At 70.5% G+C, this 55037-nt stretch carries 56 protein-coding genes, 2 tRNA genes, 1 pseudogene and 1 riboswitch (1 of these 60 cut by a window edge); of the genes and pseudogenes, 35 read left to right on the top strand and 24 right to left on the bottom strand.

The annotated features are described in order from the left end of the window. From ACQP1S_RS00570 to ACQP1S_RS00550, 5 genes are all read left to right on the top strand, one after another. Positions 1 to 702, top strand: the final stretch of a protein-coding gene (locus tag ACQP1S_RS00570) for a replication initiator (protein ID WP_432901998.1). It extends 1128 nt beyond the left edge of the window; the window shows 702 of its 1830 coding nt (coding positions 1129-1830); its start codon lies beyond the left edge, outside the window; it ends in the stop codon at positions 700 to 702. Continuing rightward, complete coding sequence (locus ACQP1S_RS00565) at positions 695 to 865, top strand: helix-turn-helix domain-containing protein (protein WP_241773897.1); 171 nt, start codon at positions 695 to 697, stop codon at positions 863 to 865. Before ACQP1S_RS00570 ends, ACQP1S_RS00565 begins: the two co-directional genes overlap by 8 nt. After that, positions 865 to 2034, top strand: a complete 1170-nt coding sequence (locus ACQP1S_RS00560; RefSeq protein WP_432901996.1) for a tyrosine-type recombinase/integrase — start codon at positions 865 to 867, stop codon at positions 2032 to 2034. Before ACQP1S_RS00565 ends, ACQP1S_RS00560 begins: the two co-directional genes overlap by 1 nt. Positions 2035 to 2340: 306 nt before the next feature. Then, positions 2341 to 2688, top strand: a complete 348-nt coding sequence (locus tag ACQP1S_RS00555) for a hypothetical protein (RefSeq protein ID WP_432901994.1) — start codon at positions 2341 to 2343, stop codon at positions 2686 to 2688. Positions 2689 to 3101: 413 nt separating this feature from the next. Next, on the top strand, positions 3102 to 4796 hold the full coding sequence (locus ACQP1S_RS00550; RefSeq protein WP_432901992.1) for a GmrSD restriction endonuclease domain-containing protein: 1695 nt from the start codon (positions 3102 to 3104) through the stop codon (positions 4794 to 4796). Positions 4797 to 5120: 324 nt separating this feature from the next. Here the strand turns inward: ACQP1S_RS00550 and ACQP1S_RS00545 are convergent, their stop codons facing one another. Together ACQP1S_RS00545 and ACQP1S_RS00540 are read right to left on the bottom strand one after the other, a co-directional pair. Further along, the gene (locus ACQP1S_RS00545) at positions 5121 to 6359 is read right to left on the bottom strand and encodes a helix-turn-helix domain-containing protein (RefSeq protein WP_432901990.1); all 1239 of its coding nucleotides are present in this window, start codon (positions 6357 to 6359) and stop codon (positions 5121 to 5123) included. Then, on the bottom strand, positions 6356 to 6676 hold the full coding sequence (locus ACQP1S_RS00540; protein WP_432901988.1) for a putative quinol monooxygenase: 321 nt from the start codon (positions 6674 to 6676) through the stop codon (positions 6356 to 6358). Before ACQP1S_RS00540 ends, ACQP1S_RS00545 begins: the two co-directional genes overlap by 4 nt. Positions 6677 to 7047: 371 nt before the next feature. On the opposite strand from ACQP1S_RS00540, the gene ACQP1S_RS00535 reads away from it, so the two are divergent. The 15 genes from ACQP1S_RS00535 (at position 7048) to ACQP1S_RS00465 (ending at position 17926) form a co-directional block, all read left to right on the top strand. Continuing rightward, positions 7048 to 7293 carry a DUF6284 family protein gene (locus ACQP1S_RS00535; RefSeq protein ID WP_432901986.1) on the top strand — a complete coding sequence of 82 codons (246 nt, stop codon included), beginning with the start codon at positions 7048 to 7050 and terminating at the stop codon, positions 7291 to 7293. Further along, a complete protein-coding gene (locus ACQP1S_RS00530) occupies positions 7293 to 7670 on the top strand; it encodes an RRQRL motif-containing zinc-binding protein (protein WP_432901984.1) in 378 nt (125 codons plus the stop codon). Before ACQP1S_RS00535 ends, ACQP1S_RS00530 begins: the two co-directional genes overlap by 1 nt. Beyond that, positions 7667 to 8467, top strand: a complete 801-nt coding sequence (locus tag ACQP1S_RS00525; RefSeq protein ID WP_432901982.1) for an ABC transporter permease — start codon at positions 7667 to 7669, stop codon at positions 8465 to 8467. Before ACQP1S_RS00530 ends, ACQP1S_RS00525 begins: the two co-directional genes overlap by 4 nt. After that, on the top strand, positions 8467 to 8628 hold the full coding sequence (locus ACQP1S_RS00520; RefSeq protein ID WP_357767513.1) for a hypothetical protein: 162 nt from the start codon (positions 8467 to 8469) through the stop codon (positions 8626 to 8628). The genes ACQP1S_RS00525 and ACQP1S_RS00520 overlap by 1 nt, the downstream gene beginning before the upstream one ends. 89 nt (positions 8629 to 8717) lie before the next feature. After that, positions 8718 to 9149, top strand: a complete 432-nt coding sequence (locus ACQP1S_RS00515; RefSeq protein WP_432901980.1) for a DUF3307 domain-containing protein — start codon at positions 8718 to 8720, stop codon at positions 9147 to 9149. 94 nt (positions 9150 to 9243) lie between these two features. Next, a complete protein-coding gene (locus tag ACQP1S_RS00510; RefSeq protein ID WP_432901978.1) occupies positions 9244 to 9477 on the top strand; it encodes a hypothetical protein in 234 nt (77 codons plus the stop codon). 111 nt (positions 9478 to 9588) lie between these two features. Continuing rightward, on the top strand, positions 9589 to 11811 hold the full coding sequence (locus ACQP1S_RS00505; protein ID WP_432901976.1) for a cell division protein FtsK: 2223 nt from the start codon (positions 9589 to 9591) through the stop codon (positions 11809 to 11811). A gap of 141 nt (positions 11812 to 11952) precedes the next feature. After that, complete coding sequence (locus ACQP1S_RS00500) at positions 11953 to 12201, top strand: hypothetical protein (protein WP_432901974.1); 249 nt, start codon at positions 11953 to 11955, stop codon at positions 12199 to 12201. Next, entirely contained in the window at positions 12198 to 12494 is a 297-nt protein-coding gene (locus tag ACQP1S_RS00495) for a hypothetical protein (protein ID WP_432901972.1), read from the top strand. Before ACQP1S_RS00500 ends, ACQP1S_RS00495 begins: the two co-directional genes overlap by 4 nt. Then, positions 12491 to 13609 (top strand): bifunctional DNA primase/polymerase, encoded by a 1119-nt coding sequence (locus ACQP1S_RS00490; protein WP_432901970.1) that lies wholly within the window; start codon positions 12491 to 12493, stop codon positions 13607 to 13609. Before ACQP1S_RS00495 ends, ACQP1S_RS00490 begins: the two co-directional genes overlap by 4 nt. Then, positions 13606 to 14379, top strand: coding sequence for a DUF6884 domain-containing protein (locus tag ACQP1S_RS00485; RefSeq protein ID WP_432901968.1), 774 nt, complete (start codon positions 13606 to 13608; stop codon positions 14377 to 14379). Before ACQP1S_RS00490 ends, ACQP1S_RS00485 begins: the two co-directional genes overlap by 4 nt. Next, complete coding sequence (locus tag ACQP1S_RS00480; protein ID WP_432901966.1) at positions 14376 to 15971, top strand: YfjI family protein; 1596 nt, start codon at positions 14376 to 14378, stop codon at positions 15969 to 15971. Before ACQP1S_RS00485 ends, ACQP1S_RS00480 begins: the two co-directional genes overlap by 4 nt. A 346-nt stretch (positions 15972 to 16317) precedes the next feature. Further along, positions 16318 to 16479, top strand: coding sequence for a hypothetical protein (locus tag ACQP1S_RS00475; RefSeq protein ID WP_432901964.1), 162 nt, complete (start codon positions 16318 to 16320; stop codon positions 16477 to 16479). Next, entirely contained in the window at positions 16476 to 16736 is a 261-nt protein-coding gene (locus ACQP1S_RS00470) for a helix-turn-helix domain-containing protein (protein WP_432901962.1), read from the top strand. Before ACQP1S_RS00475 ends, ACQP1S_RS00470 begins: the two co-directional genes overlap by 4 nt. Before the next feature lie 2 nt (positions 16737 to 16738). Beyond that, a complete protein-coding gene (locus ACQP1S_RS00465; protein ID WP_432901960.1) occupies positions 16739 to 17926 on the top strand; it encodes a tyrosine-type recombinase/integrase in 1188 nt (395 codons plus the stop codon). Between the two features lie 92 nt (positions 17927 to 18018). Here ACQP1S_RS00465 and ACQP1S_RS00460 read toward each other — a convergent pair. Next, positions 18019 to 18092: transfer RNA gene (locus ACQP1S_RS00460), tRNA-Gly, on the bottom strand. A 234-nt stretch (positions 18093 to 18326) separates the two neighbouring features. On the opposite strand from ACQP1S_RS00460, the gene ACQP1S_RS00455 reads away from it, so the two are divergent. Continuing rightward, positions 18327 to 19361: a zinc metalloprotease gene (locus tag ACQP1S_RS00455; protein ID WP_432901958.1), complete on the top strand. Its 1035-nt coding sequence runs from the start codon at positions 18327 to 18329 to the stop codon at positions 19359 to 19361. 97 nt (positions 19362 to 19458) lie between these two features. Here the strand turns inward: ACQP1S_RS00455 and ACQP1S_RS00450 are convergent, their stop codons facing one another. Further along, positions 19459 to 20013 (bottom strand): pyridoxamine 5'-phosphate oxidase family protein, encoded by a 555-nt coding sequence (locus tag ACQP1S_RS00450; RefSeq protein WP_432901956.1) that lies wholly within the window; start codon positions 20011 to 20013, stop codon positions 19459 to 19461. A gap of 203 nt (positions 20014 to 20216) precedes the next feature. Here ACQP1S_RS00450 and dcd point away from each other — a divergent pair, with 203 nt between their 5' ends. Next, entirely contained in the window at positions 20217 to 20795 is a 579-nt protein-coding gene (gene dcd, locus ACQP1S_RS00445; RefSeq protein ID WP_432901954.1) for a dCTP deaminase, read from the top strand. Positions 20796 to 20990: 195 nt separating this feature from the next. Here the strand turns inward: dcd and ACQP1S_RS00440 are convergent, their stop codons facing one another. The 4 genes from ACQP1S_RS00440 to ACQP1S_RS00425 all read right to left on the bottom strand — a co-directional run bounded on the left by ACQP1S_RS00440 (position 20991) and on the right by ACQP1S_RS00425 (position 25821). Further along, positions 20991 to 22034: an NlpC/P60 family protein gene (locus ACQP1S_RS00440; protein ID WP_432901952.1), complete on the bottom strand. Its 1044-nt coding sequence runs from the start codon at positions 22032 to 22034 to the stop codon at positions 20991 to 20993. 12 nt (positions 22035 to 22046) lie between these two features. Next, positions 22047 to 22183, bottom strand: a riboswitch (cyclic di-AMP (ydaO/yuaA leader). 154 nt (positions 22184 to 22337) lie between these two features. Then, complete coding sequence (locus ACQP1S_RS00435; protein ID WP_432901950.1) at positions 22338 to 23339, bottom strand: C40 family peptidase; 1002 nt, start codon at positions 23337 to 23339, stop codon at positions 22338 to 22340. A gap of 177 nt (positions 23340 to 23516) precedes the next feature. After that, complete coding sequence (locus ACQP1S_RS00430) at positions 23517 to 24521, bottom strand: hemolysin family protein (RefSeq protein WP_091253373.1); 1005 nt, start codon at positions 24519 to 24521, stop codon at positions 23517 to 23519. Further along, positions 24514 to 25821 (bottom strand): hemolysin family protein, encoded by a 1308-nt coding sequence (locus ACQP1S_RS00425; protein WP_091253438.1) that lies wholly within the window; start codon positions 25819 to 25821, stop codon positions 24514 to 24516. The genes ACQP1S_RS00430 and ACQP1S_RS00425 overlap by 8 nt, the downstream gene beginning before the upstream one ends. 145 nt (positions 25822 to 25966) lie before the next feature. Between ACQP1S_RS00425 and ACQP1S_RS00420 the strand changes: the two genes are divergently transcribed. After that, positions 25967 to 26647, top strand: a complete 681-nt coding sequence (locus ACQP1S_RS00420) for a GOLPH3/VPS74 family protein (RefSeq protein ID WP_432901947.1) — start codon at positions 25967 to 25969, stop codon at positions 26645 to 26647. A gap of 71 nt (positions 26648 to 26718) precedes the next feature. Here ACQP1S_RS00420 and ACQP1S_RS00415 read toward each other — a convergent pair whose 3' ends face one another. Together ACQP1S_RS00415 and ACQP1S_RS00410 are read right to left on the bottom strand one after the other, a co-directional pair. Next, positions 26719 to 28935: a (Fe-S)-binding protein gene (locus ACQP1S_RS00415; RefSeq protein ID WP_091253368.1), complete on the bottom strand. Its 2217-nt coding sequence runs from the start codon at positions 28933 to 28935 to the stop codon at positions 26719 to 26721. A 286-nt stretch (positions 28936 to 29221) separates the two neighbouring features. Further along, the gene (locus ACQP1S_RS00410; RefSeq protein ID WP_091253366.1) at positions 29222 to 29485 is read right to left on the bottom strand and encodes a cell division protein CrgA; all 264 of its coding nucleotides are present in this window, start codon (positions 29483 to 29485) and stop codon (positions 29222 to 29224) included. Positions 29486 to 29714: 229 nt separating this feature from the next. On the opposite strand from ACQP1S_RS00410, the gene ACQP1S_RS00405 reads away from it, so the two are divergent. The 4 genes and pseudogenes from ACQP1S_RS00405 (at position 29715) to ACQP1S_RS00390 (ending at position 32955) form a co-directional block, all read left to right on the top strand. Further along, the gene (locus tag ACQP1S_RS00405) at positions 29715 to 30521 is read left to right on the top strand and encodes a DUF881 domain-containing protein (protein WP_432901945.1); all 807 of its coding nucleotides are present in this window, start codon (positions 29715 to 29717) and stop codon (positions 30519 to 30521) included. Between the two features lie 105 nt (positions 30522 to 30626). Continuing rightward, positions 30627 to 32016: pseudogene (locus ACQP1S_RS00400) on the top strand (class E sortase); the annotation flags it as partial. Positions 32017 to 32021: 5 nt separating this feature from the next. Next, positions 32022 to 32300, top strand: a complete 279-nt coding sequence (locus ACQP1S_RS00395) for a hypothetical protein (RefSeq protein ID WP_432901943.1) — start codon at positions 32022 to 32024, stop codon at positions 32298 to 32300. A 4-nt stretch (positions 32301 to 32304) separates the two neighbouring features. Next, on the top strand, positions 32305 to 32955 hold the full coding sequence (locus tag ACQP1S_RS00390; RefSeq protein WP_357772607.1) for an aminodeoxychorismate/anthranilate synthase component II: 651 nt from the start codon (positions 32305 to 32307) through the stop codon (positions 32953 to 32955). A 171-nt stretch (positions 32956 to 33126) separates the two neighbouring features. Here ACQP1S_RS00390 and pknB read toward each other — a convergent pair whose 3' ends face one another. The 7 genes from pknB to ACQP1S_RS00355 are packed head-to-tail and all read right to left on the bottom strand — an operon-like array spanning position 33127 to position 42141. Next, the gene (pknB, locus tag ACQP1S_RS00385) at positions 33127 to 34932 is read right to left on the bottom strand and encodes a Stk1 family PASTA domain-containing Ser/Thr kinase (RefSeq protein WP_432901941.1); all 1806 of its coding nucleotides are present in this window, start codon (positions 34930 to 34932) and stop codon (positions 33127 to 33129) included. After that, positions 34929 to 36407 (bottom strand): protein kinase domain-containing protein, encoded by a 1479-nt coding sequence (locus ACQP1S_RS00380; protein ID WP_432908500.1) that lies wholly within the window; start codon positions 36405 to 36407, stop codon positions 34929 to 34931. The genes pknB and ACQP1S_RS00380 overlap by 4 nt, the downstream gene beginning before the upstream one ends. 1 nt (position 36408) lies before the next feature. Then, complete coding sequence (locus ACQP1S_RS00375) at positions 36409 to 37914, bottom strand: peptidoglycan D,D-transpeptidase FtsI family protein (protein WP_432901939.1); 1506 nt, start codon at positions 37912 to 37914, stop codon at positions 36409 to 36411. Next, complete coding sequence (locus ACQP1S_RS00370; protein WP_432901937.1) at positions 37911 to 39401, bottom strand: FtsW/RodA/SpoVE family cell cycle protein; 1491 nt, start codon at positions 39399 to 39401, stop codon at positions 37911 to 37913. The genes ACQP1S_RS00375 and ACQP1S_RS00370 overlap by 4 nt, the downstream gene beginning before the upstream one ends. 29 nt (positions 39402 to 39430) lie before the next feature. Beyond that, the gene (locus ACQP1S_RS00365) at positions 39431 to 40855 is read right to left on the bottom strand and encodes a PP2C family protein-serine/threonine phosphatase (RefSeq protein WP_432901935.1); all 1425 of its coding nucleotides are present in this window, start codon (positions 40853 to 40855) and stop codon (positions 39431 to 39433) included. Continuing rightward, the gene (locus tag ACQP1S_RS00360; RefSeq protein WP_091253347.1) at positions 40852 to 41340 is read right to left on the bottom strand and encodes an FHA domain-containing protein FhaB/FipA; all 489 of its coding nucleotides are present in this window, start codon (positions 41338 to 41340) and stop codon (positions 40852 to 40854) included. Before ACQP1S_RS00360 ends, ACQP1S_RS00365 begins: the two co-directional genes overlap by 4 nt. 6 nt (positions 41341 to 41346) lie before the next feature. Further along, positions 41347 to 42141, bottom strand: a complete 795-nt coding sequence (locus ACQP1S_RS00355; protein WP_091253346.1) for an FhaA domain-containing protein — start codon at positions 42139 to 42141, stop codon at positions 41347 to 41349. Between the two features lie 225 nt (positions 42142 to 42366). Between ACQP1S_RS00355 and ACQP1S_RS00350 the strand changes: the two genes are divergently transcribed. The 4 genes from ACQP1S_RS00350 (at position 42367) to ACQP1S_RS00335 (ending at position 45192) form a co-directional block, all read left to right on the top strand. Further along, positions 42367 to 42452, top strand: a tRNA-Leu gene (locus ACQP1S_RS00350). 112 nt (positions 42453 to 42564) lie between these two features. Next, positions 42565 to 43638 (top strand): NAD-dependent epimerase/dehydratase family protein, encoded by a 1074-nt coding sequence (locus ACQP1S_RS00345; RefSeq protein ID WP_432901932.1) that lies wholly within the window; start codon positions 42565 to 42567, stop codon positions 43636 to 43638. Beyond that, positions 43635 to 44441, top strand: a complete 807-nt coding sequence (locus ACQP1S_RS00340; protein ID WP_357892910.1) for a WecB/TagA/CpsF family glycosyltransferase — start codon at positions 43635 to 43637, stop codon at positions 44439 to 44441. Before ACQP1S_RS00345 ends, ACQP1S_RS00340 begins: the two co-directional genes overlap by 4 nt. 130 nt (positions 44442 to 44571) lie before the next feature. After that, on the top strand, positions 44572 to 45192 hold the full coding sequence (locus tag ACQP1S_RS00335) for a hypothetical protein (protein WP_432901930.1): 621 nt from the start codon (positions 44572 to 44574) through the stop codon (positions 45190 to 45192). Here ACQP1S_RS00335 and ACQP1S_RS00330 read toward each other — a convergent pair. The 3 genes from ACQP1S_RS00330 to ACQP1S_RS00320 all read right to left on the bottom strand — a co-directional run bounded on the left by ACQP1S_RS00330 (position 45160) and on the right by ACQP1S_RS00320 (position 46788). Continuing rightward, a complete protein-coding gene (locus ACQP1S_RS00330) occupies positions 45160 to 45561 on the bottom strand; it encodes a hypothetical protein (protein ID WP_432901928.1) in 402 nt (133 codons plus the stop codon). The genes ACQP1S_RS00335 and ACQP1S_RS00330 overlap by 33 nt on opposite strands. Positions 45562 to 45715: 154 nt before the next feature. Then, the gene (locus tag ACQP1S_RS00325; RefSeq protein ID WP_091253343.1) at positions 45716 to 45937 is read right to left on the bottom strand and encodes a DUF397 domain-containing protein; all 222 of its coding nucleotides are present in this window, start codon (positions 45935 to 45937) and stop codon (positions 45716 to 45718) included. Then, positions 45907 to 46788 carry a helix-turn-helix domain-containing protein gene (locus ACQP1S_RS00320; protein WP_432901925.1) on the bottom strand — a complete coding sequence of 294 codons (882 nt, stop codon included), beginning with the start codon at positions 46786 to 46788 and terminating at the stop codon, positions 45907 to 45909. Before ACQP1S_RS00320 ends, ACQP1S_RS00325 begins: the two co-directional genes overlap by 31 nt. Before the next feature lie 636 nt (positions 46789 to 47424). Here ACQP1S_RS00320 and ACQP1S_RS00315 point away from each other — a divergent pair. Next, positions 47425 to 47709, top strand: coding sequence for a hypothetical protein (locus tag ACQP1S_RS00315; protein WP_091253341.1), 285 nt, complete (start codon positions 47425 to 47427; stop codon positions 47707 to 47709). 101 nt (positions 47710 to 47810) lie between these two features. Continuing rightward, on the top strand, positions 47811 to 48245 hold the full coding sequence (locus tag ACQP1S_RS00310; RefSeq protein WP_432901923.1) for a hypothetical protein: 435 nt from the start codon (positions 47811 to 47813) through the stop codon (positions 48243 to 48245). Positions 48246 to 48391: 146 nt separating this feature from the next. On the opposite strand, the gene ACQP1S_RS00305 is transcribed toward ACQP1S_RS00310, so the two are convergent. Both ACQP1S_RS00305 and ACQP1S_RS00300 read right to left on the bottom strand, forming a co-directional pair. Then, a complete protein-coding gene (locus ACQP1S_RS00305) occupies positions 48392 to 49186 on the bottom strand; it encodes a PASTA domain-containing protein (protein WP_432901921.1) in 795 nt (264 codons plus the stop codon). 141 nt (positions 49187 to 49327) lie between these two features. Next, the gene (locus tag ACQP1S_RS00300; RefSeq protein WP_091253337.1) at positions 49328 to 50005 is read right to left on the bottom strand and encodes a PASTA domain-containing protein; all 678 of its coding nucleotides are present in this window, start codon (positions 50003 to 50005) and stop codon (positions 49328 to 49330) included. Between the two features lie 112 nt (positions 50006 to 50117). Here ACQP1S_RS00300 and ACQP1S_RS00295 point away from each other — a divergent pair, with 112 nt between their 5' ends. Further along, complete coding sequence (locus ACQP1S_RS00295; RefSeq protein WP_432901919.1) at positions 50118 to 51530, top strand: hypothetical protein; 1413 nt, start codon at positions 50118 to 50120, stop codon at positions 51528 to 51530. Positions 51531 to 51965: 435 nt separating this feature from the next. Here the strand turns inward: ACQP1S_RS00295 and ACQP1S_RS00290 are convergent, their stop codons facing one another. Together ACQP1S_RS00290 and ACQP1S_RS00285 are read right to left on the bottom strand one after the other, a co-directional pair. Then, positions 51966 to 53444, bottom strand: a complete 1479-nt coding sequence (locus ACQP1S_RS00290) for a glutamate--cysteine ligase (protein WP_432901917.1) — start codon at positions 53442 to 53444, stop codon at positions 51966 to 51968. Positions 53445 to 53681: 237 nt separating this feature from the next. Continuing rightward, the gene (locus tag ACQP1S_RS00285) at positions 53682 to 54260 is read right to left on the bottom strand and encodes a YceI family protein (RefSeq protein WP_091253327.1); all 579 of its coding nucleotides are present in this window, start codon (positions 54258 to 54260) and stop codon (positions 53682 to 53684) included. A 101-nt stretch (positions 54261 to 54361) separates the two neighbouring features. On the opposite strand from ACQP1S_RS00285, the gene ACQP1S_RS00280 reads away from it, so the two are divergent. Next, positions 54362 to 54868 (top strand): MarR family winged helix-turn-helix transcriptional regulator, encoded by a 507-nt coding sequence (locus tag ACQP1S_RS00280; protein ID WP_432901915.1) that lies wholly within the window; start codon positions 54362 to 54364, stop codon positions 54866 to 54868. Positions 54869 to 55037 lie beyond the last annotated feature (169 nt).

Raw genomic sequence — 55037 nt, 5'->3', positions numbered from 1 at the left:
GCCCAGGTCGACGCGCGGGGCGTCATGCCCGGCACCACCGACGCCGAACGGACCATCCGGTACGTCACGAAGTACATCACCAAGCACACCGGCGACGTACACAAGGCAACCACCGACCGGCAACGCAAACACCTCGACCGGCTCTGGCGGGAACTACGCGTCACCCCCTGCACCGACCGGTGCGCCAACTGGCTGCTCTACGGCATCCAACCCAAGAAGGCGAACCCGAAGCTCAAGCCGGGCCGGTGCAAGGGCAAGGTCCATCAACGGGACACCCTCGGCATCGGCGGCCGACGCATCCTCATCTCGCGCGACTGGTCCGGCAAGACCCTCAGCGACCACAAGCACGACGTCCGGGCCTGGGTGCGGTCACTGCTCGGCGTCACCACCGACAGCAGCGCGACCGTCGACTCCAGGCAACTCGTCGACGACCAGGGCGCCACCTCCGAACGGGTCCGGCACGCCTGGGAACTCGCCCGACCCGACGACCCGGACGTGGGGCCGCTGTCCCATCGGCTCATGCGGTCGATCAGTGAACGCGCCCGCTGGCGGTCGGAACTACTCGCCGCCAAGGACCGGGCCGCGCAGGGGTCGGCAGACCTTTCGGCAACTCAGCACATGGCACGGCAGGACGGGGAGGAAGACGACAGTGGACGAGGTTCTAACCATCGAGCAGGCGGCGGCCCGGATCAACATGAGTGAGCGCTACGTCCGCCGGCTGGTCGCCGAACGGCGCATCCCGTTCCACAAGCTCGGCCGCAGCGTCCGTATCAAGGCCGTCGACCTGGCCGCGCACGTCGAGTCCGGGCGGGTGGAGCCGCTGACCGCCTCGGGTGTGTGGCGAGACCTTCAGCGGGTGGCGTGATGGCGAACAAGGAAGGTCACCGCCGGTTCGGCAGCGTCCGCAAGCTGCCGTCAGGGCGCTATCAGGCCCGGTACCTCGGCCCGGAAGGGCAGATGCGCAACGCGCCGGAGACGTTCGCCCGGAAGTCCGACGCGGACCGGTACCTGACGCTGGTCGAGGCGCAGATCGCCCGGCACGAGTGGACCGACCCGGAGCGGGCAAAGATCAAGCTTGCCGACTACGCGCGACGCTGGATCGACCAACGGCCGAACCTGCGACCCCGGACCGTGCACCTGTACGGGTGGCTGCTCGACAAGCACATCGTGCCGTACCTCGGTGGGGTGGAGCTGGGCCGGCTGGACACCCCGATGGTCCGCGACTGGCGTGCGGATCTGCTCGGCAACGGCGTCTCGGTGAGCATGGCGGCCAAGGCGTACCGGCTGCTGCGGGCGGTGCTGATGACGGCGGTGAAGGAAGACCTGATCCTGCCCCGGAACCCGTGCCGCATCCCGGGTGCCGATCAGGAGAAGCCGGCGGAACGGCCAGTGCTCACCCTCGCCCAGGTCTTCAAGCTGGCCGACATCGTGCCGCCCCGGTACCGCGCCCTGGTCCTCGTCACCACCTTCGGCTGCCTGCGCTGGGGTGAGGCCGCCGCGCTGCAACGACAGGACGTCGACACAATGACCGGCACCATCCGGGTACGGCAGGCGTACACCGAACAGCGCGGGGTCGGCCTGGTCCTCGGGCCACCGAAGTCCCGGGCCGGCCGACGCACAATCACCCTGCCCCCGACGGTCGTCGAGGTCGTCCGTGAACACCTGGCCGCCGAGGTCGACGACAACCCGGAAGCGCTCGTGTTCACCACCGAGAGTGGGCGCCCGATCTGGCGCGGCAACCTGAACAAGCTCATCGACTGGAAGGCGAACGTCTCCCGGATCGGTCAGCCCAACCTGCACTTCCACGACCTGCGGCACACCGGGAACACCCTCGCTGCCCAGACCGGGGCCAGCACCCGGGACCTGATGGCCCGAATGGGGCACGACTCGCCGCAGGCGGCGCTGATCTACCAGCACGCCACGGCGGAAGCCGACCGGGCCATCGCCCAGGCACTGCACGAGGCGGTGCGGGCGGACCGGAAGAAGACCAAGAAGAGGACGAAGCGCGAGAGCAAGAAGAAGGCAAAGGACTGAAAACCTGATCCAGGCGGAGCGACACCGCTCCGTCTGGATCACCGGGGCCTGGTGGAGGTTGATCGGGCATGTCATCATGCAGTGAGCGAAACGTGACTCGATATGGGGTTCCCTCGCCAGCGCCCGACCACCGGGCTCCGAAGCGAGGGCGCTCGATATCGGCGCCACGTAGCGCTGACGAAAAACGGGCCAGACGACCGAAGGGAGACGTAGCCGCGGCCTCAGGGTCGCACGCGGTACGCCGGGCACTTGCCCCTGCGTCCCGCATGCCCGCTCGTCAGTACAGCTACGTAAAGGATCAACGCCTTGAACTCGGAGACGATCCACGCCTTTGGCGTGCTTTTGCTCCTACTCGCCGGGATCATCTTCCTCTCGTTCGTCGCCTGGCTCATGTTCTGCTACGCGATCGCCCGCTTGCCCAACGGAGAGGTCCTCGTTCGGCAAGCCCCGAAGGTCATCGAGGCGTTCGACATCAGGAGTTGGGGAGATGTGCTGCTGCCCTGGCGGATCGTCGCGCGCGGCTTTCATGGGATCGCCCTGCTGGCAACCAGAGACCCCGGTGGTGTGAGTGGCGAACAGCAAGGCCAGCAGGCGAAGATGGCTACCGGCCCCGCCGACCAAGGACAGTCGCCACCACCGCTGGCCGGCCCGTAATGGCACGCCAATGGCACGGTGCGCCCTAGTTGATCACTGAACATCGAAGGCCCTGACTCGGATTCGCATCCTGGTCAGGGCCTTCGCGGTGGAGCGGGTGACGGGAATCGAACCCGCACTGTCAGCTTGGGAACCGTACAAGATCGGCTGCAAGAGTGCAGGTGGTGCTGGTCGTTGGTGCGCGGCGTGGCCTGGAGTGACCTCGGTTCGCCTGCCCTAATGGCCCGCTAATGGCCCGAACTCCTGTACGGATCATGCGCCGTTCCCCTCAGTGGTTCGGCCGGCCGATGGTAGGAACCGACGGTCTTCGGCGACCCCCACGAATCCTTAAATGAGGTCAAGGTCCACACCTGCCTCGCCAGCCAACCTTGCCGGACTTCCGTTCACCCGGCGATCCACATAGGCTACTGAGCGTGAGCGACCATCTGAGCATCCAGAATGTCATCGACCGCCTCATTGATGGCACCATTCGAGTCCCAGGCTTCCAGCGGAAGTTCGTCTGGCCCCCTCAGCGTTCTGCCTTGCTGATGGATTCGATCTATAAAGGGTTTCCTGTGGGTTCAATCCTGTTATGGCGGACGTCTGAGCGACTGACGCGCGAGAATCGTCTCGGGACCTTCATTCTTCCCCCTCCAGACAAAGACTATCCCGTCGATTATGTTCTGGATGGTCAGCAGCGCATAACCGCGATATTTACAGCCTTCCAGAGGACGCTCATCCCAGCCGAGGCAGATCCGGATACCTGGCTTCCGATCTATTACGACTTCGCCGCCGCCGATGATGTACAAGACTCGCGCTTCATTGCGTTAGCCGACGATCAGGTTGCAACTGACCGCCACTTTCCGCTTTCAGCATTTCTTGAGCCCGTGGAATTTTCTCTATTGACTAGAGAACTTGATGAGGCAAAGCATCGCGAGATTGCGCGCGTCCAACAGCGATTTTTGTCGCTGCTGATACCAGTTCAGACGTTTGAAACTGAGGACCGCACGAGCGTCGCAATTGTGTTCGAGCGAGTGAATAGGATGGGAATTCCGCTCGACACTTTCCAGTTGCTCACGGCATGGACCTGGAGCGAAGAGTTCAACTTGCAGCAGCGGTTTCTAGATCTCGCTGAGGAGTTTGCAGACTTTGGCTTCGAGGATGTTGGCGACGACAGCGACCTAATGATGAGGTGCACGGCTGCCGCACTAATGAAGGAACCGACACCTGCATCTTTGGTCAATGTGAACGGCGCAAGCGTCCGAGATGCATTCCCTCACGTTGAGAATGCAATAAGAAGGTCGATCGACTTCGTGCGGGCGAACTTCCATGTCCGGCATCTCAAATTTCTTCCATACTCCAGCATGTTGATTCCGTTGACCGCATTCTTTTCTATCGCAGGAGCAGGTCCCGTCACGGACGATCAGCGGAAGGTTTTGGTTCGCTGGTTCTGGCGCTGTGCATTCTCGCATCGCTACAGCGGGAATCCTCAACGCAATATCAAGCGGGATATCGACGAAGCGGTAAATCTGAGGAACGGAGATCCGAGCAGTCTCGGTGACATCTATCTCAAGCTTGGAGCCGGGTTCTTCCTATCCAATGCCTTCTCAGGAAAAAGCGTGGCGAGCAAATCATTGATCTTGCTTTTGGCTTCTTTGGGACCTCGAAGCTTCCTCTCCGGTGAGGCGGTTCCCATCGAAGATGTACTAGCTGAACCCAACCGTAAAGAATACCACCACTGCTTTCCGCGAGCGCACCTCGTCAGAGGAGGATCGCATGCCAAGACGATCAATGCGCTTGCCAATTTTGCCATTATTTCCAGAGCAGACAACCGCACCATTAGCGATAAGGCCCCGTCCGAATATCGCCTACTAATGCCGACAGATATCACGGAAATAAGCCGGTCGGCGGTGCTTCCTGATTCGCTATTCCAGGACGACTACGAGAAGTTCCTTGCCGACCGGTCGCGTGCCCTTGCAACTCACGCCTGTACGCTTAGCGAGATTGATGTCTCGCCTCAGAGTTTCATCGTTGAGATCACAAGCGACATGCTTGAGGGGGCGGGAATAGAAATCACCAGGATCGAATCAGCCCCCGTAGAATCACCTGCTCCAGGAAATCCTGCTTAGGACTATTCTGCGTATGGCCGGGAGTGGCTGTGCCGTATTGGGCCTCCGATCTGTCAAGGGGACGGATAGGCTGGCCGAACCGCTCTACACAATGACCCGGTCACCTCTCCAGCACGCCTAGACACGCGGTAGCCCTGGCTGGGTTCATGCATCCTGGCCAGGGCTACCTTCGTGGAGGGGGCGACCGGAATCGAACCCGCATGTTCAACTGGGGAACCGTACAAGATCCCCAGGTGATCGCTCCGTCTGGCAGCTCAGCGACAAAGCGTGTGGCCTGGTGTGACCTCACTTAGCCACCGCAATGGCCCGCTAATGGCCCGCTGCTCAGGGCTGCGCATCCGCCCGATCCGCCAGCGCCTTTAGCTCGGGTGATGCCGCACGGCCGGCGATCAGAATCAGTTCGCGGATTGCGTTTCGGGCGGCAACGTGAGTTTGAATGAGCTCCGGTGCCATCTTCTCGGCTTCGAGCAGGTACGCCAACGCCTCGCCGCTCTGCCTGCGCTGCGCACAGGCACGACCAAGATCCATCGCTAGCCGCGCACGCCGCTCTATCGACAACTGCTCAGCGTTGATTCGTTCCCCGATGTCGATAGCCTCTCCCGCGTCGCCCAAGTCGACCGCGATCGACACAGCCTGAATGTCAACGTTGGTTGGACCGAATTCCAGGTTCAGGTCATTTCGGTCCGCGCCAAGCTTTCTGGCTATCTCTCGTGCGTTCTCGATTTCCCGGCGAGCATCTGCGCGGTTTCCTGACCGCGCGTGAACCAGCGCCAATGCTAGATGAAGCGAACCCAGGACAGACAACGCCTCCGGGTTTGCGGTAGCTCCGCTTACGTACTGGCGTAGAGCATTTACCGCCGTTGTCGCTGCGTGCTCCCCCTGGTCCAAGTGCTTAAGTCGGACGAATGCCTGTGCGAGGCGGTAAACGCCCGCAAAGACGTGCAGTACCTCGCCCGACCGTTCGGCTGCGCTAATCGATCGGTCTGCCGCCAGCCATGCGGCGTCTGGTTCGTCCTGTCGAACGAAAGCGGCAGACAGCGCTTGATACGTGCGGCTTAACAGGAGCCATAGCGTCGGCCGATCTGCACCCTGAGCGGTGCGGGCGGCTCGCTCTAATCGCGGAATGAGTGGGCCGATCGCGGAACTCAGCTCCGCGAATCGACTTTCATGAGCCAGCTTCCAAACCGCGTCTACTGCGGTCTGCAATTCGCCGACATCAACAACCGATTCGGCGACATTTGCCGCAAGGAGAACGTCCGGCACCGGGTAGCCCGATATGGTCAAGCGCGCTTGGTCCAGGTCGTTCGACACGCCCACATGTTCGGCCGGCACCGATGCGGGAGCCGGTGTATCCGGTCGCAACGTCTGAATTGGCACGCCAAGTCCGTCGGCGAGCATCCGGAGAACGTCTAGCCGGTTGACCGGTTGAACGCCACGTTCCACCTGTGAAAGCCAACTCGCGGTGCGGCCGAGGATCGCCGCCAATTCCTCCTGTTTCATGCCACGCTGCTTGCGCAGTTCGGCAATTCGCAAGCCGAATGCCCGGCTTTCTTCTGCACTCATGCGCGCATCAGCCCCTTTCCGGACTCGGCCTGCATGAACGTCACATCGACCCCGCTCAGATACTGCTCTCGTTCGGCAAGGAAACGCTTCACATGGGGTTGTTCCTCGTGAAAGTCAAAGGCCGCACGATCGGCGTAGAGCTCGTAGAACACGCGAACGAGCGGCTCAGTCGGAACGGTGTGGATCACGTACGCCAGCGTGTCCGGCTCCAATCGGTCGATCTCTGGCCCCGTCTGGGCCACGAGCCTGTCGAACTCTGCTGCGGCGGCCTCGTCCCGCAGCTCGAAGCGGACAACCAAGCCAAATCCCCTGCTCACAGTGCCTCCCATGTAGGTGCACTCCAGCTTGACAGACCCGCAGAGACACTGCCAATCGCAGGTTTTCTTGACTCGCAGATTCTCTGCGGGTTATGGTCGCACTGCTACTGCGGGTCGCGGCAACGCCGCAGCTCAGTAGTGCTGCTAGCTAGCCGGTTGGTTGCTGCGTCGGCGTTGCGGCTTTGGCTGCGGCGTGCGCGAACGGACCGCCGTGCACTTGCTTCTTCTCAACTGCATCGGGTCGCACCTCCCACTGAAAAGGTGCCGCGTACGGCCTGGTCACCGTGCATGTCGTCCCTATCCAGCGCGGCGGCGCGAGGGCACCGCCCAGCGCCGCCGCGCTTCCCACCAACTCCAACCGGAGGTTTCCCGTGCGGAAGTACCCCGCCCCTGTCACCGCCGAGCCGACCGCCGCCGACCTGGCCGCGATCGAGGCGGAATGGCCGCTGCTCGCGGCTGAGCTGGACGTTCTCGACGCCGAGATCACGCTGATCTACGCCGAGGACCACGGCGGACCGACCGCCCTGGACTGGCGGCGGCTGCGCCGCGCCGAGTCGCGCGTCACCCGCGCCACCGCCGACCTGACCACCCGCACCGACCCGCACCGCGCCGCCTGATGTCCCGCATCCGGGCCGCCTTCCACGACCCGGACGGCAAGCGGTACGGCATCCCCACCTACTGGTGGCGGGGTGCCCCGGCCGGCTACGCCACCCGCCGCCAACTGCGCGCCGCCGGGCTGCGCCCCGGTGGTCAGGACATCGCCGCTCAGATCCTCTGGCGCGGTGTCGGCGGCACCCGAACCGCCTACCTGTACCGGGTCGACCTGGCCCGGCCGAAGCGCACCGCCACCCCCGCCCAACTCCGCGCCGTCCGCGCCGCGCTCACCGCCCGCCGCACCTGCCGCGTCTGCGGCCAGGTGCGCCCCTACTACATCCCGCGCTCGCTGGGCGAATGCCTCGCGTGCGCCTACCCGCAGCAGGAGGAAGCCGCATGACCGCCCCCACGATCAACGGCACCAAGTACCCGCAGCCCATCGAGTCCCTGTTGCCCGCCGCCCGCGCCCTGGACCTGCCCGACGGGGCGGTGCTCCCGTCGCGGAACCGGCTCATGCGGGAGTTCCACATCGGCTCCCCGAAGGCCGCCGAACTCCTCGCCCTACTCAAGAACGAGCCCACCGCACCCCCGGCCAACATTCCCGACCCGACCACCCCGGACCCGGACCCGGCACCCGTCGTGCCCGAGCCCGCGCCGCCGGCCCTGCCGGACCCGGTCTCCGCGCCGGAGATCACCCCGGCCGACCCGGTTGCCGAGGTCACGCCGCCCGGTCGCCCGGACACGCCCACCCCGCCCGCCAAGCCCGCGCCGGTGCGGTCGGCGGTGGTGTGGCCGGTGGTGCTGCTGGCCCTGCCCGCGTTCGTCGCGATCTGGTCCGGGTGGGTCGGCTTGGGCGGACTCACCGGGTTCGGGGTGGTACACCCGCTGCCCGGCATCGCCGACAGCTTCTCCATCAACTCGGCGATCACCCTACCGATCGGGGTGGAAACCTACGGCGCTTACGCCCTCTACGTGTGGCTGTCCGGCCGGGTGCCCGCTTCGGCTCGCCGGTTCGCCAAGTGGTCTGCGCTCGGGTCGCTGCTGGTCGGTGCGCTGGGCCAGGTCGCCTATCACCTTCTAGAGGCGGCCGGAGTGACGTCGGCCCCGTGGTGGATCACCACCGCCGTTGCCTGTCTGCCGGTCGCGGTCCTCGGCATGGGTGCCGCCCTAGCCCACCTCGTGCGGGAGGGGCGCTGATGTTCGGCAACAAGCTGACCGTCCCGACCACGATCACCGACAAGCAGGTCGATGACCTGAACCGCCGGGCGCAGAAAGCCAACCCGCGCATGTTCACCCCTGAGGCCATCGCGGCGCGTGAGGCGACGACCGCGCAGCAGCGCAAGGCCGACCAGTCCTAACCCTGCCCGGCGGCGCGGCCCATCGGCCTAGGAACCGCGCCGCGCCGCCGGCCCTCATCCCTCAGCCAACGACATCAGGAGAGACCCCCATGTTCGCAGACCCCACCGGTACCCGCGCGGCCGTGTTCGCGGCCGTGTTCGTCGCCCTCTACGTCGCCCATCAGGTCGCTGACCACTGGGTGCAGACCCAACGGCAGGCCGACTGCAAGGGCCAGCCCGGTTGGCCGGGTCGTATCGCGTGCGCCGCGCACGTCACCACCTACACCCTCACCGCTCTACTCGCCTTGGTGTTCCTGATCGCCGGTACCGGGCTGCGGCTGGACCCGTGGGGCGTCGCGGTCGGGCTGACCATCTCCGCCGTGTCGCACTACGTCGCCGACCGGCGGGTGCCGCTGCGCCGTTGCGCCGACGCTCTCGGGAAGAACCCGGCGTGGCTGGAACACGGCGGTGGTCTCTACGCCCTGGATCAGTCCTGGCACATCGGGTTCCTGTTCATCGCCGCCCTGTTCTGCGCGGTCTGACCACCCCCGTCCCCACCGACCCCGGCCGGCTGGTGGCCGGTGGGGAGCGGAGGTTGCCGGACCCGCTGGCAACCCGACCAGGGAGGCACCACCTGTGGCGATCTCGTCCTGCGCCCAGTGCGGTAAGGGCTTCAAGAGTGTGTCGGTCGACGACACCGGCACCCTCGCCATCTGCACCCAGGGCCACTACAACTTCGACCCCACGACCAGCGACACCGGCGGCACGGTCACGACCGGCCGCATCAAGGTCACCGGGCAGTCCGCGATCGGCAACGGCGCGACCGCCATCGGCAGCACCGGCGGCAAGGACCACCGGAAGCGCCGCTGACCCACTGACCACCGTTCCCGATGACCCGGCGGCGCGGCCCATGGCCTAGGAACCGTGCCGCGCCGCCGGCCCCTCACCGATCCCGTGAGACCCGTTGGAGGAACCCCCATCATGACGTCCCCCCACGAAGACCCCCGTTTCGACTGGCAGGCCGCCGAGGCTGAGTTGACCGACCCGGACGGCGGGGCGGCCGAGGTGGTCGACCTGGACGCCGCCCGATCCCGCCGGCAGGGTTCCGTCACCGGCCTCGGTGACGGAAGCGACCTGGCCGACAGTCCCGACGACGATGTCGATGCCGAGAGTGTCGACGACGGCCCCGGCCGGGCCGGTGGCCCGGTCGACATGGCCGAGCCGATCCCTGCCGATGTGCTGGCCCGGCAGCGGGAGCGGCGGCCGATTCTCGCCGAGTGGGCGCGGTCCGGCCGTGCCCTGCGGGCTGCTGTGCGGCATCAGAGCAAGGACGCCGGTTACGTGACCGCGTACCACGGGGTGCGGTTGCCGAAGTACCTGGTGAAGGCTCTCGCGTGGGCGCCGATCGGTGCGGTGCGGGGGATCGGTCAGGCGTTGCAGTGGGCCAGCGCGGAGGAAGGGAACTGGCACCTGCGGCAGGCCGCCGCGACCCGGGGCGACGCCGACACCTGGTTGAAGCTCGACGCCCGCCGGCAGCGACAGAGTGTGTGGCGGTGGTGGGTTCTCGCCGCCGGGACGGCCGGCACCGGTGCCGGGCTGATCGTGTTGTCGGTGGGTCCGTCGTGGTGGCGGTGGGCGGCGGCGGCCGTGGTGGTGCCGTGGTTGGCGACCCGGGGCCGTCCGGCGGACCGGCCGTTGACCGACCGGGTGTCGGAAGGCACCCGCTACCGCAAGCTGACCGCCGACCTGGTCCGCCGGGCACTGACCTCCCTGCAACTGACCGCGATCAACAGCGCGGTTGCCAAAGACCCGAAGGCGATCAGTTTCCCGGTGGACATCCACCGGGACGGCCCCGGCCACCTGGCCGTGGTCGACCTCCCCTACGGGGTGGAAGCCGCCGAGGTCGTCGCCCGCCGGGGCAAGCTCGCTTCGGCGATGCGCCTGCCCTTGGATCAGGTGTGGCCGGAGCCCGCGCCGGGGCACACGGGACGGCTGGCGTTGTGGGTCGGGTACGAACCGGCGTCGCAGATGAAGCAACCCCCGTGGCCGCTGCTGTCGACCTCGGCCAGGGTGGACGTGTTCAAGCCGTTCGCGTTCGCCACCACGCCCCGCCTGGACACGGTGGCGGTGGATCTGATGTTCCGCAACTTCCTGTTCGGCGGTCAGCCCGGATCGGGGAAGACGTTCGCGTTGCGGGATCTAATCCTCGCCGCCGCCCTCGACCCGCGCGCCGAGATCCGGGGCTACGAGTTGAAGGGGGTCGGGGACTTCGCCGTGTTGGAGCCGGTCATGGCCGAGTACGGCAACGGCTTCGATGACGACACCCTCGCCCGCTGCTTCGCCTTCATCGAGTGGCTGTACGAGGAATGCCGCCGCCGGTCCAAGCGCATCGAGCACTACGCGAGGTTGGGCAAGGCACCCGAGAACAAGGTCACCCCGGAACTGGCGTCGCTCAAGGGGTCGGGGCTGCATCCCCTGGTGGCGTGGTTCGATGAGCTGCAAGAGCTGATGACCAGCAAGTACGGCAAAGACGCCGGGGAACTCCTGGAGAAGGTCATCAAACTCGGCCGCGCGTTGGGCGTGATCATCATGATCGGCACCCAGATCCCCGACAAGGACAGCCTCCCGACCGGGATCACCCGCAACGTCAACTCCCGGTTCTGCCTGTCCGTGGCCGACCAGACCGCCAACGACATGATCCTCGGGACTTCGGCGTACAAGAACGGCTATCGGGCCACCGTGTTTCAGCCGGTCATTGAGGCCGGGTGGGGCATCCTGCGGGGGTTCGGGCCGAAGGCGGCGGCGGTGCGGTCGTTCTACGTCGACACCACCGCCGCCGCCCGCATCGTCACCCGCGCCATCGCCCTGCGGCAGGCGGCCGGAACGCTGCCCACGCCCGACGAGCAGACCCGCGCCGTGGCCCCGGTCGCCGACGTTCTCGGCGACCTGGCACGGGTGTGGCCAGGCGACGAGAAGAAGGCGTGGAACGAGACGCTGTGCGCTCTGCTGGTCGAGCTGCGGCCCACCGTGTACGGGGGGTGGGAGTCGGCGCAACTCACCGCCGCGCTCAAGCCGCACGCGGCGATCACGGTCACCGCCGTGGGCAAGCGCATCGACGGTGAGCAGACCACCAAGCGCGGCATCGTCCACGCCGAACTACTCGCCGCCATCGCGGAGCGTGACCGCAAGCGGTCCGCCGGCTGACCGATGCAGGGCTGCAATCGATAGCACCTCACCCTGCTATCGATTGCAGCCCTGCTAGCACCCCATCCGAATCATGAGCTGCCCGGTTGCAGATAGCAGCTCACAGCCCTTCACGCCCGAAAACCGGCCCTGGAGGCACTTGTGAACCCCCTGATCACCCTCGCTATCGCCGTCGCTGCCATCCTCGCCGCGATCACGCTCGGTTACGCCGGACTGTGCTGGATCAGCCCCTTCACCCGCTGCCAGCGATGCGCCGGAACCGGCCACACCACCACCCGATTCCTCCACCGACCGCGCGCCTGCCGACGCTGCGACCGGGGCATGAGGCTGCGCACCGGACGACGCGTCTACAACGTCTTCCACCGCCTCCGCTCCGAGGCGGTCCGATGAACCACCGCGCCGCCGGTCACACCGGATGGTGCGGCCGGGACCACCGCTGCAACCTCGGAGAGCACCGCTCCGAAGAGATCGTGGTCGACATCGCCGGCCGCGCCCGAGCCGTCCTCGTACGGGTCCGCACCGCCACCGGCCGCGAACACGCCGAGGTACGCGTCAGAGTCGCCCTCGCCCCGGGGGAGGTGGCCGCCCGACGTCAGTTGGTCGGGCTGCTCGGCGACCTGCGGCGCACCGTGACCCGCGCCGCGATCGCCGCCCGACCCCGACCCGGACGGGCCGCGCGGTGACCGGCGGGCGGTGCGGCCACTGGATCGGCACCGCCGGCCGCTACTGCCACCACCCCGACCACGTCCGCCTCTACCTGCAAGGGCCGCGCTGCCCCGCCCACACACCCGCCGCGCTGGCCGGGCGGCGCGAGCCCTCATCGACGCCACTGCACGAACGGACCCCACCGAAGGGGGAACACCTCATGCCTACCGCCGACCTGCTCGCCGCCGCGCTCGCCCACGCGGCCCGGGGCTGGCACGTCTTCCCGCTACGCCCCGACGACAAGCGACCCGCGTTCCCCGACCACACCGCCGACCAGTGCACCGGACGCGACCCGCGCTGCCGCAACGCCGGACAACACCTCGGATGGGAACCCCGCGCCACCACCGACCCGGACCGTATCCGCCGTGCCTGGACTGCCCGCCCCTACGGCATCGGGCTGGCGTGCGGGCCGTCCGGGCTGGTAGTGGTCGATCTCGACGTGGCCAAGCCGGGACAGACCCCGCCGCCCGGATGGGACCGGTACGGGGCCACCACCGGGGCCGAGATCCTGGCCCACCTCACCACCGGCCACGGACAGCACCTCACCCCGACCTACACCGTGACCACCGGCAGGAGCGGCACCCACCTCTACTACCGCCACCCCACCGGCGGGCCGGCACTGCGCAACACGGCCGGCACCCTCGGATGGCTGATCGACACCCGCGCGCACGGCGGATACGTCGTCGCCCCCGGCTCCACCGTCGCCGGACGGCCCTACACCGTCGACCTCGACACCGACCCGGCACCGCTACCCGACTGGATCGCCGCACTCCTGGAACCCGCCCCGCTGCCGCCGCAGCGGCCGGTGGTGGTCGACCTGCCCGGTGGTCGGGAACGCGCCTACGTCCGCACCGCCCTGGAACGGGAATGCGCGCGGGTCACCGACGCCCCCGACCACCACAACGACGCCCTGTATCGGGCCGCTGTTGCCGTCGGGCAACTCGTCGCCGGTGGCGCGCTGTCCGCCGATGAGGCGACAACCGCACTGGAACACGCGGGGGGATCGGCCGGGCTGCGGCACCGGGCGGTGCTCGCCACCATCGCGTCAGGGTTCAAAGCCGGCGCACGTCGACCCCGGCAGGTGGCCGCATGAGCCGGCCCGGTGACAACCGCAGTTGTCACCGCGCGCCGCAGCTCCACCCGGCGACCGGTCACGTCGCCGAGCATGCCGCCGCTGTGGCCGCCGCGCGGACACCGTCCGAAGCGCTGGCAGCGGTGACCGCGTTGGAGGCCGCGTGCCGGGAAGCCCGGGAATGGCTGGCTGTCGACCTGGTCCTGATCGACGGGTGGACCTTCGCCGACGTCGGCCGGGCGGTGGGCACCACCCGGCAAGCCGCGAGCAAGGCATACGCCGACCCGGTCAACGCCCGGATGCGCCGCACCGTTACCGGCCGAGACGACGCGGTGGTGATCGTGCCGTGCGGCAGTGCGAAACGCGACCGGCCCGCCCCGGCAGGGCAGATGTACACCGGCAGCTACCACCGGGCATGCCGCCGCGCCGCTGACCGGCTCGGCGGGCGGCTGGTCATCCTGTCCGCCCGATACGGGCTACTCACCCCCGACACCGTGATCGAGCCGTACGACCTGCGCATGGGCCAACCGGGCGCGGTCGGCGTGCCGACGCTGCGGGCGCAAGCCCGCCGGATGGGCATCGACGTGGCCGGCACCGTGACCGTGCTCGCCGGACGCGACTACGCCGACCCGGTGTCGGCGGTGTGGCCCCACGCCCGCCGGCCCCTGGACGGCACACGCGGCATGCCCGAACAGATGGCGCTGCTGGCCGAGCTGGCACGCACACCGACAACCCCGGTTGTCACCAATCCCCGCTTCCCCGCACCGTTCACGGAAGGACGTGCCGCATGACCGCCGCCCGCCTTCACCTCGTCACCGACCTGCAAGCCACCGACGCGCCACCCGGCAGCGGGCCGCTGTGGGATGTTCCAGTGCCCTTGACCGGCCCGTCCGCCGCGCCGCCGCCGTTCCCGGTCGACGTGTTCCCCCGGTGGCTCGGCGACATGGTGACCGGCGTGGCCCGGTTCACCCAGACCGATCCGGCTATGGCCGGAACCCTCGCCGTGGCTGTGCTGTCGGCGTGCGCGGGTGGCCGGTTGGAGGTGGAGCCGGTGGCCGGGTGGCGGGAACCGGTCAACGTGTTCGCCGCCGTCATCGCCGGCCCCGGTGAACGCAAGAGCCCTGTGCATCGGGCGATGACCGCGCCGCTGTTCGCGGCACAGTCCACGCTGTCCGAGGCGATGCGGCCGAGAATCGCCGAAGCCGCCGCGCTGCGCGACATCGCCGACCGGCAGGCCGAGCAAGCCAAGACCGTAGCCGCGAAAGCCACCGACCCCGGCAAGCAAGACGCCGCGTCCGCCGATGCGGTGGCCGCCGCCATCGCCGCCGAAGCCATCACCGTCCCGACCCTGCCGAAACTGATCGTGGACGACGCCACCCCCGAAATCCTCATCAACCTCATGGCTGCCAACGGCGGACGCATGGCGATCATCAGCGACGAGGGCGGGATCTTCGACACCCTCGCCGGCCGGTACTCCGGTGCCCCGAACCTTGACCCCTACTTGAAAGGCCACGCGGGGCAGCCGATGAGCAATGAGCGGATCACCCGTGAGGGTGCCGCCGTCGACAAACCCGCGCTGACCGTGTGCGTGATGGCGCAACCGACCGTGCTGCGCAAGTTCGGCGGGAACGCCGACCTCGCCGGCCGTGGCCTACCCGCCCGGTTCCTGTTCGCCCTGCCCCGATCCCTCGCCGGATACCGGGCGGTGGACACACCACCGGTGCCCGAGCAGGTCACCACCGGCTACGCCCACCGCGTCCACGACCTGGCCGCCACCCTCGCCGAATGGACCGACCCCGCCGTCGTCGTCCTCACCGAGGAAGCCGGCACCGTCCGGCGGACCGCCGCCGAGCAGGTGGAGAGCGAGCTACGCCCCGGCGGCAGCCTGTACGACATGCGGGAGTGGGGCAACAAGCTCTCGGGTGCGACGCTGCGCCTGGCCGGGCTGTTGCACGTCGCCCACCACCCCGCCGACGCCTGGCGACGCCCCATCGACGCCGACCGCATGGCCGACGCCGTCCGCCTCGCGGAGTTCTTCGCCGCGCACTACCGGGCCGCGCTCACCACGATCGGCAGCGACGCCGCGATGGAGAACACCCGGTACGTGCTCGGTGTTCTCACCAGCAAGGGCATGACCACGTTCACCCGCCGGGAGCTGCATCGCAAGGTGTCCCGCCGACTCCCGAAATCCGACGAGGTGTCGGCGGTGCTCGCCGAACTGGCCGCCCTCGGATGGGTCCGCAACGGCATGGACGGCCGCTATGAGCTGCACCCCCGCGCCGTCACGGAGGACCCCGGAAGCGTTGACACGCTGACACCCGGCCCCACTGGCGACGTTTTCGCAGCTCACGGCATGTCCGAAGCTGTCAACGCCCCCCGTTGACAGCCGTTGACAGGCGTTGACACCCCGACCCGCTGTCAACGGGTGTCAACGCCTGTCAACGCCCCCCGTTGACACCCGCACACCGGCCTTCACCTGCGGAAACGCTCGCATGATCGCCGATTGTCAGCGTGTCAACGCTTCCCGGCCCCTCCCGGCAGAACACCCGCCCCCAACCGGCAGCAGAAACGGCCCGCTGAGAGCCACAGAGACGACCCACCCATAGCCGTACACCGATGCTGCCGTGATCGTGCGCCTACGGCGCTCTTAGCGGGCCGCCCTACGCCGTTCTGCCGCACCGCCTAACCCGCCCTCCCACCCGACCAGCACCGACCGAAAGGCGCTCACCGTGCGAATCAGGCTGCACGGCACACCCGCTGAAACAACCGCAGCACTCGACGCCATCGCCCGAGTGCTGCACATCCGCCACGTCTCCCGGCCCCACCCCGACCGCCGCTCCCCGATGTTCCAGCGCATCTACCTCGACGCCACCCCCAAGGAGAAGCGATGACGAAGCGGACCACCCGCCAGATCACGCCCGCCCCGGTGCTGCCGGAGGAACTGCTCACCATCGAGGAAGCCGCCGACCGAATCAAGATGAGCGTGCGCTACCTGCGCCGCGCTGTCGCCGAACGCCGAATCGCGTTCCACCGCCTCGGCCGTTCGATCCGGTTCGATCCCACCGACCTTGCCGCCTTCGTGGTGGCGGGCCGGGTGGAGCCCCTGACCACTGAATCCGTGTGGCGCGAGTTGAGGAGTGTTGCCTAACCATGGCGAACAAAGACGGACACCGTCGATTCGGGAGCGTCCGCAAGCGGGAGTCGGGTCGCTACCAGGCCCGCTATCCCGGTCCGGACGGCCGGATGCGTTCTGCCCCGCAGACCTTCGCTCGCAAACCCGAGGCTGAGCGGTACCTGTCCCTGATCGAGGTACAGATGGCCCGGGGCGAGTGGATCGATCCCGAGCGTGGCAAGGTGCGCCTACGCGACTATGCCGAGCGGTGGATCGACGAGCGGCCGAACCTCCGGCCCCGGACCGTGCACCTCTACCGGTGGACCCTCGGCAAGCACGTCGCGCCGTACCTCGGCGATATGCCGCTCAACCGGATCGACACGCCGATGGTCCGGGAGTGGCGGTCGCGTCTGTTGGCCGAGGGAGTATCGGTGACCATGGCCGCAAAGGCGTACCGACTTTTGCGCGCCGTCCTGATGACCGCCGTCAAGGAAGACGAGTTGATCAGGGTGAACCCCTGTCGCGTCGTGGGCGCAGACCAGGAGAAACCGGCAGAGCGGCCGGTGCTCTCCGTGCCGCAGATATTCGCGTTGGCCGAACGGATGCCCGACCGATTCCGGGCGCTGATCCTGGTCACAACCTTCGGGTGTCTGCGGTGGGGTGAGGCGGTGGCCCTGCAACGGTGCGATATCGATCTGACCGCCGGCACCGTACGGGTTCGGCAGGCGTTCGTAGAGCACCGGGGAACCGGCTTGATCCTCGGTCCACCGAAATCGCGGGCCGGTGTACGGACCATCGCGCTACCGAAGGCCGCTCTACCCGTGCTGAAACAGCACATGGGCAACCATGTCGGCGCGGCATCCGAGGCGTTCGTGTTCACCAGCGAAAGCGGCCGGAACCTCTGGCGCGGCAACTTCAACAAGCTGGTCAAATGGCCCGAGGCGGTAGCGGCCATCGGCGCGGCCGGGCTGCACTTCCATGACCTGCGGCACACCGGGAACACCCTCGCGTCGCGGGCACCCGGCGCGAGCTTGCGGGACATCATGGCCCGGATGGGTCACGACAGCCCGCGTGCCGCGCTGATCTACCAGCACGCCAACCGGGAGGCAGACCAGGGCATCGCCGACGCGATCGACAAGGCGGTCAAGGCGGCCCGACGCAAGCCGAGCCCGCGCAAGCCGAAGCGGGCCGCCGAGGGTGGCGAACCAACAACCGAGGCGAGCTAATGGCCCGCTAATGGCCCACGGCCGGTTTCGGCTCTCCTGACAGCATGAAGGCCCTGGTCCGGACTCACGTCCCGGCCAGGGCCTTCATGCGTTGGAGCGGGTGACGGGAATCGAACCCGCACTGTCAGCTTGGGAAGCTGATGTTCTGCCATTGAACTACACCCGCAAGCGGGACCACTGTACCTGAGGTGACCATGCCCGCGCACCCTGGCACCCCCGCGCGCCGTCGACCAACACCCGTCACCGACCGACTACGATCTGCTGAAACAAAACGGTCAGATGTTTCACAGAAGCAGCTTGGGGACGTTCTCAAACGTGTCGATCAGTTGTAACGTCACCCCCACGTTCACGACCTCGGCGCGACATACCCCCTGTCGCGCCGCCAGAAAGAGGTGGGCCCATGGGACTACGTCCCAACCTGCTGACCCGGCGTGCCGCCGGTGTCGCATCGACGACCTTCGCGCTGCTGTTGAGCACCGCTGCGGTGGGCGTCGTGCCTGCGGCTTCCGCGTACTCCGCAGCCCCCGGTAACGCCCCCTGCGCGGAGCCGGCCGACGTCCACGCGGACGTCCACTCCGACGCGCGTGTGCGCGGCGGCAGCAAGGCCGCCCAGAAGCGGCACGACCCGAACGAGCTGACCGCCAAGCAGGTCCAGGACCGGGAGGCGGACTTCGCTGCCGCCCTGCGCAATAGCGCCCTGCGGTCGAAGTCCAGCATCCGCACCGGTTCGACCGAGGGCAGGACGGTGGCACTGGCCCCGATCACGGTCCCGGTCGTCGTCCACGTGATCCAGCGGGACAGCACCCGGGCCGGGGGCAACATCCCCGACTCGATGATCAACTCGCAGATCAGCGTGCTGAACCAGGCTTACAGCGGCGCGACCGGTGGTGCGGCCACCGGCTTCACCTTCCAGCTCCAGAAGATCAACCGGGTCACCAACGCCTCCTGGTACCCGATCGTGCAGGGGTCCTCGGCCGAGCGGTCGATGAAGACCTCGCTGCGCACCGGCGGCAAGAACACCCTCAACATGTACCTGGGTGAGCTGAGTGACGACCTGCTCGGCTGGGCGACCTTCCCCAAGCGCACTCTGGACGTGATGGACGGCGTCGTCGCGCTCGGCGAGTCGCTGCCGAACGGCACCGCCACCAACTACAACAAGGGCGACACGGGCACCCACGAGGTCGGCCACTGGCTGAACCTCTACCACACCTTCCAGGGTGGCTGCTCGGGCTCGGGCGACGGCGTCTCCGACACCCCGGCCGAGCGTGAGCCGGCCTTCGAGTGCCCGACCGGCCGGGACACCTGCACCGCGTCCGGCAAGGACCCGATCACCAACTTCATGGACTACACCTACGACTCGTGCATGTACCAGTTCACCGCTGGTCAGGCGAGCCGCATGGTGAACGCCTGGACCGCCTACCGCGCGTCGGCCTGACCGGCGGCACGCACGCCGGCGTCCTGACCGGCACGCCAGCGACATCAGGTGCCGGCTGCGTCCTTCCCGGACGGGGCCGGCACCGTCGTCTGCGGGGTCAGGCGGCGGTACGACGGGTGTCGAACCCGTGTCGGCCACGCCGGGACGGCCGCTGGTCGGGTAGGTCGGCGACACCCGGTCGGCCCGCCGTCGGGTCCAGCCAGACCTGCAGGGCGGGCCGCCCGCCGTCGGGGCGCAGCGGGCCGCCGTGGTCACGGCGGGTCAGCATGGCGACGTCCACGCTGAACTCGAAGAGCCGCCAGTCGACCTGGGGTGCGGCCCGACCGATCGCGGCCACCAGCGCCACCCGGGCCGGATCGGTCACCGGCGCGGCGCGACCGGCCAGGTATGCCTCGTCGTCGCTCTCCTCCGACGGGAACGAGTGGAGCGCGTAGCGGCCGTCACGTTCGAGGTCGCGCCGCTTGGGCGAGTCGACGACGAAGCAGAACAGCCCGCCGTCGGTGACCAGCGGACAGACCGGGTGCACCCGGGGACCGCCGTCGGCGCGGACGGTGGCCAGGTAGCCGAAACCCGGCCCGTACTGCTGGAGAAGAAGGCGGATCCCGTCGGCGAGTCGGGGCTCGTCGGCGGCGAATGCGGACCAGGATGCCATGCGGTCATCCTATCGAACAGGCGTTCTAAAGTCAGTCCGACACGCAGGTGGAAAGGCCCGACATGCGCCCCGGAGCCGCCGCCGACGACGGCCCGCGGGCGGCCCGCGGGCGGCCCGGTAGGCCGGGGCGGCCGACGCGCCGGCGAGGCCGGCGGGGCGGCCCGGTTGGCGGGACCGGCCCACGCCCTCGATAGGGTGTCCCGATGCTGCTCTCCGACCGGGACCTGGTCTCCGAGATCAAGGCGGGCGCGCTGGCGCTGGAGCCGTTCGAGCCGAGCCTGGTGCAGCCGTCCAGCATCGACGTGCGTCTCGACAAGCTGTTCCGGGTCTTCAACAACCACCTCTACACCCACATCGACCCGGCCGTGCAGCAGGACGACCTGACGTCGATGGTCGAGGTGCCGGAGGGTGAGCCGTTCGTGCTGCACCCGGGCGAGTTCGTGCTCGCCTCCACGCTTGAGGTCATCTCGCTCGGTGACCAGCTCGCCGGTCGGTTGGAGGGCAAGTCGAGCCTGGGCCGCCTCGGTCTGCTCACCCACTCGACCGCCGGCTTCATCGACCCGGGCTTCTCCGGCCACGTCACGCTGGAGCTGTCGAACGTGGCCAACCTGCCGATCACCCTGTGGCCGGGCATGAAGATCGGCCAGCTCTGCATCTTCCGGCTCTCCTCGCCGGCCGAGCACCCCTACGGCTCCGCGGTCTACGGGTCGCGCTACCAGGGCCAGCGCGGGCCGACCCAGAGCCGTTCCTGGCAGAACTGGCGCACCTGGCCCACCCGCTGACCACACCCCACCGGGCCGCACCGGGCCGGGCCGCACCGGGCCGGGCCGCACCGGGCCGGGCCGCACCCCGAGGGTGCGGACCACAACCTGGCGGCGCGGGCCGCATCCCAGGGACGGGCGCCGCCGGAGCACAGTCGCACCGGAGCGAGGAACACCGCGTCCGGACCCCCGGATAGGGAGGCCCGGACGCGCGGGTCAGCCGGGTCGGCCGTAGCTGTTGACCGGCCCGTCGTCGACCCGCTTCATCGTGATCGGCTGACCGGACTGGGAGGCGTGCACGACCCAGCCGTCCCCGACGTACATCCCGACGTGGTGCAGGTCGGAGTAGTAGAAGACCAGGTCGCCGGGGCGCAGGTCGGCCCGGCTCACCCGGTCGGTGACCTGGCGCTGCTGCCGGGCGTTGTGCGGTAGCGACACCCCGGCCTTCGACCAGGCGGCCATGGTCAGCCCGGAGCAGTCGAAGTTGTTCGGGCCGGCCGCGCCCCACACGTACAGCTTGCCGATCTGGGCGCAGGCGTACTTGACGGCCGTGCCGGACGGACCACCGGGGTAGCCGGCCGGGCACGGGGCCGGGCGCAGCGACCCTCCGCCGCCGTTGCCGTAGACCTTGAGCCGCAGCTTCTGCAACCGGTCGATCTCGGTGTTGATCTGCTTCTTCTTCGCCGCCAACTGGGCCTCGGTACGGGTCAGTTGGGCGACCATCTCGTCCAACGGCGCCTTGGTCGCGGCGAGTTCGTCGCGCAGCGCCGCGACGGCCCGCACCTCGCGCTGCTGGCGGCTGGCGAACCGGTCCAGCAACCCCAACTGTTCGACCACCTGGCTCGGGTTGTGGCTACCGAGCAGGGCGTTGACGGTGGACATGTTCTCGCCCTTGTACGCCTGGACGGCGAGGCCGCTGACCTGGTTCATCGCCTGGTCCACCCGGCGCTGCAGCGGGGCGATCCGCTTGCCCAGCGCGTCGGCCTGCCGGCGCTTGGCGACCAGGTCGGTCCGGGTGGCGTTGTGCTGCTCGATGATCGGTTCGAGCCTGTTCCAGTCCTGGTCGATCTGTCGTTCGACCTCGGCGACCGAGGGGTCGGCGTGGGCCGCCGTGACGCCACCGGTCAGGGCGACCGCCACGGCGGCCAGGGTGGCGAGGGTGGTGGTGGTGAAGCGGGACCAGCGTGGGCGCGGCACCGCCGTCTCGCGGGCGACCTGGGTCGACCGGCGTGACGGTGGCCGCGGGGCATGGTGTGCCACCGGGCTCCGGGCTCCTTCTTCCTCGACCGCCTACCGGGTTAGCTGACGGGTTCGGGCGGGAAGGGAGCGCCCTACCGCAGTGGTTGCGGATTCACCCCGGCGTACCTGGGTCCCCGGCTCGCCCGGAGGCGACTCGGCGGTGCCGGTCGACGCCACCCCGGGCGGGGCGGACCTGGTGCCGACCGACGATTGACCAGAGTAGAGACGGTCGTTATCGATCCGCAACCCGCCGGGCCGGCACACTCCGGCTCCGGAAAGACGCAACCCCCGGCCCGTCGGGCCGGGGGTTGGTGTCTGCGTTGGTCAGCCCGGTCGGCGGAAGCCGGCCACCGGCATGTGGTTGATGCTGGCCACCTGGACCGGCTTACCAGTCCGCGGCGCGTGCACCATCATGTCGTTGCCCAGGTAGAGGCCGACGTGGTGCAGGTCGCTGAAGAAGAAGACCAGGTCACCGGGGCGGGCCTCGGAGCGCGGGATGGCCTTGCCCTCGTTCCACTGGGCACCGGTGAAGTGGGTCAGCGAGATCCCGGCCGCCTTGTAGGCGAACTGGGTGAGCCCGGAGCAGTCGAACGAGTTGGGCCCGGTGGCACCCCAGACGTACGGGTCACCGACCTGCTGGCAGGCCACCTGGATCGCGGTACGGGCGGCGGAGCTGAGCACCCCGTTGATCGTGGGGCAGCCGTTCACCTTGACGGTGGTCTTCGGCATCGACGCCTGGAGCCGCTTGATCTCGGCGTTGATCTTGGTCTTCTTGGCCGCGAGGTCCTTCTCCTGCTGCACCTCGGCGGCGATCAGGGTGTCGAGCTTCTGCTTCTCGGCGTCGTACTTGCGGCGCACCACGAGCACCGCCTCGACCTCTCTGCGCTGCTCGGCGGCGAGGCGGTCCAGAATGGTCAACTGCGCGGCGAGAGTGCCCGGCGTGCTGGTGGTGAGCAGCGCGCTCAACTCCTGCGACGGCCCGGACTTGTAGTAGCGGGAGGCGAGGTCACCCACCCGCCCCAGGGCCAGTTCACTCTGCAGGGCCAACGGCTCGATCTTCTTCTGGAGCTCGACCGACTTCTTGCGGTTGACCTTCAGCTGCGCCCGGACCTTGTTGTAGTTCTCGATGGTCGGTTCGAGCTGCTCCCACTGCTTGTCGAGAGCCGCCTCGATCTCCTCGGGCGACGGCGCGGCGTGCGCCGGCACGGCGAGCATCCCGACGCCCACAGCGACCGCCGCGACCACGGTGAGCAGGCGACGGGCGACCCGCCGGAGGACTGCCGGCCGGACGGGCGGCTGACCTTGGACATGACGTTGAGGGGGCATGGTTGCCACCGGCGTCGACTCCTTTGCCACCGACCGCCGGGCGCCTCGCTAAGGGGAAGCAGGAGGCAGACGACCCACAGCGGCCGGTGCAACATTAGGGGCAGTCACGGTATGGAATCAAGGCGGGTGGGCACACCATCACATCAGTGCAATCGCTTGCACACAAAGGGTGTTCACTCAATTTCCAACGATCGCAGTCAATACATCGTCGAGGGTGACCACACCCAGGGGGCGGCGACCGTCGCTCACCAGCACCATGTGCCGCCGCTCGCGCCGCATCGCCAGCAGCAGATCGGCCAGCGTACGGTCCGGCGGCACCACCGCCAGCGGCCGGTAGACCTCGGCCGGCACCGGCGCCCGGCGGGACGCTCCGGCGTACCCGAGGACGTCCTTGACGTGCACGAAGCCCAACACCCGCCGGGTGGAGCGCTGCACCACCGGGAAGCGGGACCGGCCGGTGGTGGTCGCTAGCACCTCCAGTGAGGCCGGTGAGACGTCCTCGGCCACCGTGGTCACCGTGGACCAGGGTTGCAGCGCGTCCGCCGCCGTCCGGTCGTGCAACGCCAACGCCCCGGTGATCCGGGCGTGCTCCTCGGCGTCGAGCAGCCCCTCGGTGCGGGCCTGCGCCACCAGCCCGGCCAGCTCCTCGGCGGTGAAGACCGTCTTCACCGCGTCGGCGGCCTCCACCGCCCACAGTCGCAGCACCTGCCGGGCCGCCCACTTCATCGCCAGCAGCAGCGGTTTGGTGGCCAGGCAGAACGCCAGCATCGCCGGCCCCAGCCAGAGCGCCGACGGCTCCGGGCCGGCCAGGGTGATGTTCTTCGGCACCATCTCGCCGACCACCGTGTGCAGGAAGACCACCACGCCCAGGGCGATCAGGAAGGCGACCGGGTGCACCGCGCCCGCCGGCAGCAGCACCGCGTGGAACACCGGCTCCAGCAGGTGGGCCAGGGCCGGCTCGGCGATCGCGCCCAGCCCGAGCGAGCAGACGGTGATGCCCAACTGCGCCCCGGCGATCATCAGCGGGATCTGGTTCATCGCCGACAACGCCCACCGGGCCCGCTTCGAGGTCGCGGCCAACGGCTCCACCACCGTGTGCCGGGACGCGATCAACGCGAACTCGCTGCCCACGAAGAACGCGTTGCCGAGCAGCAGCACCACCGCCACCAGCAGCTCAGTCATCGACGTGCGGCTCCTCGGGACGGACCACCCGGACCTGCTCGATCCGATGCCGCTCCACCTCGACGACGGTGAACTCGTAACCGTCGGCCCCGGTCGTCTCGCCGGGCAGCGGGATGTGCCCCAGCCGGGCCATCAGAAACCCCGCCAGCGTCTCGTACGGGCCCTCGGGGAGCCGGAAGCCGGTCTGTTCGAACAGTTCGTCCTCCCGCAGCACCCCGTCGACCAGGACGGTCCGTTCCCCGCCCGGCACGGTCAGTCCGGTGTCGTGGGCGTCGTCCACGGTGGCCGGGTCGAACTCGTCGGCGATCTCCCCGACCAGCTCCTCGACCAGGTCCTCGACGGTCACCACCCCGTCGGTGCCCCCGTACTCGTCGACCACGATCGCCAGGTCGGACCCGGCGGCCTTCAGCGCCGCCAGCACGCCGTCGAGATCGAGGCTCTCCGGGACGTACACCGGCTCGCGGGCGACCGAGGCGACGGTGGTGCCGGCCCGCGCGGCCAGCGGCACACCGAGCGCGTCGGGTACGGCCGCGACCCCGGTGACCAGGTCGAGGGTCTCCTCAAAGACGGGGAACCGGGTCCGGCCGGTCCGACGGGACAGGTCCAGCAGCTCGGCGACGGTGGCGGTGGCCCGCAGCGCGATCACGTCCACCCGGGGGGTCATCGCCTCGGCGGCCCGCTTGTCACCGAAGCGGATGGTGCGCCGCAGCAGCATGGCGGTGTCCGGCGGCAACGCGCCGGCCCGGGCCGAGATGGCCGCCAGCAGGCCCAGCTCCTCCGGAGAGCGGGCGCTGGCCAGTTCCTCCTGCGGCTCCACCCCGAGCTGGCGGACCAGCCGGTTGGCCGAGTTGTTCAGCCCTCTGATCAGCCAGCCGAAGGTCCGGGAGAAGGCCCGCATCGGCCCGGCGGTGGCCAGCGCCGCCGGCATCGGTCGGGCCAGCGCCAGGTTCTTCGGCACCAGTTCGCCGAAGAGCATCGAGAGCAGGGTGGCCAGCGCCAGGGCGAGCAGCGGGCTGAACCGGTCCACGCCGCCCAGCGGGGCCAGCAGCGGGTGGAACAGCCGGGCGAGGGCGGGCTCGGCCAGGTAGCCGGTGAGCAGCGCGGTGAGGGTGATGCCGAGCTGCGCCCCGGAGAGCTGGAAGGAGAGTTCGCGCAGCGCCCGGCGGACCGTGGCGGCGGTGGCATCGCCGGCCTCGGCCCGCCGGTCGATCTCCGCCCGGTCCACGGTGACCAGGGCGAACTCGGCCGCGACGAAGAACGCGTTGCCGGCGGTCAGCAGCACGAAGCCGACCAGGGGCAACAACGTGCCGAGCAGCAGTGAGTCGATGGGCGTGATTGTTTCAGATCCGCCCCCGGCGGTCACCGGGGCGTGGCTCACAGTCACCGAATTCGCCGTCAGGTTCGCCCACCGGCGGGGTTCGCGCCGCGGGGTTAGCGTGGACGGCATGGCACCGCTCACCCTCGCCGACGAACTGGTCCTGCTCGCCTACGACGACAACGGGGTGAACCGGCTCGGCCGGCCGCACCTCGACTACGGGCTGGCCGGGGCGGTGTTGCTGGAGCTGGCCCTCGCCGGTCGGGTCGAGGTGGTCGACGAGCGGCTGGTGGTGACCGACCCGGCTCCGACCGGCCGCCGGTTGCTGGACGACGCCCTCGCCGAGGTGACCGCCGACGACAAGCGTCGCCGGCCGAAGGACTGGATCGGCCGGCTGGCCAAGGGGCTGCCCGATCGCGTGCTGTCGGGTCTGGTCGACGAGGGGGTGCTGCGCCGGGAGTCCGACCGGGTGCTGCTGGTGTTCCCGCGTACCCGCTATCCGTCGCCGACCGGCGCGGAGCCGGTGGCCGAGACGGCGGCCCGGCAGCGGATGGTCGACGCGCTGCTCTCCGACGGCCCGGTGGAGGCCCGGACGGCCGCGTTGCTCGGCGTGACCCGGGCGGTCGGGCTGGACCGCAAGCTCTTCCGGGAGCTGCCGAAGGAGCGGCTCAAGGCCCACACCACGGAGATCGCCGCCGGGGACTGGGCGTCCGCGGCGACGAAGAAGGCGATCGAGGAGACCCAGGCCGCGATCATGATGGCCACCACGGTGGCCACCACGGCCGCCATCATCACCACCACGACGTCCTGACGACCGCGACGGCGGCGGCACCGGGTGGGTGCCGCCGCCGTCGTGCGTTCGTCCACGGCAGCGGTACGGCCTCAGCCGGCGGCCGGCGCGGTCTCCTTCTCACCGGGTGCGGCGTCCGGCTTGACCGAGCGGAGCAGCACGCTGGCCACGTCGACCACCTCGACCTGCTCGCCGGCCCCCTTGCCGTTGACCCCGTCGTTGAGCATCGTCGAGCAGAACGGGCAGCCGACGGCGACCGTCCGGGCCCCGGTGGACATGGCCTCCTCGACCCGGTCCACGTTGATCCGCTTGCCGATCTTCTCCTCCATCCACATCCGGGCGCCGCCGGCACCGCAGCAGAAGGAGCGCTCGCTGTTGCGCGGCATCTCGATGAGCCCGCTGTCCGCGTTGCCACCGCCGTTGATGGCGCTGCCGAGCACCTCCCGTGGCGGAGCGAAGACCCGGTTGTGCCGGCCCAGGTAGCAGGGGTCGTGGTAGGTGACCCCGCCGTCGACCGGCTGCACCGGGGTGAGCCTGCCGGTGCTGACCAGGTGGGCCAGGAGCTGGGTGTGGTGGACCACCTCGAACTCCCCGCCGAGCTGGCCGTACTCGTTGCCGAGGGTGTTGAAGCAGTGCGGGCAGGTGGCGACGATCTTGCGCTTGGCCTTCTCCCGGCCCTCGAAAGCCTCGTTCAGGGTCTCGACGTTCTGCTGGGCGAGCATCTGGAAGACGAACTCGTTGCCGATCCGCCGGGCCGGGTCACCGGAGCAGGTCTCGCCCTCGCCGAGGATGGCGAAGGAGACGCCCGCCTCGTGCAGCAGGGTGGCGACCGCCCGGGTGGTCTTCTTGGCCCGGTCCTCGAACGCACCGGCGCAGCCGACCCAGAACAGGTACTCGAAGTCGTCGACCTCGCCGACCCGGGGCACCTCGAAGCTCAGCCCCTTGGTCCAGTCCTCGCGGGTGTTCGGCGGCGCGCCCCACGGGTTGCCCTTGTTCTCCAGGTTGCGCAGCATCACGCCGGCCTCGGAGGGGAAGCTCGACTCGATCAGCACCTGGTAGCGACGCATGTCGACGATGTGGTCGACGTGCTCGATGTCGACCGGGCACTGCTCGACGCAGGCCCCGCAGGTGGTGCAGGACCACAGCACGTCCGGGTCGATCACGCCGCCGGCCTCGGCGTCGCCGATCAGCGGCCGGTCGGCCTCGGCGAGGGTGAGCACGTCGAGATGGGCGAGCTGCGCCTGGGTGGCCTTCTCCTCGCCGGTCAGGTCCTTGCCACCCCCGGCCAGCAGGTACGGCGCCTTGGCGTACGCGTGGTCGCGGAGGCTGAGCACGAGCAGCTTGGGCGACAGTGGCTTGCCGGTGTTCCAGGCCGGGCACTGCGACTGGCAGCGACCGCACTCGGTGCAGGTGCTGAAGTCGAGCAGGCCCTTCCAGGAGAACTGCTCGACCTGCGCGACGCCGAACTGGTCCTTCTCCGGGTCGGCCTCCTCGAAGTCGAGCGGCTTGCCCTGGCTGGTCATCGGTCGCAGCGGGCCGAGCCCGGAGCCGGCGGGCCGGGCCGGCTCGCGCTTGAAGAAGATGTTGAAGAACGCCAGGAAGCGGTGCCAGGCGACGCCCATCGTCACGTTCAGCGCGATGACGATCAGCCAGGTCATCGAGATAATGATCTTGATGAGGGCGGCGATGCTCACGCCGGCCGGCCAGGCGGGCAGCAGCGCGCCGACGGCGTGGCTGACCGGGGTGGCCCAGAGCGGGTACTCGAAGTGGTCGGTGGCGACCTTGAACCCCCGGATCACGAACCCCATGATCAGCACGGCGAGGACGACGGCCTCGACGAAGTAGCCCTGCCACATGGTGGAGCCGGTGAACCGGGACCGCCCACCTGGACGGGTCGGCCGGTTGCGGACCCGGATCGCGATCAGCACCAGGATGCCGACCGTGCCGAGCACCGCGATCACCTCGGTGACCAGACCGTACCCGGCGAGGCCGCCGATCAGCGGCAGCCCGCCGGTCGGCGAGACGACCTCGAAGTACGCCTCCAGCACGAGCAGCGACAGCACGATGAAGCCGACCATCACGAACCAGTGCGCGGCACCCACCACGCCCCACTTGAGCATCCGGGTGTGGCCGGCCGTCTCGACCAGCATGGTCTTCGCCCGGGTGCCCTTGTCGGTGAACCGCTCCGGCGCGGGTTGCCCCAGCCGGATGACGGCCACCATCTTCCGCACCGCACGCACCGCGAGCCACACCGCCACCGCGGTGATGGCGGCGGCGAGGACCGTGGTGACGATCTGGACGCTGCCCATCGAGTTGGCCTCCCGGTCTGCTGCCTGGCAAGCGGCTCGGCGGCCGGGCCGACTCAGGGGGCGGCCGGCGTACCGCCGCCGCACCCCCGACCGGACCGGTCGATGACCTCGCTCCGCTCGGTCATGCGGTGCAGCCTACGCGAAAGTTACCCGACAGTAACGTGAGTCTTCTCGCACCAGGCCACGCCGCCCTGCGGACACCATAGGGGGCCCGACGCCGAAGCGCCGGGCTGGGGGCGTACGCGATGACCTGGGCCGTGTCGCGGTGGGCGCCGGAGCGCCGGGCTCAACGCCAGCGGGACAGCAGCACCAGGGAGCTGACCATCGCACCAAAACCGACCGCGAGGTTCCAGTAACCCCACGAGGCGACCGGGTACTCCTGCTCGGAGAGGTAGTAGACCACCAGCCAGCCGATGCCGGCGACGATCAACGCGACAGCCGTGGCCGGCAGCCACACCGGGCTAGGCTTGCGCGTCGCCGTCGTCGTCGTCGGACGGACATCCGTCGGCGGGGTGTACACCTTCTTCTTACGGACCTGAGACTTGGGCACGACGCTCTCCAGAGGGGTGACGACCTCGTCCGGCCTGACAACCGGGCGCGGGGGCGACGGTCCATGGCCAATAATGTTCGACAGCCAGCGTAGTCCGGAAGGCCGCTCCAGGCCATGAATGGGGTCGATCCGGTGCCCACGGTGACCGGATTCGGTCGGGTCGACGCGGCGTCGACGACCCGTCCCGCACCGTGACGGGCGTCACCAGACGACGGGAGAGGAGCGCGCGGTGGAGTACACATCCGGTGCGGCATCCTGGCAGAAGGCCATGCGGCGGGCGGTCATCGCCTTCCTGCCCCGACGCCCCCGGCAGCGCCGACCGGGCTGGTCGATCGGCGTGCCGCTGATCGCCGCCGCCGCCGGGCTGCTCTTCACCACCACGGCGACCACGGCCGGCGGCACCGCCCTGCGGGAGGACCGCCGGCCCCAGCTCACCCAGCTCATCGAGGACCGTCGGGAGCAGGTGGCCACCAGCGAACTGCGGGCCGCCCGGCTGCGCGCCGACGTGGAGAGCGAGACCGAGACCCTGGCCGACACCGACGCGCCGATCAAGGAGCAGCGGGACCGCGCCCACGGCCTCCAGCAGGCGGCCGGCTTCACCGCGCTCACCGGGTCCGGGGTGACCGTGGAGCTGAACGACGCCCCCCGCCGCGGCGACGGCACCCTGCCCAAGGGCGCGACCAACGACGACCTCGTCGTCCATCAGGGTGACGTGCAGGCCGTCGTCAACGCGCTCTGGGCCGGAGGCGCGGAGGCCATGTCCATCATGAATGTCCGCGTGCTCTCCACCAGCGCGGTACGCTGCGTCGGTAACACCCTGCTGCTGCACGGCCGGGTGTACTCGCCACCATTCAAGATCGTAGCAATCGGCGATCCCGCTGCCCTCCAGCAGGCCCTCGCCGGCTCGCAGGGAGTCGGGTTGTTCAAGCAGGCGGTCGACCACTACCAGCTCGGCTACTCCGAGCACGTCGCCACGGTCACCGTGCCCGCATTCGAGGACTCGACGGCGCTGCGATCGGCGACGGTGCCGCGATGACCCACCAGGGCGAGGGCCCGCGCGGCGGCGACCAGCACGACGAGCCGACCGCGTTCCTCCCCAGGGTCGACCGGTCCACGCCGCCGCCCGCCGCAGCCCGCCCGCAGCCCCCCGGCCCGCAGCCCGCAGCCGGCCCGCAGCCCGCAGCCGCCGGCCCGCAGCCCGCCGGCCCCTGGCCCACCCCGTGCTCCCGCCGCGCCAACCGCCGCCCGCCTGGCCGGGCCGGCCCACCCCGGCCACGGGCAACGGTCAGCAGCCGGAGACGCACCAGCGCCAGCAGCCGGAGGCGGCCCAACGGCACGCGCCACCGCCACCGACCCGCCCCACGCCGGCGACGGCCGAGCGCCAGCACGGTGCCGGCCTCCCCGGTGCCGCCCCGCGTCCGGTGCCACCCGTCGAGACGGGACGGCCCCGGGCCGCCGCGCCGGACGGGACGCCGCGCCCGTCCGGCGTCGGAGGCGACCGATATTCGACGCCCGCTCCCCGGCCGGAGGCTCCGCGCGGGGGCGGAGCCGGGCTTTCCCACCGGGGCGTACCCGGGAACGGGCCGGTGGACCACGGCCGGTCGGGTCCGGTCCCGGACCGCACGGCGGACCCGGCGGCGACGGCGCTGCTCCCGGTGGTGCCCGCCCGGCCGACCAGCCCGGCGCTGGACTCCACCGCCCTGATGGGCGCGGTGCCACCCGCCCCCGAGCACACCGGCTCCGACGATCCGGTCGCGCCCCCGGCCCCGCCCCGGCGTGGTGAGCGGGTGGTGCAGCTGCGCCCGGAACAGACCGGGGAGGGCTACAAGAGCGTCTACTCCGAGCTGACCCGGCCCACCTTCGGCTCACGGCTACGCGCCGGGGTACGGGTCAGCGGCGAGGTGCTGATCACCTTCGGACTGGTGGTGCTGCTCTTCGCCGGGTACGAGATCTGGGGCAAGTCCGCCCTCGTCGACGCCCACCAGAGCAAACTCAACCAGCAACTGGCCCAGGCGTGGGGCCCGACCGGCGACCCGACGGTCAGCCCGAGCACCCCGGCCAAGCAGGTCGCCCCGGCCGAGGGCAAGCCCATCGCCGGGCTCTACATCCCCAGCCTCGACAAGAACTGGGTCGTCGTCGAGGGCGTCACCCAGGAGGACATCCGGTACGCCCCCGGCCACTACCCGAAGAGCGCGCTCCCCGGCGAGGTGGGCAACTTCTCCGTCGCGGGGCACCGCAACCGGGCCACCTTCTGGCGGCTGGACGAGCTGAAGGTGGGGGACGCGATCCTCCTGGAGGGCAAGCAGGACTGGTACGTCTACAAGGTCTACCGGTCCCGGATCGTCCGCCCCGACCAGGTCGAGGTGGTCGCGCCGGTGCCCGGCGAGCCGAAGGCGAAGGCCACCCGCAAACTGCTCACCCTGACCACCTGCAACCCGAAGTTCGACAACTACCAGCGGCTGATCGTCCACGCCGAGTTCGACCGCGCGCAGCCCAAGTCCGAGGGCCCACCGCCGGAACTGCGAGGCTGACCACGGTGTACTCGTTCATCTGGCGAAAGCTGCCCTTCGGGCTGCCCGGCAAGCTGATCGGCTCGGTGCTGCTCGCCACCGCGACGGTGGCGCTGCTCTGGTATGTGGTCTTCCCCTGGGCCGAGCCGCTGCTGCCCTTCGACGACGTCCAGGTGACCCAGGACTCCGGCAACCCGGGCGGCGACTCCGCCGTCGATCCCGACGCACCGGCCGGCGACGGGCACGACCTGCCGTACGACACCGACCGGAACAACACCCCACCCGCCCCCTCTCCGGACCAGTGAGCCCATGCGTGTCCTCGTGATCGACAACTACGACTCCTTCGTGTTCAACCTCGTGCAGTACCTGGGCCAGCTCGGGGTGGAGTGCGAGGTCCGACGCAACGACGAGATCGACGTCGCCGAGGTCGGTCGGGTCGGTGCGGCGGGCGTCCTGCTCTCGCCGGGGCCGGGCAGCCCGGACCGCGCCGGCATCTGCCTCGACGTCATCCGCCGGTACGCCGGTGAGCTGCCGATCTTCGGCGTCTGCCTCGGCCACCAGGCCATCGGCGAGGCGTTCGGCGGAACCGTCACCCGGGCACCCGAGCTGCTGCACGGCAAGACCTCCGAGGTGCGGCACCGCTCCGTCGGGGTGCTGGCCGGCCTGCCGGACCCGTTCACCGCCACCCGCTACCACTCGCTGGCGGTGCTCCCCGAGACGCTCCCCGACGAACTGGAGGTCACCGGCTGGACGGAGTCCGGCGTGGTGATGGCGATGCGGCACCGGACCCTGCCGATCGAGGGGGTGCAGTTCCACCCGGAGTCGGTGCTCACCGAGGGCGGCCACCTGATGCTGGCGAACTGGGTCGCCGCCTGCGGCCACCCGGAGGCCCTGGACCGCGCCCCGGAGCTGGCCGCCGAGGTCGACGCCCGCCGCCGGGCCGCCTTCGCCACCAGCTGACCCGCCCTCGCCAGCGCTGTCCGGCCGCCGGGCGGTGGTCCGGGGCAGCGGGAGCCGCTGCTGGTCGACGCGGTCACCGCGACGGTGCTTGTCGCTTCCGCCGGTCGTCCCCGCAGGACGACTCAGGCCCGGTCCACCGGACCGGGCCCGACCGTCACCTCGGGCTACGGATCACTGGTCCTCGACCCGGAACGGCGGGGTGGGCAGCGGGAACCCGCCACCCGTGCCGTCACCGGGCGGTGTGGTGGTCGGCACCGGCGTGGTCGGGGTCGGCGGAGTCGGCGACTCGGTGACCTCCGGCACGCTCACCACGATGGTGACCGTGCTCCCCTTCGTCTTCTTGGTGCCGGCCTTCGGGTTCTGGCTCTGCACCTTGCCGGCCTCGTCCGCCGGCACCTCCGAGCCGAGTTCGGGGTTGGCCCTGAAACCGGCGTTCTCGATGGCCCGGATGGCTTCCGCCTGGCTGAGGTCCTTGACGTTCGGCACCTCGCGGACGTTGCCCCGGGAGACGGTCAGGGTCACCTTGGTGCCCTCCGGCACCTTCTCCCCCTCGGGCGGGGACACGTCGAGGACGATGTCCTCGTTCTCGTCGCTGTCCTTCTCCACGATGGTGACGGGGAACTTCGCCTCCCTGAGGCGAGCCTGCGCGCTGTCGACCTTGCTGCCCTTGAGGCCGTTGGGGATGCTGACCTCGGGCTTGCCGCCGCAGATGTTCACCGTCACCTGACGGTTCTCGGCCAGCGGGGTGCCGGCCGGCGGGTCCTGCCTGGCGACCGTACCCACCTTGCAGGTGCTGTCGAAGACCTGGTCACCGCTCGCCGGCACCAGACCGGCGTTGCGGATCTCGGTGAAAGCCGCGTCCTGCGTCTTGCCCGCCAGGTTGGGCACCGCGCTCGTTTTGGCGTCGTCTCCCGAACCGTTCATCAGCAGGGCCGCGACCAGGGCAATCACCGCGAGCACCCCGACCGCGGCGAACGCCGCGATCACCCAGGCGGAGCTCTTGCGCCGCTGCGGGTCGCCGACCCGGGCCGGGATGTGCCGGGTCTGCTGACCCTGCGTCGGGTAGCCGGCTGCCGCCGCCGCCATCGGGGTGGTCTCGTCCTGGGTCATCACCGGGGTGGCCATCACCGGCCGGCCGGCGGCGGCGCGGAGCAGGTCGGCCCGCATCTCACCGGCGCTCTGGTAGCGGTTGAGCGGGTTCTTCGACAGTGCCTTGAGCACGATCGCGTCGATCGCCGGGGTGACGTCCGGGTTGATGTCGCTGGGCGTCGGCGGGGCCTCCCGCACATGCTGGTACGCCACGCTGACCGGGCTGTCGCCGACGAACGGCGGATGGCCGCAGACCAGCTCGAACAGCACGCAACCGGCGGCGTACACGTCGGAGCGGGCATCGACGGCCTCGCCGCGCGCCTGCTCCGGGGAGAGGTACTGGGCCGTGCCGATCACCGCGCTGGTCTGGGTCATCGTGGTGGCGCCGCTGGCCAACGCACGGGCGATGCCGAAGTCCATCACCTTGACCTGACCGGTCTGGGTCAGCATCACGTTGCCGGGCTTGATGTCCCGGTGGATGATCCCGTGCCGGTGGCTGAACTCCAGGGCCGCACACATGTCGGCGCAGATCTCCAGCGCCCGGCGCGGCTGGAGCCGCCCCTCGACGCCGAGGACCTCCTTGAGGGTCCGCCCGTTCACGAACTCCATCACGATGAACGGAAGGGTCTCGCCGGTCGGCGCGGTCTCCTCGCCGGTGTCGTAGACGGCGACGATCGCCGGGTGGTTCAGCGAGGCGGCATTCTGCGCCTCACGGCGGAACCGCATCTGGAAGGTGGCGTCCCTGGCCAGGTCTGTCCGGAGCATCTTGATCGCGACGTCACGACCGAGCCGGAGGTCCCGACCGCGGTGCACCTCGGCCATGCCGCCGTAACCGAGCAGCTCGCCGACCTGGTACCTGCCACCGAGCAGGCGGGCCTGGGCTGTCATCGCGTTCGTCGTCCTTCGCTCGTCGTCGTCTCGCCGGCATCCGGTCCGAGCCGTACCACCCGACGGTACGACGTCCCGGCCGGATCGTCGCGTCCGAAGGCACTCAGCGCGCCGGACGTCGTTCGCGGCGCACCGGGATCACCGGTGCTCGTCCGCTGTCGCGTCGCGTAGGCGAGCACCCCGGAACAGACCAGCACCAGGACGGCCAGCAGGATCGCCAGGGTCACCATGCCGGACCGGGAACGCTGTGGTGGGGCGGGGGGTGGGAGCGGCTGCCGGGCGTACCCCATGGGTCGGTCGGCACGGAGCTGGGCCGGCGGGACGGACGCCGCGCCCCGGGGCTGCTGCGGGTAGGGCCGCGTCATCGGGGTGGCCTGGGCGGGCGGACGCTGCGGCGCCACCGGCGGCTGCGGGTGCCGGGCCGCGACCGGCGGTCGGGCCTGCCCGCTGACGGGTGGCCGGGCCTGTCCACCGGCCGGAGGGCGGGCCTGTCCGCTGATCGCCGGGCGGTGCTGGTGGGCCAGCGGGGCCGGCTGCTGCCGGGGCACGGCGGGCACCTGCGCGCGGGCCATCGGGCCGGCGGGGGAGGCCGGGGCCCCGGAGACCGGACCGCCGGAGACGGGACCGGGGTGCCCACCACCCGCGCGGGCCTGCTGGGAGAGGGCCTGCTTGGCCTGCCGGGCGACAGCCGCCAGGGCGGCGGCGCTCGGCCAGCGGTGGCCGGGCTCCTTGGCCATGGCCCGCTCCACGATCGCCTTGACCTGCGGCGGAATGTCCCCGGGCAGCGCCCGGGGAGTGTCCCGGACGTGCCGCATCGCGATCTCCAGCGGATTGTCGCCCTCGAAGGGCCGTCGCCCGGCCAGGCACTGGTATGCCACGACGCCGAGCGCGTAGACGTCGGAGGCGGGGGTGGCGACCGCGCCGGTGGCCTGCTCGGGGGAGATGTACGAGGCGGTGCCGAGCACCGATCCGACGGCGGTGAGCTGGCCGACCAGCTCCGACCGGGCGATACCGAAGTCGGTCAGCACCAGCGTTCCGTTCGGCCGGACGAGCAGGTTGCCCGGCTTGACGTCGCGGTGCACGATGCCCTTCTCGTGGGCGGCGTGCAACGCGTCGGCGGCCTGGGCGAGCAGGGCCATCGTCCGGGCCGGGGTGAGCCGGCCGACCCGGCTGAGCGTCGCCGACAGGGCGTCGCCCTCGACGTACTCCATCACCAGGAAGGCGATCTCCTGGTCGCTGCCGAAGTCGTAGACGTCGACCACGCCGGGGTGGTTGATGGTGGCCATGGTCCGGGCCTCGCCCCGGAACCGTTCCGCGAAGCCGGGCTCGTCGAGCAGCGCCGGGAGCAGACTCTTCACCGCCACCGTACGGCCCAGCACCTGGTCGGTGCCGCGCCACACGTCACCCATGCCGCCGCTGGCGATCCGCTCGTCGAGGCGGTAGCGGTTGCCGAGCTGCACCCCGGGGCTGAGCATGTCAGCGGCCCCCCGCATCGGCGATGGCCGCCTGCATGATCTTGCCGCCGATCCGGGCCGCCTCGGCGCTGCCGCCGCTGCCCGCCTGCTCCAGCTCCACGCAGACCGCCGAGACGGCGTTGCCGTTCTTGTCCAGTGCGAAACCGATGAACCAGCCGTGGTCGGGCCGGTCCGGCGCGGACTGCGCGGTGCCCGTCTTGCCGCCGACGGTGTAGCCGTCGATGTCCGCGGAGCGGCCGGTGCCGTTCTTCACCACGCTGACCATCATGTCGCGCAGGTCGTCGGCGACCTGACCGCTGACCGGCTGCCGCAGCTCGCGGGGTTGGGCGTTGTAGTAGCTGGTGGTGCGGTCCGGCCCGAGCAGCTGCTTGACCAGGTAGGGCCGCATCTGCCGGCCCTTGTTGGCAACCGAGCCGGCGATCAGCGCCCCCTGGAGCGGGGTCATCCGGACGTTGTTCTGGCCGATCGAGGACTGCGCCAGCGCGGCGGGGTCGGTGCCGCCGTCGGGGTTCTGCATGTCGCCGGTCCGGCTGGCCGCCACCGGCAGGCCCCCCTCGCCGAGCTGCCCGACGGTGAGGTCGTCCTGCTCGAAACCGAACTGCCGGGCCTTCTCCTTCACCGTGTCCGCGCCCAGTCGCACGCCGAGCTGGGCGAAACCGGTGTTGCACGACTCGGTGACCGCGTCCATCAGGGTGACCTGCGCCTCCGGGCAGATCGACGGGGCGGCGTTACGGATCGGTGCGCCCGAGGTCGGCGGGGTCCAGCTCGGTCCGGCCGGGATCTCGGTGTCCTTGCCGACCCCGTTCTCCAGGGCGGCGGCGGCCACCACGATCTTGAAGGTGGAGCCGGGCGGCAGGACCTCCGACAGTGCCCGGTTCTTCAGCGGGCCCTCCGAGTCCTGCTCGTACTTGTTGTAGGCCGCCGTCGCCACGTTGGTGTCGTGGTCGACGAGCGGGTTCGGATCGAAGCCGGGCATCGAGACGAGCGCCTGCACCGCACCGGTGCGCGGATCGATGGCGATCGCCGCACCCCGCTTCGCACCGGTGTCGTTGTTGCGCAACTGCTCGTAGGCGGTGTCCTGGGCCCGCTTCGAGATGCTCAGCAGCACGTTGCCGCCGCCGCTCTCGTCCCCGGTGAACATGTCCTTGATCCGGTTGCCGAGCAGGGCGTCGCTGGTGCCGGCGAGGAAGTCGTTCTCCAGCCGCTCGATGCCGGTGTCGCCCAGGTTGACCGGCTTGTAGCCGAGCACGTGCGCGTACTTCGCCCCAGCCGGGTAGCTGCGCTGGAACTTCAGCTTGCCACCGGTCTCCTTGCTGGTGGCCACGGCGGTGCCGCCGGCCTCGATGTTGCCCCGCCGTCGCTCGTACTCGGCCACCTGGACCCGGCCGTTGTAGTCACTGTTGCGGTATTCGTCTGCCTTGTAGGCCTGGATCCAGTTCAGGTTGGCGAAGAGCAGACCGAACAGGACCATGACGACGACGCCGACGCGGCGCAGGGGCGCGTTCACGGGCGGATCACCTCCGTGGGAGCACCGTGCAACTGTTCCGGCGGGCCGCCACCCGGGCGGGATGCCGGGCCGCCGCCCTGGTTCACCGGCCGCCGGGCGGCGTCGGAGATGCGCAGCAGCACCGCGATGAGCAGCCAGTTCGCCATCAACGACGAACCACCGGCGGACAGGAACGGGGTGGTCTGACCGGTGAGCGGGATGAGCTTGCTGATCCCGCCGACGATCACGAAGACCTGGAGCCCCAGGGTGAAGGCGAGACCACCGGCGACCAGCTTGCCGAACGAGTCCCGCACCGCCAGCCCGGCCCGCAGCCCTCGCTCGACGATGAGCAGGTAGACCACCAGCAGCGCGGTCAACCCGAACAGGCCGATCTCCTCGCCGATGCCGGCGAAGATGAAGTCGTTCTGCACCTCGGGGATCTCCAGCGGCTCCCCGGCACCGGGCCCGGACCCGAACAGGCCACCGCTGCCCAGGCCGAGCAGCCCCTGCACCAACTGGTAACCCCGGTCGTACGGCTCGGCGAACGGGTCGAGCCAGATCTCGGCGCGGGTGTAGAAGTTGGCGAACGGGCCGCCCACGGTGCCGCCGAGCACGTATGCGAGGTAGGCCCCGCCGAAGAAGAGGACCAGACCGATCAACAGCCAACTGACCCGTTCGGTGGCGATGTAGAGCGTCACCACGAACATGCCGAAGTAGAGCAGCGAGGTGCCGAGGTCCTTCTCGAAGACCAGGACCAGCAGGCTGATCAGCCAGACCCCGACCACCGGGCCGAGATCCCGGCCGCGCGGAAAGTCGATACCGAGGACGCGGCGGCTGGCCAGCGACAGCACCTCACGCTTGCGGACCAGGTAGTAGGCGAAGAAGACGAGCAGCGCCAGCTTGGCGAACTCACCGGGCTGGATGCTGAACCCGCCGACCCGGATCCACAGCTTCGCGCCGTTGATCTCGGAGAAGCGGCCGGGCAGCACCGCCGGGATCATCACCAGCACGATGCCGGCCAACCCCAGGGTGTACGCGTAACGGGAGACCGCGCGGTGGTCGCGCATCACCACCAGCAACCCGGCGGCCAGGATCACCGCGGCCAGCGTCCAGGCCAGCTGACGACCGCCGGTGCCGGCGAAGATGGCCAGCGTCTCCCGGTCGGCGGGGGCGGCCTTGCCCAGGTCGAGCCGGCGCAGGAAGCCCACCCCGATGCCATTGAGCAGGGCCACCGCCGGCAGCAGGGCCGGATCGGCGAACGGCGCCAGCCAACGGATCACCAGGTGCATGCCGAGGAAGACCAGCCCCAGCGCGGCAGCCGGCATCCAGAAGTCGCGGGTGACGGTGTCGAGCAGGTTCGCTTCGACGATCGCCCCGTACGCGGCCACCAGCACCATCGCCAGCACCAGCAGGGACAGTTCGGCGTTACGCCGGGACCGCGCCAAACGTACGCCGGGCCGCTCGCCCGTCGTGGCGGGCGAGACTACCGGGTGGGCCGCTGCGGTCAAGGAGGTGTCCCTCGGATCTCAGCCGACGGTCACTCGGGCGACCGGCAGCCCGCCGGGTCTCCGGCCGGCGGAACCGCGTCGGAGGCCGAGGCGTCGGGTGTGGTGGGCGGCGTGGGGGTGCCGGTGACGCCCGGCACGCCGGTCGCGCCGGGGCTGGTCGCCCCGGGGCTCGGCGGCACCGGTGAGTTCGCCGGCACCGGGGAGCCGGTGACGAGGGAGGGCACCGGCTGGCAGACCGGCTTCAGGTTGGGGTTGGCCGGGTCCTCGCTGGTCAGCTCGGCCAGCCGGCGCACCGCGTCCGGTCGGCTCTTGGCCTGGATGCCCTGCTTGACCTGCTCCTGGGCAGCCAGGGTGAGGTCGTCGAGCTTGGCCTGGCTGGTCGAGTGCACGCTGGACAGGTCGAGGCCGGCGACCTGACCGGGCACCCCGCGGAAGACCGCGAGCTGCCCGTTGTCGGTCGCCCCGACGTAGTACTGCCGCTGGGTGTAGCTCCAGCCGGCGAAGAGGCCGCCACCGAGGATGACCAGCAGGGCCGCCAGCATCGCCACGGTGCGTAGCGGTCGACGGGGGCGGTCCGGGTCGTCGTCCCGGTTGGTCGCGGGCTCCTCCGGCGCGGGCGGGCGCGGGGCGGAGAGCGCCGACGCGCGGGCCGCCGGGGTGGAGTCGTCGGCCGCGGTGGCCATCCCCCGGTCCCGGGCCGCGGCCCCGCCGACGATCGGGCTCGCCTCGACGATGTCCTGGTCGGTGGCGTCCGCGATGATCACGGTGATGTTGTCCGGGCCGCCGCCCCGCAGGGCGAGCTGCACCAGCCGCTCGACGCACTGCTGCGGGTCGGTGTACTCCCGGAGGCTGTCGCCGATAGTCTCGGCGCTCACCACACCGGAGAGGCCGTCGCTGCAGATCAGGTAGCGGTCCCCGGGCAGCACCTGCCGGACACTGTATTCCGGGTCGATGTCCCGGCCGTCGAGGGCGCGGGTGAGCAGCGAGCGCTGGGGGTGGCTGCTCGCCTCCTCCGCGCTGATCCGTCCCTCGTCGACGAGCATCTGGACGTAGGTGTCGTCCTTGGTGATCTGGGCGAACTCGCCGTTGCGCAGAAGGTAGGCCCGCGAGTCGCCGATGTGGACCATGCCGAGCTTGCTGCCCGAGAAGAGGGTCGCGGTGAGCGTGGTGCCCATCCCCTCCAGCTGCGGGTTGGCATCCACGGTGTCGCGGAGCTGCTGGTTGGCGATGCCCACGGCCGATCGCAGCGCGTCGACGAGCGCGTCCCCCGGGACGTCCTCGTCGAGCGGCGCCATGGCACCGATGACGATGTTGCTGGCGACGTCACCGGCGGCCATGCCGCCCATGCCGTCGGCGACGGCGAGGAGCCGCGGCCCGGCGTAGACGGAGTCCTGGTTTCCGTCTCGGATCAGACCGCGGTCGCTGTGGGCCGCATAGCGCAGGGTCAGAGTCATGGCCGTAATTCGAGAGAGGTGCGGCCGATACGGATCGGCACGCCGAGGGGGACGGGGGTCGGTCCGGTGACCTTAGCGCGATCGAGGTACGTGCCGTTAGTCGAGCCGAGATCCTCGACGAACCACTGTCCGTCGCGGGGCACCAGCCGGGCGTGCCGGGCGGAGGCGTAGTCGTCGGTGATGACGAGGGTGGAGTCCTCGGCCCGACCGATGGTGATCTGCGCTTCGCCGAGGGTGATCCGGGTGCCGGCGAGCTGGCCGGCGGTGACCACCAACTGGTGGGCCGCCCGACCCCGCTTCGCCTTCGCCGGCTTCGCCGCCTGCTGCTGGGTAGCGGCCCCGACCCCCCGCGGGGCGGCCACCAGCCGCCCCGACCGGGCACCGGCGAAGAGATCCCGACGGATGACACCGACCACCGTGAACACGAAGATCCACAGCAGGATGAGGAACCCGAACCGGGCGACCGTGATGACGAGTTCCGGCAAGGCGGGTCAGCCGTCCACGCGGAAGGTCAGCGTCGTGGTGCCCAGCTGGATCATGTCGCCCGGGTTGAGGGCGACGGCCGAGACCCGCTGGCCGTTGACCATGGTGCCGTTGGTGGACCCCAGGTCGGTCAGCACCACCTGGCCGCCGTCGAAGTCCAGCCGGGCGTGTCGCCGGGAGATCCCGACATCCGGCAGGCGCAGGTTGGCCTGGTCGCCACGGCCGATCACCGTCGAGCCCATCTGCAACGGATAGGTGCGGCCGTCACCGGAGACCAGCCGGACGTTGCGGGCGCCACCACCGTGCCCCGGCGGCGGCCCGTAGCCACCGCCCTGGTCGTACGCCGGGTAGGCCGGCGGGCCGGGGTCGTAGCCGCCCGGCGAGGACACCGGGGCGACCTCACCCCCGGTGTAGACCTCGGCGGTGACCCGGAACATGCCGGTGTCCAGCCCCTCGCCCCGCTCCACCTCGACGATCACGTCGCCGTAGACCGTCCACGCCTGCTCGCCGATGAACTCCGCCTGCGACTGGGCCAGCTCCTGGGCCAGCGCGGCGGCGTACGGCGCCAACCGACTGTGGTCGTACGGGGAGAGATCGATCACGTAGCGGTTCGGCACCAGGGTGCGGCCACCAGCGAGGATGGCCTTGTGCGCCTCGGCCTCCCGCTGCATGGCGTTGAGGATCTCCACGGGGTGGACCACCCCTTTGAAGACCTTGGCGAAGGCCCCTTCGACCAGGCCTTCCAGACGCTTCTCGAAGCGTTGCAGCACGCTCACCGGCTCCTCCTCGGGTCCCGAGGACATGATGGTATCTGGACGGCGCGCATGCAGCTCGCGCGCCGCTCGGCCACCGCGCGGCGGCCCGTTCGGAGCGGCCCCTGCGACCGTGCTACTCTTTCGTCCGCCACGAAGGGTGACCGCTCGTAGGAACGGTAACCGGTCGAGGCGAGACCGCAGGACCGGGTAGGATGTTCCGGGCCCGCCGGAGACGGTGGGGTCGACGCACCACCGAGTTCGAGGTTGTGCCACGGGGATGTGGCGGAATGGCAGACGCGCACGGTTCAGGTCCGTGTGTCCGAAAGGACGTGGGGGTTCAACTCCCCCCATCCCCACCACCAGACGAGGGCTCCGCAGGATGCGGGGCCCTCACTTCGTATCGGGGCGTACCGGACGTCAGGCTATGCTCCGGTGGTTTTTCCCAGCCTCCCAGCTGACCAGGAGTGTCGTGTGAGTGTCGCGTTGGTGACCGGGTCGGGCGGTCTGATCGGTTCCGAGGCGGTCCGGCACTTCGCCGGGCTCGGCCTGGACGTGGTCGGCATCGACAACGACATGCGGCAGGAGTTCTTCGGCGCCGAGGCCTCGACCGCCTGGAACGTCCGGCGGCTGACCGACGAACTGGGGTCGGCGTACGCGCACCACAGCATCGACATCCGCGACCGGGACACCCTCGGGAAGCTCTTCGCCCGGTACGGCCGGGACATCGCCGTGGTGATCCACACCGCCGCCCAGCCGTCGCACGACTGGGCGGTGCGGGACCCGTTCACCGACTTCGACGTCAACGCGGTCGGCACCCTCAACATCCTGCAGAACGTGCGGGAGCACTGCATCGGGGCGCCACTGATCCACTGCTCCACCAACAAGGTCTACGGCGACCGGCCCAACAGCCTGCCGCTGGTGGAGCAGGAGACCCGGTGGGAGATCGCGCCGGGGCACCCGTACGAGCAGGGCATCCGCGAGGACATGTCGATCGACGCCTGCCTGCACTCGGTCTTCGGGGCCTCCAAGGTCGCCGCCGACGTGATGGTGCAGGAGTACGGCCGTTACTTCGACATGCGGACGGCCTGCTTCCGGGGCGGCACGTTGACCGGCCCGGCGCACTCGGCGACCGAGCTGCACGGCTTCCTCGGGTACGTGATGCGGGCCAACATGGAACGCCGCACCTACAAGATCTTCGGCTACCAGGGCAAGCAGGTCCGCGACGCCATCCACAGCTCGGACGTGGTGTCGGCGTTCGAGGCGTTCTTCCGTGAGCCGCGCTCCGCGGCGGTCTACAACCTGGGCGGCGGCCGGCACTCCAACACCTCCAACCGGGAGGCGTTCACGCTGGCCGCGCAGATCACCGGCCAGGAAATGATCACCGAGTACGTCGACGCGAACCGGATCGGCGACCACAAGTGGTGGATCGGCTCGAACGAGGCGTTCCAGGCCGACTACCCGGACTGGAAGCAGGTCTACGACGTACCGATGATCATGCGGGAGATCTACCAGGCCAACGTCGACAAGTGGGTGCCGGGAGCATGACCGCACAGGGCAAGCGCAACGTCCTCGGCGTCCTGGTCGACGCCACCGACTACGCCTCGGCGACCGAGCAGGTCGTCGCGGCGGCCCGGGACCGCCGGCCGTTGGCGCTGACCGCGCTGGCCGTGCACGGGGTGATGACCGGGGTGCTCGACCCGGCGCACAACGCCCGGCTCAACTCCTTCGACGTGGTCACCCCGGACGGGCAGCCGGTGCGCTGGGCGCTCAACCTGCTGCACCACGCCGGCCTGGCCGACCGGGTGTACGGCCCGACGCTGACCCTGCACGTGCTGCGCCGCTTCGCCGAGGAGGGCCTACCGGTCTACCTGTACGGGTCGACCGAGGAGACCCTGGCGAAGCTGATCCCGGCGCTGGAGCGGATGTTCCCGGCCCTCAAGATCGCCGGGGTGGAGCCGTCGAAGTTCCGCGCGGTCGGGCCCGGCGAGGACGTCGAGATCGCCGACCGGATCCGGGCCAGTGGTGCCCGGCTCGTCCTGGTCGGTCTGGGCTGCCCCCGCCAGGAGGTCTTCACCTACGCGATGCGGCCCCTGCTGGACATGCCGCTGATGGCCGTCGGCGCGGCCTTCGACTACCACGCGGGTCTGCTCCGGCAGCCGCCGCCGTGGATGCAACGGGCCGGCCTGGAGTGGTTCTGGCGGCTCGGCCTGGAGCCGAAGCGGCTCTGGCGGCGGTACGTCATCCTCAACCCGGCCTACCTGACCCGACTGGCCGGCCAGAAGACCGGTCTGTGGAAGGCCCGTCCCCCGGCCCCGGCAACCGAACGACCGGCCACCTTCGCGGTCTGAGGCGTCCACTCCGGACGACCGGCCGGTGTCGTGGTGACGGGCTGGCCGGTCACCCCTACGGGGGCGCGTCGGGGTGGAACAGGGGCCCGCCCCGGATTCGCCGTACGCCGTTGCGGGCAAGGCTGTGTCCATGGATGGGCATCTCATCGTGTTACTGCCGATCGCCGCCGTCTGGCTCGCTGCCGGCGTCGTGGCCGACGGACTCCCCCGGCTGGACCGGGCCCGCGCCCTGCGGCGGCGTACTGGATGGTTGCTCGTCCTCTCCGTCGTCGGTGTCGGCCTGACCCTGGCCGTGCTGGCCGTCGGGCTGATCAGCGCCGGGGACACCCCGGTCGACCGGGCTGCCGGCCAGCTTCCGCTGGTGGCCGTCCCGGCGCTCGCGGTGGCGGTCTGCACGGTGCGCCGGGTCCGCCGGTTGCGGGCCGGTGCGGGCGCGTTCGCCGCCGCGCCGGAGACCCCCGCGCCGTACGGCCTGCGGGCCGCCGCCGGGCACCCGCTGGTCGGCCTGCCGGCGCAGGTGACCGCGCTGGCCACCGTGCCGGGCCTGCTCTCCGCCGCCGGGCTGGGCCTGAGCGCCGGCAACGGGGTCACCGGGGTGGCGCTCACCGTCGGCGGGCTGGCCGTTCTCGCCATCGGGGTACGCCACGGCCTGCGGCACAACCGGCTCGCCGAGCGGACGCTGCCGGGCACCGGCCCCGCGCTGGTCGGCCTGCCCGCCTCACCGGCTGCGGCCAGCTCCCTGCACGTATAGCAGTTCCAGGATTGCCCGGGTCGCCTCGAACCACCGGTCCAGCCAGCCGGGCGGCGGGATGCTCCCCTTCGGCGGCAACTCCAGCAGCAGGCCGCGCAGCAGCGGGTGGTCGATCAGCGACTCGGGTGGCTCCGTGGGCCAGCCGGCCGGCGGGAACGACGGCTCGGCGAGCGGGTTCGGGTCGAGCGAGGGCAGCGACAGCGGCGACCCGGCCAGCTCGGGCGCGGGGACACCGTCGCGACCCGACTCGGTGTCGCCGGCACCCACCTCGGTGAGCATCGTGTCGCGTCGTGCGCTGCGGTATTTGCCGCCGAAACGTTCGGTCCTGCCCGGGCCGTTGGTGAGGTTCTCTGAGCCGATCGTCGTCATGTGCGTCTCGCCTGCCTCGCTCGGTTGTCGCCGCGTGCGGCGGGTCGTCGACCAGCGCCGTACCGAGGGGTTCAACGACGCGGGGCGGAAGTGGCGACGGGCCGGCCGGGGAGTGTCCCCCGACCGGCCCGCGGTCAACGCCACGCTGCGTTGGTCAGTGTTGGCCGAACGCGCCGTTCCGAGCGTCGGCGACGAAGGCGTTCCATTCCCCGGGGGCGAAAACGAGGGCGGGACCTGTCTTGTCCTTCGAGTCCCGTACCCCGACCGCCCCGATCACGTAAGCCACCTCGACGCAGTTGTCACAGTTCGGCCCGCTTTTCGAGCTCTTGAACCAGGTCGCCTGCGTCAGGTCCTCGGGGAACCTCTTGGTCGCCATTTCCACAACGGCTCCTCTGCCAGTTCTGCGATGTGTGCGATGGACTCCTCCGGTCGCCTGGCCGCTGCCTGAATCTGATCGAAGATGGAGTTGTACTTCTGCAGCTCGTCGCTCTTCTCCAGGAAGAGCCCACCCGTGGCGTTCTCCGCGTACACGACATCCGCATCCATCGAGTCGGGAAATCTGAGAATCGTGAAGGGCCCGTCCATGCCGGCGTGCGCTCCCACCTCGAAGGGCAGGACCTGCAACGTCACGTTCGGCAGTTCGGCCACCTCCACCAGCCGCCTGAGCTGACCACGCATCACCGCGTCGCCGCCCACCGGCCTCCTCAACACCGCCTCATCGAGCACCACCCACAGATCGACCGGATCATCCTGGGTCAACAACGACTGACGGCCCAGTCGGACACGCACCCGTTGTTGCACCTGGTCGGCGGTCAGCTCCGGACGGGCCGCCTGGATCATCGCGCTGGCGTACTCCTCGGTCACCAGCAGACCGGGAACGACCTGCTGCTCGTACGAGCGGATGGCACCTGCCGCCGCCTCCAGGCCGACGTACGCCCCCACGAGCACGGCGCCGTACGGGTGCCACCACCCCTTCTGCCGCGCCTCGCGGGCGATCTGCACCAGCTCCTCGCTGTCCGCGCCCACCACCCCGTAGATGCGGAGCATGTCCCGGACGTCGCGCGGGGTCGCCGAGGTGTGACCGGTCTCGATCCGGGAGACCTTGGAGGCGGAGCACTCCAACTGCTCGGCGACCGCATCTATGGTGATGCCGGCACCGTCCCGCAGTCGACGCAGCTCGGCACCGAGCCGGCGACGCCGGATGGTGGGGCTCCGCCGTTCGCTCATCGGGTCGCCCCGGGTCCCGTTGACGGGGAAAGCTGGTGCCTCGCGCTCACCCGGTTACCTCCGGTCGATCGCGCCCGTGTCCGAACACCCGCCAGGGGCGCGACCGCGGGCGGCGGGCATCATTCGCGGCAGGGGTGGAGCCGGGTCGCCGACCGGCCGCGTCGGGCGGAACCGGCGTCCAGTGTGCCGCCCTGGGGACAGCGTGATCAAGCGCCCGATTCATGTGTCGGGGTTCCCGTATCGGCAAAGACTATGTGCAACTTGCATCCAGCATCACGCTGATGCAGTCTGTCCGTATGGTTCGAATCACTCAGTGCTTTCGGCTGATCTCTCGGTGTGATCATCGCCCCGGGATAGGCCGGGTGGGCGGGTGCCCCGGACCAGTTGTGTCATCGAGAACTGCCCCGGGTTGATGACCCCGCCGCTGCACGCCCGGAGGCTGCGGTGGTGGGAGCGGTAACACCCGTGAGCAGCCGGGTGATGGTCGGGTGGCGGTCCACCACCAGTGGGTACGGCCCGACCAGCACCACACCGAGCACCGGCCCGCGAGGCACAACCCCGTCGCCGGACCCGCATCTCGTCCCCGTTCCGCACCGGTCGGCCCGCGACGCCGGCCATACCCTCCCAGGAGCCCATGTGCTTCCCCGCTCCGGTGACGTTCTGCACGTGACGCGTACCGCAAGTGTGCAGTTCCTCAGGCCGATCACCTTCCGGATGATCCGGGTGCTCGACTGGCCCACGTACGACGGCTGGCTCTGGCTCGACGGCTACCAGCTGAACGCCTCGGGCGACGCGGTCAGCCGCCGGTCGATCTTCGTCCAGCAGGCCGGGCTGACCCAGCTCCGACCGGCGACCGTGCCGCGTCAGCACACCGCGCGGTCGCGCCGGCCGGTCAACCGCGCCCCGATCGCGGTGGGCTGACTCCCCGATTACCCGGCCGGAGGGCGTGCCGCCGCCATAGAATCGGTACGCCCACCCCGGCGAACGTCTCCACCCCGCGCGTTCCGGCCCCTGAACCTGGGATGGCCATGGTCTATCTGCCCGCCGCGCGGCGGCACCACCGGTCCCGTATCCGATACGCCTTCGGACTGCTCGCCCTGATCGGCGCGGTCGTCACCCTCGTGGTGGTGACCCGCTACCCGGCCGAATCGGCCACCCGGCTCGCCGAGCCGGTACCGGCCCCCGAGATCACCGTGGTCGAGTGGGGTGACACCCCGGCCGACGCACCAGCCGCCCCTGGTCCCGACGCACCGGCCGAGCCCGGCCCCGACGCAGCAGTCGAACCGAACGGCGCGCAGTCGGGCGTGGGCGGCGGTACGTCCACGCTCGCCGAGCCTCGACACCCCTCCGACGACCCTCAGACCGTCGCCCAGTCGCTCTTCTACTCCGGCCTGCTCGGGCTGGCCATCTCCCTGGCCGGCCTGGGCCTGGTGGGCACCCGACGCCGGATGTGGTGAGCCCCGGCGAGACGCCGGATGGTGAGCCCCCGGCGAGACGCCGGATGTGGTGAGTCCTTCGGCGGCCGGTGGGCAACCCGGCCGGCGGAGTGGCGCCGACGGGACCCCGCCGGGGGCCGACCGCCGAGGCGACGGTGGTGAACCCGTCACCCGGTGGGGCTGGCCGTCGGCGTGGCGGTGCCGTTCCCGGTCGGTGACGCCGACGCCTCCGCGGCCACCACCAGGGTCACCTCGTCCCCCGGCGGCACCCGCTCGCCCTGCTCCGGGTCGGTGGCCAGGACGGTGCCGGGCGGCCGGTCCGACTCCCGCGTCTGCACCCGGGAGGACAGGCCGAGTCGGCCCAACAGGTTCTCCGCGGTCTCCTGGGAGAGCCCGACCAGCGGCGGCACCGCGATTCCAGCCGGGCCGGTCGTCGGCGGGGTGGTCGGTGGCGTCGTCGGCGGCCTGGTGGTCGGCGCGGTGGTGGTCGGGGCGGCACCGGTGGTCGGCACGGCGGTCGGCGGTGGGGTCGGGGTCTCGTCCGACGGGGAATCCACCGCCCGCAGGGCCAACCAGATCCCCACCCCGACGAGCCCGAGCAGCAGCAGCGCGAGTACGCCCAGCAGGATGGGCGTCCACCAGCATCGGTCGCGCTGCTCCTCGCCGTACCACTCGGCCGGCTCCCGGGGGTCGTCCGCGCGCGGCGGTGGCACCCCAGCCCGCCCGGACCAGACGGGCGAACCGACCGGGTCAGGTGGCTCGGCCCCGGTCGGCGGCAGCGGGCGGGTCGCGTCCACCGGCTCCTGCCGGGCGGTGTGGCCGGACGATGGCGGCGGGCCGGCGGGCGGCGGGCCACCGGACCCGGGCCGGGCCGGCGGCAGCTGGCGGGTCGCGTCGTCGGGCTGCCGTGGCAGCGGGCGGGTCGCGTCGTCGGCGGGTGGCTCCTGGCGGTCGTCGCTCATCGCACGTCCTCTCGCCACCCGGCAGCGGCCCCCGACCCCCCGGGTCGGGACCCTCAGCCGGCCAGGTAGTCGTGACCCTCGGCCCACCAAAGATAACGGTCTGCGCCGTCCTCCACCGGGACCGGCACGACGACCCGCCCGTCAGGGCGTCGGCGTCACCCCGGAGGTCGGCGTCGAACCACCGCCGCAGGAGATCGCCACCTGGTCGTTCCAGTGCGCGGTCGCGTCGGCTGCGGGCACCTGGGCGACGACCTCACCACGGTTGCCGGTGGGATAGCGGGGGAACAGCCCCACGTCGCCCAGTTCGTCGGCCGCGTCCGCACAGTCCTCGCCGACCAGGTCCGGCACCTCGACCTCGGGGGCCGGCCCGCTGACCTCGACCCGCACGGTGGTGCCCGGGCGGACCGACGTGTCCTGGGCGGGCACGGTACGGGTCACCGTCCGGCCGGAGCCGGCACCGAAGACCAACCGCCAGCCGAGCTTCCGGTCGTGCAGTTCGTCCCGTGCCTTCTCGAAGTCGAGACCGACCAGCCGGGGCACGGTCAGGCCACCGCTGGTGGCGGCGGGCGGCGGCGTGGTGGTGGCCCGCGCGGTGGTCGGTCGGGCGGTGGTCGGTGCCTCGGACGGGCTCGCCGGTCCGGGGCCCGCTGCCGCCGGAGTGCTACCGGTCTCCGGGGTGCCGGGGTCGGCCAGCACCCACCCCACGGTGCCGCCGACCGCGGCCAGCAGCACCGTCGCCAGGGTGCCGCCGAGCAGCAGCCTGCCCCGGCCCGGCCGGTCGCGTTCCGCAGTGTCCTGTTCGGTGTACTCGTCGTCCATGCCGCTCCCGCCTCGTCCCCGAGACGGTACCGGCCGCTGCCCACCGGTCACCGGCCGTGCTCCGGTGCTCGTCCGACTCGCCGCCTCGACCAGGGGACGCTACAGTCCCGGCATGGCGGGACGGGGCTGGGGAGGATCGGTGCTCACCGCGGTCGGCGTCGCCGCCGGCGTGGGCGCCGCACAACTGGGCTTCGGCTACGGCCTGGGCATCATCAACTGGGCGCCGGTCGACACCGGGGCCATCGAGCCGTCCTGGTTCGCCAGTCTCGCCTGGGCGACCTGGATCGCCGCCGTCTCCACCGTCGCCGGCGCGGTCTGCGCCCAACGGTTGCACGAACGCGGTGCGGACGCCGAAGCCGGGGGCACCCTGCACCGGGTCACCCTCGCGGTGGCGGGCGCGGTCGGCGCGCTGATCACGGTGCTGCTGGTCGCGGTGCCGTCCCGGGCCGCCTCCGTACCGGACACCTTCTCCCCGCAGACCGTCGCGGCCGGTTACGCCGGGGTCGGCGTACTGATGGGGCTGGTGGTGACGGTCTGGACGCTGCACTCGCGGGCCGCCGCGACGAACGTGATCGCCACGGTCGGCTGGCTCTGGTTGCTGGCCGTGGTCTCCGTCGTCGACGGGGTGCTCGCCGGCCGAGGGCTGACCAGCGCCCAGCTCGGCATCTGGCAGATCGCCCAGGACAGTCCCCGGTTCTGGTTGCGGGACCATCTCTACTGGCCGGGAGCCTTGCTGGCCCTGGGCTCGGCGCTGCTGATCGGCGCGTTGGCCGCCCGGCGGGCCGCCCGGACGGCGGAGCTGCGACTCGGTGCGGTGGTCTCCGGTGCCGCCGGGCCGCTGCTCGTCGCGGTCGCCTACTTCCTCGCCGTCCCCCGACTGGCCACGATCTCGCCGGCCCAGGTCTCGGCCCACCTCGTCGCGCCGTACGCGGTCATCGTCGGTGCGGCCGGGTCGGTGCTGGTCGCCTCACTCGCCCAGCGGGCCGAGCGACGCGCCGCCGCGCGGACGACGGCGCCGGTGCCCCACCCCCGCACCGGCGAGCTGGACGACCGGCCGGCCGGCACGGACCCGGTCCCACCGTCCGACCCGGACGCCCGCGCCAACCTGGGCGTCCCTGCGGACCCGCACGCGCGAGCCGACCCGGACACCCGCGCCGACGTGGACACGCGTGCCGACATGGGCGCGCGTGCCGACCCGGACACCCGCGCCGACGTGGACACGCGTGCCAACCCCGACGCCCGCGCCGACGTGGACGCGGGCGCGCGTGCCGACATGGACGCGCGTGCCGATCTCCCGGCCACCCCGACCGACGCCTCGGGTGGGGAGCCGACGCCTTCGGCGGTGGGACGGGCTCGGCCGGTTCGCCGGGGTCGGGCCGCCCCGACGGCTGCGTCGACCAGTGGGCCGTCCGCCGGTGGGCCGTCCGCCGGTTCCGCGCCGGACCAGAGCACCGGGTCGCCGACCGGCCTGCCGACGGACCCGCCCGCCGTGCCGAGGCCCCGCTCCGGACGCCGCACCCCCTGACCTTCCCGGATGCACCGTTCCTCTCCGGCCCGCGTCCCCTCGCGGCCCTTCCGACTCGTCGGTGCACCACCGTCCCGCGTCGGGGCACACCGTCCCGCGAAGCGGATATGACACTGCGGCATGAATATGCCAGCCAGGCATACGCCCTTCGCGATAAATAGTCTCGACCAGTCGGCCAGCCGTCCGCCCGGCCAGCAGACGGGTCGGCGCGGCGTCGAGGGCGAGGGCGAGGGCGAGGCTGGCCTGGCCTGGCCGAAACGGGACGGGCGAACGGACGGACGGACGGGGCTAGGCGAGGCAGGACGGGCAGGGCTGGGCGAAACGGGACGGGCGGGGCTGGGAGAGGCGGGGCTGGGCTGGGCTAGGCAGGGCAGGGTAGGGCGCAACGGGATGGCCCGGGCGGGAGGGCAAAAGGGGCAGGGGGGTGAAGCGGGATCAGTCGACCGGCCAGGTGTGGACCGGTTCGTTGGTGCGTTGCAGTTCGGCGTACCGGTTGGCCATGTGGTGCAGCGCCGCGTCCCGGTCCAGGTTGCGGTGCCGTTGCGCGGCCCACACCGTCTCGGTCTGCCAGACTGCGCCGTTGCGGCCGGTACGACAACGCTGCTCGATGATGCCGAGCAGGCGGTCCCGCTCGGCGGGGGCGACACCGAACCGGTCCAGCCCGATGGCCGCCTTCGGCAGCAGGGTGTCGAGGACCAGCTTGGTGACCGGCACCTCGCCGAGTCGGGGCCAGTGCAGCACCGCGTCCATGCCCCGTCGGGCGGCGGCGTGGAAGTTCTCCTCGGCGGAGCTGAAGGTGAGTTGACTCCAGATCGGCCGGTCCGACTCGGCCAGCCCGCGCGCCAGCCCGAAGTAGAAGGCGGCGTTGGCCAGCATGTCGACCACGGTCGGGCCGGCCGGCAGCACCCGGTTCTCCACCCGCAGGTGCGGGCGGCCGTTCATGATGTCGTACACCGGGCGGTTCCAGCGGTAGACGGTGCCGTTGTGCAGCCGCAGTTCGGACAGTTGCGGAACGCCGCCGCCGTGCAGCACCTCGACCGGGTCCTCGTCGGCGCAGATGGGCAGCAGCGGCGGGAAGTACCGGACGTTCTCCTCGAACAGGTCGAAGATCGAGGTGATCCAGCGTTCACCGAACCACACCCGGGGGCGTACCCCCTGGGCCTTCAGCTCGTCCGGGCGGGTGTCGGTGGCCTGCTGGAACAGGGCGATCCGGGTCTCCGCCCAGAGTTGCCGGCCATAGAGGAACGGCGAGTTCGCGCCCACGGCGACCTGGACCCCGGCGATGGCCTGGGAGGCGTTCCAGTAGTCGGCGAAGCTGTCCGGTGCCACCTGGAGGTGGAACTGGAGGCTGGTGCAGGCGGCCTCGGGCACGATCGAGTCGGTGTGGGTACGGAGCTGCTCCACCCCCCGGATGTCCAGCTCGATGTCCTCGCCCCGGGCACCGACGATCTGGTCGTTGAGCACCCGGTACCGCTCGTTGCTGGAGAGGTTGTCGGCCACCAGGTGCTGCTCGGTCAGGGTGGGCAGGATGCCGACCATGACGATCCGGGCGTCCGACTTGGCCGCCCGTTCGTCGGCCCGGTTGAGGCTGCTGCGCAGGTCGGCCTCGTAGTTGGCGAACCCGGCCCCCTCGATCAGTCGGGGTGCCGCGTTCAGCTCCAGGTTGAACTGCCCCAGCTCGGTCTGGAAGAGCGGGTCGGCGATCGCGGCGAGGATCTCGTCGTTGCGCATCGCCGGTTCGGCGTCCGGGTCCATCAGGTTGAGTTCGATCTCCAGGCCGGTCATCGGCCGGTCGGCGTCGAAGCCGAAGTCGTCGAGCATCAACGCGAAGACGTCCAGGCACCGCCGTACCTTCTGCCGGTAGCGGACCCGGTCCTCTCGGGAGAAGGCGCCCTGCTCGACGTCCCTACCCATTGTTGCCTCCCGGCGTGAGACGCCCGGGACGGTGAGCGTCCCGGTGCGCAGTGTGAACCACAACGGTAAGAGCGCCCACGCGCCGAGGCCAGTGCCCACCGGGTATGCGCTTGCCGCCTTCACTACCCAGCGGGGGTCGCCCGGCACCAGGTAGCGCTGCCGCCGGTCAGTGACAATCCACACCCGTACGCGTCGGGCCCCCGCTCGTGGAGAGCGGGGGCCCGACGACGGGGTGGCTCAGGCCTGGCGGATGGCCTCGCCCTCGATCTCGATCTTGATCTTCTTGCCGACCAGCACGCCGCCGGTCTCCAGGGCGACGTTCCAGGTCAGGCCGAAGTCCTCGCGGTCGATCTCGGTGCTGGCGGTGAAGCCGAACACGTCGGTGCCGAACGGGGTGCGGCCGACGCCCTCGAACTCGACCTCCAGCTCGACCTGACGGGTGACGCCCTTGATGGTCAGGTCACCGAGCAGGACGAACTCGTTGCCGTCGTGGGACTTCACGGCGGTGCTGCGGAACTCCAGCGTCGGGAACTGCTCGACGTCGAGGAACTCGGGGCTGCGCAGGTGACCGTCCCGGTCCGCCTGGGCGGTGTTGATGCTGGCCGCCTGGATGGTGGCGGTGACCGCGGACTGCAACGGGTCCTCGGCGACGGTGATGGTGGCGGTCGCATCGGCGAACTCACCGCGTACCTTGCTGACCATCATGTGCCGGGCGACGAAGCCCACCCGCTTGTGCGCGGCGTCCAGCAGGTAGGTGCCGGCGGCGGGAATGGTCAGGCCGTCCCAGTCGCGGGTAACCGACTCGGTGCTGGTCATGTAACTGCCCTCCGGGGAAGATTGTTCAGTAGCCCAACGACTGCCTGAGCAACTATAGCCACAGCAATATTCCCCGTGTCAAGCACTGTTAGGATGGTCAGGTGAACGAAAACGTGTTCGACGACCCCCGGATCACCGCCGTCGGCCTCCTGGTCGAAGCGCACGCCGGGCTCACCGCCCGCTTCACCGCGCAGTACGAGGAGCACGGCCTCTCCGCAGTCGAGTTCGAGGTGCTGATGCGCCTGACCCGGTCCCCCGGCAACCAGCTGCGGATGACCGACCTGGCCGCGCAGACCTCCCTGTCCACCAGCGGTGTCACCCGGGTGGTGGACCGGATGGAACGCGACGGGCTGCTCCGCCGTCGCGCCTGCCCGTCCGACCGGCGCAGCTCGTACGCGGTGGTCACGCCCGCCGGCATGCAACGGCTCGACGAGACCCTGCCGGGCCACCTACGGATCATCGAGCAGTGGTTCACCGGTCAACTCGAACCCGACACCCTCGCCGCGATGCTGGACGGACTGCGCCGGGTACGCGACGCCGTCCACCCGGGGGCGACCGCCGGCAGCACCGACCAGGCACCGACCGACGAGCCGGCGGCCGCCTGCTGACGTGGTGACAAAAATCCGTCCGACCCACCGGCAGAAAAAGCGGCAGAACCCGGCGGGCCCACCGGACGCACACTCGCCGATGCCCACAAAACGGACGGCTCGGCTGGCTAGCCTTCATCGCGCGGGGGAGCACCGGGGGGTGCCGGCGCGAGCGACTGAGCGAGGGGTT

This window comes from Micromonospora matsumotoense (assembly GCF_050951065.1).
In the GTDB taxonomy this organism is placed as follows: Bacteria; Actinomycetota; Actinomycetes; order Mycobacteriales; family Micromonosporaceae; genus Micromonospora; species Micromonospora matsumotoensis.
The sequence above is the reverse complement of the archived record's forward strand: the minus strand, read 5'-3'. Positions and strand labels throughout refer to the sequence as shown.

Bases quoted from the DNA above. Each gene is read 5' to 3' on its own strand.
- ACQP1S_RS00565 (WP_241773897.1), top strand. From the start codon at position 695: ATGAGTGAGCGCTACGTCCGCCGGCTGGTCGCCGAACGGCGCATCCCG.
- ACQP1S_RS00560 (WP_432901996.1), top strand. From the start codon at position 865: ATGGCGAACAAGGAAGGTCACCGCCGGTTCGGCAGCGTCCGCAAGCTG.
- ACQP1S_RS00545 (WP_432901990.1), bottom strand. From the start codon at position 6,359: ATGAGTGCAGAAGAAAGCCGGGCATTCGGCTTGCGAATTGCCGAACTG.
- ACQP1S_RS00530 (WP_432901984.1), top strand. From the start codon at position 7,293: ATGTCCCGCATCCGGGCCGCCTTCCACGACCCGGACGGCAAGCGGTAC.
- ACQP1S_RS00525 (WP_432901982.1), top strand. From the start codon at position 7,667: ATGACCGCCCCCACGATCAACGGCACCAAGTACCCGCAGCCCATCGAG.
- ACQP1S_RS00520 (WP_357767513.1), top strand. From the start codon at position 8,467: ATGTTCGGCAACAAGCTGACCGTCCCGACCACGATCACCGACAAGCAG.
- ACQP1S_RS00515 (WP_432901980.1), top strand. From the start codon at position 8,718: ATGTTCGCAGACCCCACCGGTACCCGCGCGGCCGTGTTCGCGGCCGTG.
- ACQP1S_RS00505 (WP_432901976.1), top strand. From the start codon at position 9,589: ATGACGTCCCCCCACGAAGACCCCCGTTTCGACTGGCAGGCCGCCGAG.
- ACQP1S_RS00495 (WP_432901972.1), top strand. From the start codon at position 12,198: ATGAACCACCGCGCCGCCGGTCACACCGGATGGTGCGGCCGGGACCAC.
- ACQP1S_RS00485 (WP_432901968.1), top strand. From the start codon at position 13,606: ATGAGCCGGCCCGGTGACAACCGCAGTTGTCACCGCGCGCCGCAGCTC.
- ACQP1S_RS00480 (WP_432901966.1), top strand. From the start codon at position 14,376: ATGACCGCCGCCCGCCTTCACCTCGTCACCGACCTGCAAGCCACCGAC.
- ACQP1S_RS00470 (WP_432901962.1), top strand. From the start codon at position 16,476: ATGACGAAGCGGACCACCCGCCAGATCACGCCCGCCCCGGTGCTGCCG.
- ACQP1S_RS00465 (WP_432901960.1), top strand. From the start codon at position 16,739: ATGGCGAACAAAGACGGACACCGTCGATTCGGGAGCGTCCGCAAGCGG.
- ACQP1S_RS00455 (WP_432901958.1), top strand. From the start codon at position 18,327: ATGGGACTACGTCCCAACCTGCTGACCCGGCGTGCCGCCGGTGTCGCA.
- ACQP1S_RS00450 (WP_432901956.1), bottom strand. From the start codon at position 20,013: ATGGCATCCTGGTCCGCATTCGCCGCCGACGAGCCCCGACTCGCCGAC.
- dcd (WP_432901954.1), top strand. From the start codon at position 20,217: ATGCTGCTCTCCGACCGGGACCTGGTCTCCGAGATCAAGGCGGGCGCG.
- ACQP1S_RS00435 (WP_432901950.1), bottom strand. From the start codon at position 23,339: ATGCCCCCTCAACGTCATGTCCAAGGTCAGCCGCCCGTCCGGCCGGCA.
- ACQP1S_RS00430 (WP_091253373.1), bottom strand. From the start codon at position 24,521: ATGACTGAGCTGCTGGTGGCGGTGGTGCTGCTGCTCGGCAACGCGTTC.
- ACQP1S_RS00420 (WP_432901947.1), top strand. From the start codon at position 25,967: ATGGCACCGCTCACCCTCGCCGACGAACTGGTCCTGCTCGCCTACGAC.
- ACQP1S_RS00415 (WP_091253368.1), bottom strand. From the start codon at position 28,935: ATGGGCAGCGTCCAGATCGTCACCACGGTCCTCGCCGCCGCCATCACC.
- ACQP1S_RS00390 (WP_357772607.1), top strand. From the start codon at position 32,305: ATGCGTGTCCTCGTGATCGACAACTACGACTCCTTCGTGTTCAACCTC.
- pknB (WP_432901941.1), bottom strand. From the start codon at position 34,932: ATGACAGCCCAGGCCCGCCTGCTCGGTGGCAGGTACCAGGTCGGCGAG.
- ACQP1S_RS00380 (WP_432908500.1), bottom strand. From the start codon at position 36,407: ATGCTCAGCCCCGGGGTGCAGCTCGGCAACCGCTACCGCCTCGACGAG.
- ACQP1S_RS00365 (WP_432901935.1), bottom strand. From the start codon at position 40,855: ATGACTCTGACCCTGCGCTATGCGGCCCACAGCGACCGCGGTCTGATC.
- ACQP1S_RS00355 (WP_091253346.1), bottom strand. From the start codon at position 42,141: ATGTCCTCGGGACCCGAGGAGGAGCCGGTGAGCGTGCTGCAACGCTTC.
- ACQP1S_RS00340 (WP_357892910.1), top strand. From the start codon at position 43,635: ATGACCGCACAGGGCAAGCGCAACGTCCTCGGCGTCCTGGTCGACGCC.
- ACQP1S_RS00335 (WP_432901930.1), top strand. From the start codon at position 44,572: ATGGATGGGCATCTCATCGTGTTACTGCCGATCGCCGCCGTCTGGCTC.
- ACQP1S_RS00330 (WP_432901928.1), bottom strand. From the start codon at position 45,561: ATGACGACGATCGGCTCAGAGAACCTCACCAACGGCCCGGGCAGGACC.
- ACQP1S_RS00325 (WP_091253343.1), bottom strand. From the start codon at position 45,937: ATGGCGACCAAGAGGTTCCCCGAGGACCTGACGCAGGCGACCTGGTTC.
- ACQP1S_RS00320 (WP_432901925.1), bottom strand. From the start codon at position 46,788: ATGAGCGAACGGCGGAGCCCCACCATCCGGCGTCGCCGGCTCGGTGCC.
- ACQP1S_RS00310 (WP_432901923.1), top strand. From the start codon at position 47,811: ATGGCCATGGTCTATCTGCCCGCCGCGCGGCGGCACCACCGGTCCCGT.
- ACQP1S_RS00305 (WP_432901921.1), bottom strand. From the start codon at position 49,186: ATGAGCGACGACCGCCAGGAGCCACCCGCCGACGACGCGACCCGCCCG.
- ACQP1S_RS00300 (WP_091253337.1), bottom strand. From the start codon at position 50,005: ATGGACGACGAGTACACCGAACAGGACACTGCGGAACGCGACCGGCCG.
- ACQP1S_RS00295 (WP_432901919.1), top strand. From the start codon at position 50,118: ATGGCGGGACGGGGCTGGGGAGGATCGGTGCTCACCGCGGTCGGCGTC.
- ACQP1S_RS00290 (WP_432901917.1), bottom strand. From the start codon at position 53,444: ATGGGTAGGGACGTCGAGCAGGGCGCCTTCTCCCGAGAGGACCGGGTC.
- ACQP1S_RS00285 (WP_091253327.1), bottom strand. From the start codon at position 54,260: ATGACCAGCACCGAGTCGGTTACCCGCGACTGGGACGGCCTGACCATT.